The sequence below is a fragment of the Lacinutrix jangbogonensis genome, assembly GCF_000797445.1.
GTDB lineage: Bacteria > Bacteroidota > Bacteroidia > Flavobacteriales > Flavobacteriaceae > Lacinutrix > Lacinutrix jangbogonensis.
The window spans coordinates 288,358-340,878 of record NZ_JSWF01000025.1; the positions used below are offsets into that span (position 1 = coordinate 288,358).

Sequence of the window (52,521 nt, forward strand, 5' to 3'; positions counted from 1 at the left end):
CATTTGATGTCCGTTTACAAGTAGAGGACACTCCTAATGGCTTTGTATTTACTAATGGTGTTTTGGAAATCGCCTACTGGACAGGATCTGCACAAGAAAGAAACATCCGAACATAAAAGAAAATAAAAACAATTGGAATTGAACAACTTCAAATATAGGATTTACTAAAAATAAAAAAAAACAGTAGGCAACCATTTAGAGCGAAATTACGTCTTTATAGATAGAGACACTTTATAAATCATAAAACCAAACCAATATGTTAGAAAATCCAAAAGTAAATATCAAAATTAAACTTGGTGCATTATGGGCTTCTGCAACCTTCTGTTATTTATATGGAGACTACTATGAGCTGTACACACCAAATAAAATAAACAGTTTAATTACAGGCGAAAACATTTTAGACAGTCCTACCAAATTATTAATAGCATCGATAGTTATGGCAATTCCTTCGATAATGGTCGGAACGTCAATAATTCTTAAATCAAAAATAAACCGAATTCTAAATATTGTTTTTGGAACATTGTTTACTGTAATCATGTTATTTATAGGGTTTAATTCAATGACTGAATGGGGTAGTTTTTATGTTTTTTTAGCATTTTTAGAAAGTATTATTACTTTTTTAATCGTTTGGTATGCTTGGAAATGGCCTAGAGAGAATAATATTAAATAGAAAAATTTATGTCAAGAAACAAAAAAGCAAGAGTTGCTGGAATACTATATTTATTACTCATAATCTCTGGATTTATTTACCTTGTCTTCATTCCATTAGAGCTAATTGATTTACAAAATGCAACAAAGACTTTGGAAAACATAAGAAGTTCTGAACTTTTGTTTAGACTTGGTATTGTAACAGCAATTTGTTCTTCTCTTATTTTTATGTTATTACCATTGGCACTTTATAACCTCCTCCGGAATGTAAATAAAGTTTCCGCAAAATTTATGGTATTGTTTGCTCTAATAAGTATACCCATTTCTTTTGTCAATATTCTAAATAAATTTTCAGTATTAACTTTAATTAATAATTCTGAATACGCACAAAAAATTGGTCAAACGGAATTTCAAACTCAAGTAATGCTATATCTCGAAAATTACAACAATGGAGTTCAAGTTTCACAAATATTTTGGGGGCTTTGGCTTTTACCGTTTGGCTATTTAGTCTACAAATCTGACTTTCTTCCAAAAGTTTTAGGTGTATTTTTAATGGCAGGTTGTTTTGGATATTTGATTACATTTTTTGGGGGTTTCTTATATTCAGATTTTAATAAAACAATTATCTCGGACATTGTTGGATTTCCCGCACCAATTGGAGAAATTGGAATTTGTTTGTGGCTTTTAATAATGGGAACAAATAAACTGAACTTCAGAAAAAACAAACAATGAATAACATCAATTTTAAAAATTAAACCATGAATAGCCTGTTACAAAAAAAGAATTGAGGTAAAAAAAACTCTTTCTTTAATTAATGTCAAACACTACTATATAAAGCTCAAAAAGAGTTATCTTTTTGAGCTTTACTTTTTTTTAGTGGAATACCTCCTTATTTTGGTAGCACTGAAACATAAGTTTCATCGTAAGACAATCCATATTTTACTATGGCAAAACTCTGTTTTAAAAGGCTATTCATTACTCCTATTAATGCTCACTTTTAAGTTTTGCCTTTATTAACGATTCACCCGTAGAGTTTACGACAAGATTTAGTGTGTTTACAGGCATTAAAGGAACACATAAATAATAAATTTCTCAGTTTTTAATTTCAAACTTTACTAATCCTACTTCGGCCTCTTACACGACTACCCAATTCTCGAATAACTGGCGCTTTAACCGCATAACACAAAGCTATGAGGCTTTTTCAAACCTCTTAAAACCATCTGTAGCGATAGTTAAAAATAATGCAGTTTTTTCACCTGTACCTGGAATACTTTTTAATGAGGTGCGCTGAAGTGATTGACCAACCTTAACTAAACTTATTAGTTTAGACTCAAGACACTTAATCTCATTCTCTAAATGCTTTTCTGTGCGCCTTAACGAACGATAAACACTTGTTAATAGAAATCCTAAAACTTCTTAGTCATGTATTTTATTCTTAGTCATGGTCCGCATTTATACAAAGCTATCCATAAGTCTAAATAGTTATAAACACTCACTATGGAACGCTATTAATGCATTATAAAGTTGAACTTCGTTAGTTTGGCATCGCTTTTATCCATCTTTACTTTCGTTAATTTTATTTGAAAAAATCGCTTTACCAATAAAGGATTTACAACAGAAACTATAACCTTTTCATTATACAAAAACTGTGCTAATCTATAATGATAATGACCTGCAGCTTCCATAACTACTATTGTGTTTTTAGTCAAACTGGCTTGAAAATCTTTGAATCCTTGTTTTGTATTTTTAAATTGATCGTGTCCCCTTTTACTGCCATCAAGTACATCTTTACTGATATCAACTCCAAAAATTTCCTTATATTTAGTTCTAAGAACTGATTTTATGAAAGAATAGAATACGAACATCAAAACAACTTGAAAACGAAATCTAATGCCTCAAAGAACTCAACGTGTGTTTTAGTAAAAAAGAGGGCGCATTATAAATGTTGTTGATCTTTTAAACTTCACCGCATATTTCAAGCTTACTGCACTCTTTTATTCTTTCTGAATTATATATCTTAATTTAGTGTTTTTATTATAATGCTAACTTAAGCAGTATAAAAATAATTACTAGTACAAGCTTACTTTCGAAAATCCTTGCGGATTTTCTATTCAGTTTGTATTTACTAAATTAGTTATTTAATACAAACTAAAGAAACACGTTATATGTAAGCTCACACTGAACTTAAAAAGAACTTCATAATGAGTTATTTGTTGGTTTAAAAAAAGCAACTTTTGAGAAAATATAAACAAATATTATTTTCTTTAAGCCTTAAAAATCCTTTCTTAAATGCTTTTAATGGATTGCTTAGTATCTTTAAGTTATTACACCATTTATAATATCTATTTCTAATATCCTATATTTTCAGTTTACAACCGTTAATTTACAAATCAAACAATATGTAAACTAAAATAATGAATAAAATACAGCACATTGAAAATGAGATTTCCGAATTACGAAATCAATTAAAAAACCATAAACTCTATAAGAATCTAAATAACATTCGTGACATAAAAATTTTTATGGAAAATCACGTATTTGCTGTATGGGATTTTATGTCTCTTTTAAAAAATATTCAAATAAACCTCACTAAAGTTGAAACACCTTGGACACCACCAAAAAACCCAAAACTATCAAGGTTTATAAATGAAATTGTTCACGGAGAAGAAAGTGACATTAATGAATTGGGAGAACCAAAGAGTCATTTTGAAATGTATTTAGATGCAATGTTGCAAATAAATGGAAATACTATTGAAATCAATAATTTTATAAAACATATAGAATTCGGAAATTCTGTTGAATATTCATTAAATGAAATTAATGTAGACAAAAGAGTCGCTGACTTTGTTAAATTCACATTTTCGATTATACAGACAAATAAACCACACCTTGTGGCTTCTTCATTTACATTTGGAAGAGAAGATGTTATTCCTGATATGTTTATCGAAATTCTTAAGACTTCAGATTCTGAAAATAAATTATACAGCAAAATAAATTACTATCTCGAACGACATATTGAACTTGACGGAGATGAACACGGTCCTCTATCTCTTGATATGATTTCTGAATTATGTAAAGATGATGAGCAAAAATGGAATGAAACATTAACTGTAGCGAAACAATCATTAGAAAAACGAATTGAACTTTGGAATGCTATAACTGATTTAATACAGAATGAAAAGCCTGCATATAACAAAGAACTGAGGTGAAAAAACTCTTTCTTTAATTAATGTCAAACACTACTATATAAAGCTCAAAAAGAGTTATCTTTTTGAGCTTTACTTTTTTTTTAAATGGAATACCTCATTATTTTGGTAGCGCTGAAACATAAGTTTCAACGTTAGGTAATCCAGATTTTACTATGGCAAAACTCTGTTTTAAAAGGCTATTCATTACCACTATTAATGTTCAATTTTTACTCTTGCCTTTATTAACGATACGCTCGTAGAGTTTACGACAAGATTTAGTATGTTTACAGGCATTAAAGGAACACATAAATAACAAATTTCACAGTTTTTAATTTCAAACTTTACTAATCCTACTTCGGCCTCTTACACGACCACCCGATTCTCGAATAACTGGCGCTTTAACCGCATAACACAAAGCTATGAGGCTTTTTCAAACCTTTTAAAACCATCTGTAGCTATAGTTAAAAATAATGCAGTTTTTTCACCTGTACCTGGAATACTTTTTAATGAGGTGCGCTGAAGTGATTGACCAACCTTAACTAAATTTATTAGTTTAGACTCAAGACACTTAATCTCATTCTCTAAATGCTTTTCTGTGCGCCTTAACGAACGATAAACACTTGGTAATAGAAATCCTAAAACTTCTTAGTCATGTATTTTATTCTTAGTCATGGTCCGCATTTATACAAAGCTATCCATAAGTCTAAATAGTTATAAACACTCACTATGGAACGCTATTAATGCATTATAAAGTTGAACTTCGTTAGTTTAGCATCGCTTTTATCCATCTTTACTTTCGTTAATTTTATTTGGAAAAATCGCTTTACTAATAAAGGATTTACAACAGAAACTATAACCTTTTCATTATACAAAAACTGTGCTAATCTATAATGATAATGACCTGCAGCTTCCATAACTACTATTGTGTTTTTAGTCAAACTGGCTTGAAAATCTTTGAATCCTTGTTTTGTGTTTTTAAATTGATCGTGTCCCCTTTTACTACCATCAAGTACATCTTTACTGATATCAACTCCAAAAATTTCCTTATATTTAGTTCTAAGAACTGATTTTATGAAAGAATAGAATACGAACATCAAAACAACTTGAAAACGAAATCTAATGCCTCAAAGAACTCAACGTGAGTTTTAGTAAAAAAGAGGGCGCATTATAAATGTTGTTGACCTTTTAAACTTCACCGCATATTTCAAGCTTACTGCACTCTTTTATTCTTTCTGAATTATATATCTTAATTAGTGTTTTTATTATAATGCTAACTTAAGCAGTATAAAAATAATTACCAGTACAAATGACCCGCACTGAATAAAGGTACATAATTTTAACATTACGTATAGAAATAACAAAGTAATTAGACGTTACAGTGAACCTATTAAATTAAAAATTTTAGCCGAACTTAGTATTGGAAAGCACACCAAAAGTGAACTTTGCAAACGCTATTCTATTGCACCCAGAGCAGTTAATGTGTGGCTTAAAAAATACAATCGTAACGACTTAATGAATACCAAAGTAAAAGTGGAAACCAAAGACGAAATATCTAGAATTAAAGCACTTCAAAAAGAGATTAAATAACTTAAAAAGCTACTACTTAAAAAGGATCTCGATACTATGACGCAAGATTCTTATCTAGAAGTAGCTGCTGAAGATCTTGGCTATAAATCTGTAACAGAACTAAAAAAAAGTTAAGTATAAAGCCTTAATCAAAGCTAATAAACAATCTAAGGACTTTGCCTCTTTAACTACTATAACTTATTGTTTTAGATTAAAACGTGATGCTTTTTACAAGCATAAGAACAGAGCTGATAAACGTTTAAAACTAGAACACAAAATTATAAACAGCGTTAGAAAAAGACGTAAACCTATTCCTAGAGAAGGCTTACGTACACTCATAAAATCATTGCATCACGAGTTTGAAAATGCAAACCTAAAAATTGATAGAGATACTTTATTTAATGTTCTTAGAAAACATCAAATGCTAACACATAGAAGAAAAACCAGCGCCAGAACAACGCACTCATATCATCGGTTTTATAAATATAACAATAGTATAAAAGACCCTAAAAATCAAAAGACCAAATCAGGTTTGGGCTTCTGATATAACACACATTAGAACCGTAAAAGGCTTTTGTTATCTGGCGTTAATAACAGATATGTATTCAAGGAAAATAGTAGGCTATAACCTTTAGTGATAGCCTATAAATTAATGGATGTGTGAGGACACTTAATAAAGCATACCAAGCTAAAAACATTAAAGAACTAATACAATCATTAAGACAGAGGAATACAATATTGCAGTAATGTATACACACAAATAGTCAAAAGAAAAAAGATTAATATTAGTATGACTGAAGAAAATCATTGCTATGAATATGTAATGGCAGCAGGCGTAAACGGAATATTAAAAGATGAATTTCATCTAGACCAAACCTTTGCAAACACAGCATGCGAAAAGAGAGCTACAAAAAATAAAATTAATTTAAACAACGAAACAAAAATACATTTATCTTTAGATTATAGATCACCAAATATGGTCTATAAATTATCAGTTTAATTAAATGTTAACCTGCAGCCGTATTTCAGGACAAGACATATAACGAATCATTAATATTTTGGGATAAAAGGAAAAATCACTAGAACCTAAGTCTATATTCCTTATCAACTTTATACAATTTTTATTAATTTTATCACGCAACCAAATTTATTGATTTAAGTTAACGAGTTTGAGGTTTGAAGCACTGTTTCTTTGCAGAAATAAAAATTAAACCAATTACAATGAAGAAATCAATTTATATTATTTTCACACTATTCACCTCCATAGTCTATGGACAGAATGGTACTATTAAAGGTAAAATTATCGATAAACAATCCGAATTCCCACTGATGGGAGCTAGTGTAGAACTCTTGGGGGCTAAAATTTCCAAAGGAGTAGTTACAGATTTTGATGGATATTTTACAATCACAGAGGTTCCTATTGGTAGACAAACAATTAGAGTTAGTTACATTGGCTTTGAAACCAGTACAATTCCAGATATTGAAGTGAGTACAGGAAAAGACGTAGATATTACCGTAGTACTTACAGAATCTTATGCTAGTCTAGATGAGATAGTACTGACAAGTAGTACGAATAAAATAAGATCTTTAAACAAATTTTCGGCAGTTTCAGCACGTCAATTTGGTGTAGAAGAAGTTTCTAGATATGCTGGTGGAAGAGGTGATGTTGCACGTTTGGCAAGTAATTTCGCAGGAGTAGCTTCACCAGACGATAGTCGTAATGACATTGTAGTTCGTGGTAATTCTCCAACAGGGCTGTTATGGCGCGTAGAAGGTATTCCCATTCCAAGTCCTAACCATTTTTCGGCATTAGGTACAACAGGAAGCCCTGTATCTGCATTAAATCCAAATCTTCTTAAAAATTCAGATTTTATAACCTCTGCATTCCCTGCAGAATATGGTAATGCAATTGGAGGTGTTTTTGATTTGGGTTTTAGAAATGGAAATAAAGATGAATATGAGTATTCTTTTCAGATGGGCGCATTCAGTGGTTTAGAAGGAACGGCAGAAGGGCCATTGAATAGAAAAAATAACGGCTCGTTTTTGGTGGCTGCAAGATACTCGCTTATCGGACTTATAGGAGGTGCAGGCACAAGCGATACACCTAATTATGCTGATATTTCATTTAATCTTAATTTAGGAAAAAGTAAACTTGGTACTTTTTCTCTATTTGGAATCATGGGTACATCAAGCATCGATTTAATTGGTGAAGATTTTGATGAAGATGATCTTTTCTCAGCAGAAGATGAAAACTCTTATGTGACCTCTAACATTGCTGTCTTTGGAGCTACCCATTTACTGAGCATTGGCGAAAAATCGTATTTAAAAACAGTCATTGCAGGCGCATCCAATAGCAGCGATTTTGAAGAAGACCGTATTATTGATTTGGATACCGATAGCGAAAGACCACTAAGATTTGCGGAAAGTAACAATGAAGAAACTAGATTAACTTTTTCAACATTATTCAATACTAAAATCAACAATAAATTCACCCTTAGAACAGGATTATTATTAGAGAATTTCTCAGCAGATTTAGATAGAAAACAGCGAGATGAACAAGAAGATTTAAACGGTGATGGAACCCCTGATTTAGAGACCATTAGAAGTATTAACGGTAGTTATAATGTATTTCAACCCTACATTCAAACAAAATACAGATTGACTAAAAAATTAACCCTAAATACAGGAATACATACCATGTATAGTGATCTTAATAAACAGTTTGTTTTAGAACCAAGAGCCTCTATGTCTTATAGAATACACCCTAAACACACAATAAATCTAGGGTACGGTCTTCATCATCAAAATATAGCCACACCTTTATTATTTCTAACTGAAGAAGTCAATGGAATTATCACAAACCCTAATGAAAATTTAGATTTTGTGAGAAGTCAGCACTATGTTTTAGGCTATGATGTTAAAATTGCACCTAGCTGGAGAGCAAAAATAGAAACCTATTATCAAAAAATAGATAATGCTGCCATAGACGGGTCCCCATCAAGTTATTCTTCGTTGACTGAAGGAGCAGATTTCACGTTTTCAACAGATAACACTAATTTAATTAGTTCCGGAACTGGAGAAAACATAGGGTTGGAACTCACCTTAGAAAAATCATTTAGCAAAGGATATCATGCCATGATAACAAGTTCTTTTTTTGAGAGCACCTATAAAGGTAGTGATGGCATCGAACGAAGCACCCCATTTAATACGGGTCACATCGTTAATTTTTTAGCTGGAAAAGAGTTTAAATTTGGAGAGAATAAGAAAAATATTTTTTCTATCGATGCTCGTTTTGTATCCTCAGGAGGAAAGCGTTTTACTCCTGTTAATTTAGTAGCTTCGCAAAATGCAGGGTACGAAATTTCACAAGATGATTTAGCGTTTAGTGAGCAATATAAAGATTATCTTAGGCTAGATTTAAAATTTTCAGTGACGTTTAATAGTAATAAGAAAAAAACAGCTCATAAATTTTACATCGACTTACAAAACCTTACCAATAGGGATAATATTTTTGCAAGGAAATACAATAGAACTACCAATAGCGTTGAACAAATAAATCAAAATGGCTTTTTCCCTGATTTTGGTTATCGTTTTCAATTTTAAACACTTTAGAACTAATGCGTGAACAGGTTATTTCATTTTTCAAACAATTTATAGACTTAGAAGAAAAGGATATTATTCTTATTAAAGAGCTGACAACAGTAAAACATTTTTCAAAAAATGAATTTATTTTAATACAGGGAAAGGTGTGTGATTTTGTTGCCTTTATAAATAAAGGAGCGTTTAGAGGTTTTTATTCGGTTGATGGTCAAGAATACAGCAAACAATTTTTCTTGGAAGGTGAGTTCTGTACAGATTATGCAAGTTTTTTAACCGAGAAAAAGTCTTTTACTTATTTACAAGCTACTGAAGATAGTACGGTTGTTGTTTTAAAAAAAAAGGATGTTGACGTTATGTACAAAGCCATTCCAAATTTTGTGCAATTCGGAAAGTTGCTCGCTGAAAGTTTGTACATAAAAGTATGCGATATTAAGGCTTCTTTTATTTTAAATTCTCCCGAAGAGCGTTATATTAATTTGATTAAAGACAGACCAAAAGTGATGCAATCTATGCCTCAATATATGATTGCATCTTATTTAGGCATTACTCCTGAAGCCTTGAGTAGAATACGAAGACGTTTAGGAAAAACGTAATGACTAAAACGATAACTGTTATAAGTCTGTTCCTTATTTCATAGTCTTCGTAACAGTAGTGTCCGATAAAAAAAAGCCTCAATAATTGAGGCTTTTTTCGTATTGTAGCAGAATTAATCTCTGATCAAAAATTCAACTATGGGTAAAAGGAGAAAATATTTCTATTGAGAAAACAGAGAATTTGGCGCTTTTAGAAGGCTGTTATTACCTATACAATATGGCAGTTTTTTTCATTTTAAGGGTTTCTGAAATCAACCAAATGTTTGGACTATCTAAAAGAAACTAATGCTGATGTTACTGGTATACTTATAATTAAATTATTTGATTAAGGTGACGCTAAAAATCATCGATTTAGAAAATACGTGTGTAGTTAGTAAAAATAATATTGGAATGGTTATTAACCAAACAAATAATTACATATTCTACGCTTTGGTTACCAAAGCAGTAAAACACAAAGACCGATCACTGACAATTTTTAGACAAATCGATTAAGAAGTATTTTACCAAATTTCGGAATGGTTTGGAATGGTTTGGAAGCAAAAAACAAACACGTTTGGTAACACTAGTAACCGTTGCGCAACTCTCTAAAAAGTTAATAACCGAACTCAATTAAGCTATTTTTAGGGCTTTTTTAATTTTCTATACCTGCGATTTAGTTAAATTTTGATTGCATTAAATTGAAGATTATTTCGTTTTGAAGTCCCTTTATTTTAAAAAACAATAGACCAAGTGCTTTTGCATTGGTTCTCGTTAGTTTCTGTGTAAACTTCAAGTACTTTTTAAGGGTTATAAGCCATAGCTGATAAATGCATCACATTGTTTGCCTGTGCTACCTATTGTGTTTATTTTTCTCAAACCCATAAACTGAGTGAGTGTACAAAAAACAACTTCAACCGTGCTTTGCCGTTTGGCTTTCATATAACTACCTTGCGCACTATTAGCACGTTTAATATTACGCTAATACTCGGGCTTAAAGTAGGTGTATGAAAATTTTTTCTCTTTGGCACTCTTCCCTAAATACCTCTTTTTTATTGGGTAATCCTTGCATTGATAAGTACTACCGCGATACTCTTTTTTTAAGGTACGGGATCGGTAGTCTTTAAATACTTTTTTAAATGGGCTAATCTCACCTTGAAAACAAACATAATGGTCTTGCGATTCATTATTATAAAAATTATCTGGACCGCCTTTACAGGTGCCATGAGGCGCAATAAAACGCTGTAAATTAATCTGCTCCAAAAAAGCACAGTTTTCGCCACTGCTGCAACCTTTATCGGCCATGCAATTATGCCAGAGCAATCCCAATTGATATAATCTCGGTTTTAAGCGCCTAACAATATCCTGTAAATACAGATTATCCCATTTGTCGGCATAGTTAAGCCCAAATATCCATTATAACCCGGTGTTCTATATCTACACTTAACTAACTCATATAATTAAGTCCCCTTGCTTTCCTTGATTTAACACTAATACACGCATCCGGATCGCTAGGACTGTAATGTGTTTTATTGCTCGTATATTTACTCCCTTTGTTTCCAGCTCCCTGTCGTTGATTTTGGTTCATTGCCCACTTTTATTTCGGCGCTTTATAACGGCTAATTCTTGCTTAGTTGTGCTTATATATTGAACTCACATAATTTTTGATAAAAGAATTAATTAGGAATCATGGATTTAGATAATTCAGTTAAATATTTATCATCTAAGTAGTTATTATTAAAATAGACACCTTGAATAGACTTTAACGCCTCAAGGTTTTCTAATGGATTATCATTCAAAAGAATAAAATCTGCTTCTTTTCCTTCTTCAATTGTGCCATAATTCTCATTAAAAAAAGCAGCAAAATTAATAGTAGTCATTTTAAGAATATCATAATTACTCAGGTTCGCGTTCTTTAATAATTTCATTTCATCAAGAACACCAAAACCAGCTACCATATATTTAGAGGAACTATCCGGACCTAACAACATGTTCACATCCATATCATTCAATCTTTTTATAATTTGATATTTATAATCTAGTTTTTTTAGTTCATTGGCAACTTCTTCTTGATATGCTTCCAAACCAATTCTTTCACGATACGCTTTTGTTTTTTCAATCCAACCATCGACTATTGAATTTGAAATATATTCCATTCCAACTCGATTACGTAATTCTTGATAAGAATACCTTCCAGATCCTACACTATACCAACTTAAGGTTGGGCAAATAAAAATAGTATTATCTTTAATGACTTGAGATCTACTTTCTAGTAAATCTAGGCTTCCTGTTAAACCGCCTAAATGTTCAAAAGAGGTGAAATTTGAATTAAATAAAGCATCGTCTGAAACATTACCAAGAAAGTGCCCTCCTATTTTAATATTATTAATCTTACATAAGCTGTCTAACTTCTTAAAAGCGATTTCGCTTTTAATGCTTAATATTTTTATAAAATCGAACGCTTTAGCAGCTTTTACATACGCTGCCAATTGCTCGCTGCTGAAATCAAATTTTCTTGATACTGGAGGAGCAGACAAGTATAACTTAGGATAAATAGAAAGCTTAGTATTATATTTTTTACGCCATTCTAAATGCTTCCAATTGCCTCGCATAGAACGCAACTTGGTAACGCCATTAATTAAATTTAAAGTTAAGATTTTTTCTAAATCACTTTCATTTTTTGGAAGATGTACATGAGCATCGGAAAGCGATGGCATTATATATTTATTACTCCCATCAATGATAACCATTTGCGAATACCTGTTGTCATTTGTATCTGAAATAGATATTATGTTTCCATCTTTAATAACAACGTCTTGGTTTTTGATGACCTCATTTGTGATCATTGTGATAACTGCTACATTTTTAACAACTAAATCCGAAACCGAATTTTCGATATGTGCAATATCCTTTGTTTTCGATTGACCAAAAGAAACAAACGACTGAATAACTATAACAAGTAGAAAAAAATATGTTTACATTTTTATATCTAAATTAAAATTATTAACCCTAAATAATCGATAGCGATTATTTAGGGTTTGACTTATTAAACTGAACTATTACATCAATTACTTCTTAGGAATAGCCTTCAATATCTCTAATACAAATTCCCAGTATTTTTTAGCTGAAGAAATTTGTGCACGTTCATCTGGACTGTGCGCTCCTTTAATGGTTGGCCCAAAACTAATCATTTCCATATCTGGATAATTTTGACCAAGAATACCGCATTCTAAACCTGCATGGCAAGCTGCGATGTGTGCTTTTTGTCCATTTATTTTTTGATACAATTCGTCTAACACCTTTAATATTTTAGAATCCATATTTGGCTCCCAACCAGGATAATCGCCAGACAACTCAACCTCACAACCTGTAAGTTCGAAAGTTGCGCGTAATGTATTTGCTAAATCGTCTTTAGAACTTTCAACTGAAGACCGTGTTAAACAACCTACTTTTATAGCACCATCTTTAACTATTACTCTCGCAACGTTATTTGATGTTTCTACTAAACCTGGAATATCTGCACTCATTCTAAATACACCATTTAAAGCTGCATATAAAGCACGCGTAATGCCTTCTTGAACGCCTAAGTCCATTATTTTTTCCGGAGTATCAGTTTTAGAAATTGACACTTCTAAATCCGGTTCCATAGTTTTTAATTCTGCTTGAATGGTTTTTACTAATAAACCCATTTCAATAGTAAAAGCTTCGTCATGCATAGCATCAATTGCCACAATCGCTTTACTCTCTCTAGGAATAGCATTACGTAGACTTCCACCATCAATTTCAGAAATACGTAATCCAAAGTTTTCAAAACCATCAAATAACAAACGGTTCATTATTTTATTTGCGTTTCCTAAACCTTCATGAATTTGCATTCCTGAATGCCCACCTTGTAAACCGTTTACAATAATTTGGTAGCCTATTTTAAACTCAGGTGTTTCTTCTTCAGTATATGTTCTTGTTGCGGTTACATCTATTCCTCCTGCACAACCTACTCCAATTTCATCGTCTTCTTCAGTATCTAAATTTAATAAAATACCTCCAGAAAGCAAACCGCCTTTTAAGCCAATTGCACCTGTCATTCCTGTTTCTTCATCTATAGTAAATAAAGCTTCAATTGCAGGATGCGCAATATCTGTGCTCTCTAAAACAGCCATAATAGTAGCTACTCCTAGCCCATTATCTGCACCTAAAGTGGTTCCTTTTGCACGAACCCAGTCACCATCTACATACATTTCAATACCTTGAGTATCAAAATCGAAAGTAGTATCTGCATTTTTTTGGTGTACCATATCTAAATGCGACTGCATAACAATAGCTATACGGTCTTCCATACCTTGAGTGGCAGGTTTTTTAATAATAACGTTACCAACTTCGTCTTCAATAGTTTCTAAATTGAGTTTTGCTCCAAAATCCTTCATAAATGCAATCACACGCTCTTCTTTTTTAGAAGGTCTTGGTACAGCATTTAAATCTGCAAATTTATTCCACAATTGTTTTGGTTCTAAAGCTCTTATTTCTGAATTCATGTTGTAAATTAATTTATGAATGGCAAAAATACGAAAAAGACTTGTGCTCTAATAAAAAGCACTGCGGTCTAACAGAAAATTAACTATTTTTGAGTCATGCTGAAAAACAAAAAAACACTAATTGCTCTTTCTATAATTCCTGCTTTTCTAATAGTAAAGTTATTAGCAAAATTCCCAGAGTTTATTGAAGACTATTATAGTAAAGGATTATACCCATTAACATCAAAACTCTTTCGCTATACTTTAGGATGGATCCCGTTTTCTTTTGGAGATTTAATATACACATTTAGTATTGTTTATATTTTAAGATGGCTGATTGTTAATAGGAAGCGCATTCGTAAAGATTTTAAAAATTGGTTGATTGATGTGTTTTCGGCGATTTCTGTTCTCTATATTGCTTTTCATTTATTTTGGGCCATGAACTATTACAGATTACCGCTTCATGAAAATCTAAATTTAAAAGCAGATTATACCACTGAAGAACTTATTGAAGTTACTAAAAGCCTCATCGAAAAATCTAACGCTATTCATCTTAAAATTACTACAAACGATTCTATAAAAGTAGAATTTCCTTATACTAAATCCGAAGTGATGTCGATGGTTCCACAAGGCTATTCAGCATTACAAAAAACATTTCCGCATTTAGAATATAATGGTACGAGTATTAAAAAATCGCTACTCAGCCTGCCATTAACATATATGGGATTTAGTGGTTATTTGAATCCGTTGTCTAACGAAGCACAAATAAACAGCATGATTCCTGTGTTTAAAATTCCAACAACAGCTGCTCATGAAGTGGCTCATCAATTAGGTTACGCAGCAGAAAATGAGGCCAATTTTATTGGCTTTTTAGCAGCTACCAATAATGAAGACATTTATTTTAAATATTCTGGTTTCACTTTTGGATTACGCCATTGCCTAAATGAAATTTATAGGCGAAACCCAGAGCAGTATGAAACACTTGTACTAACAATTAATCCTGGAATTCTAAAAAACTTTAAAGAAGCTCGCGAATTTTGGGAAAGCCATAAAAACCCAATAGAACCTCTATTTCAAATAACATACAGTACTTTTCTCGAAGCAAACAATCAAAAAGGAGGCATGAAAAGCTACAGTTACGTTGTTGCGCTTTATGTAAATTACTTAAAGGATAAAACACTTTAACAGTATTCACTTGCTTTGAAACAACTCTAATTCTTATATTTATTGCTTAATACTTTTTTCAAACTAACTTATGATTAAAAAAACGCTACTACTTACCTTTCTTGCTTGTACAATTAACCTTTTTGCTCAAGAAAATGTCCCAAAAAATGATGGTGTAAAAACCATAAGCTCAAATTACACCGCAATTACAAATGCTAAAATTCACGTCTCTCCTACTCAGATTATTGAGAATGGAACTCTTGTTATTAAAGACGGAAAAATAGTATCTGTTGGCAGTAATATTACTATTCCAAAAAATGCTGTGGTAACAGATTTAACAGGAAAAAGTGTTTATCCTTCATTTATTGATATTTACTCAACTTTTGGAGTAGAGAAACCTAAAAGACAAACTGTTTCTCGTGGTCCACAATACGATGCTGGAAGAGAAGGATACTATTGGAACGATCATATTAGAGCAGAACAAAATGCTATTGATCTTTTTAAATACGACGATAAAGAAGCTAAAAAATTATTAGAAGCTGGCTTTGGTGTCGTAAACACCCATATTAACGATGGTATTATTCGTGGTACTGGAACACTTATTGCACTTAACTCTAAGGGTTCTAATGCTAACAGAATACTAAAAGAGCAATCTGGACAGTATTTAGGAACAGGTAAAAGTGTAACCTCTAGACAATCCTATCCAACTTCAATTATGGGTTCTTTTGCATTGCTTAGACAAGTAAATATGGACGCGAAATGGTATGCTTCTGGCGCTGCTAAGGAAACAGACAGAACTTTGGAAGCCTTTAATAGAAATAAAAATCAGGTTCAAATTATTGAAGCTGGAAGTAAAATGAATGCTTTGCGTTTAGATAAAATTGGCGACCAGTTTAATACGCAATACGTTTTTGTTGGTGGTGGTGATGAATACGAATATGTAAATGATATAAAAGCAACTAACGGAACCTTTATTATACCAATAGACTTTCCTGCTGCTTACGACATGGAGAATCCGTTTCTAGCAAGTTCTGTTGCATTAGCAGATTTACGAGAATGGAATCAGAAACCATACAATCCAAAAATTTTAGCAGATAACAATGTGAATTTCGCTTTGTCAACCTACAAGCTAAAAGAAGCTAAAATGTTTATGCCAAATCTTTTAAAAGCTATTGAATCAGGCTTATCTAAGGAAAAAGCGTTAGCAGCATTAACTACAATTCCAGCGCAAATTCTTGGAAAAAGTGACGAATTAGGAACCTTAAAGACAGGCGCTTATGCTAACTTCTTAGTGACTTCAGGAGATTTATTCGAAAAGAAAACGACTATTTATCAAAATTGGGTCGCTGGCGTGAAGAACGAATTAAAACCAATAGACCCTTTAGATATGCGTGGAAATTACACGTTTAACTTAGGGAATACAGATTATGAACTATCTATTAAAGGCGAACTTAAAAAACTAAAAACTGAAGTTAAAGCAAACGATAAAAAATTAGGTGCTAAAATTAGTTTAAGTGACGATTGGATGCGTCTTACCTTCTCGACTATAGATACCACTAAACAGGAATTTATACGTTTAGTTGCTAACATAAAAAATACAAATGCTTTTAACGGAAAAGCAATTTTTCCAAATGGAAATGAAACAACCTTCTTTGCTACAAAGAAAGTAGACGCAAAAAAAACTGATGATAAAAAAGTTGACAAAGACAAAAAGGACGACACCAAAAAAGTTGAAAAATTCTTTCCAGTAACCTATCCTAATATGGCTTATGGTTTTAAAACCTTACCTAAACAAAAAACACTTTTATTTAAAAATGTAACGGTTTGGACAAACGAAAAAGATGGCATTTTAGAAAATACAGATGTATTAATTAAAGCAGGTAAGATTTCTAAAATAGGTCAAAACCTTAGCGCAGCTAACGCACAAGTTATTGATGGCAAAGGCAAACACCTAACTGCTGGAATTATAGACGAACATGCTCATATTGCAACATCGTCTGTAAACGAATCAGGACACAACTCTACTGCAGAAGTGACACAAGAAGATGTTATTGACCCAGAAGATATTGGTATTTATAGAAACCTTGCAGGCGGTGTTACCTCTATTCAAATATTACATGGCTCCGCTAACCCAATTGGAGGACGTTCTGCAATTATTAAAATGAAATGGGGAGAATCAGCTAATAACTTAATTTACAAAAATGCTCCTAAGTTTATAAAATTTGCTTTAGGAGAAAATGTAAAACAGAGTAATTGGGGAGACAATAATAAAGTACGTTTTCCGCAAACAAGAATGGGCGTGGAACAGGTTTATACTGATTATTTTCAGCGTGCTAAAGAATATGACACTAAAAAGAAAAGCGGAAAGCCTTATAGACAAGACGTTGAAATGGAAGTTATTGCCGAAATTTTAAATAAAGAACGTTTTATTAGCTGTCACTCTTATGTGCAAAGTGAAATTAACATGTTAATGAAAGTTGCAGAGAAATTCGATTTTAACATTAATACGTTTACTCATATTTTAGAAGGTTATAAAGTAGCAGATAAGATGAAAGCGCATGGTGTTGGTGGTTCTACTTTTAGCGATTGGTGGGCTTACAAATACGAAGTAAATGACGCCATACCATTTAATGCTGCAATCATGCATAATGCGGGTGTAACAGTTGCTATAAATAGTGATGACGGCGAGATGTCAAGACGTTTAAATCAAGAAGCTGCAAAATCTGTTAAATATGGAGGTGTTAGCGAAGAAGATGCTTGGAAATTTGTAACTCTAAATCCTGCAAAACTATTACATATCGATAATCGTGTTGGTAGTATTAAAATTGGTAAAGATGCAGATGTTGTACTTTGGAGTGATCATCCTATGTCTATTTACGCAAAAGCAGAAAAAACTATTATTGAAGGTGTTACCTATTTCGATATTAATCGTGATATACAATTACGAGCGTCTATTAAAAAAGAGAAAAATGAGTTAACGACGTTAATGCTTCAAGCTAAAAATAAAGGTTTAAAAACAAAACCAATTGAAAAGAAAGTGAAAGCAGATTTTCATTGTGACTCTGAGTTTTAGTGGGCAGAAAACAGTCTTCAGTTGGCAGTATTCAGTTTTACTCGGATAGCTTACTCATAAATTGAATTAATTTTAAATAAAAAAATATAGATTTCCATGTTCTCGGAAATGAAAAAAAATATAATTAGAATGAAAAAATTAAAATATAAATTACTAGCCTTTGCTTTATTGCTTTCAAGTATTTCAATAGCACAGCAAACACCAGGCTCTAAACAAAAAGAAGCTATTTCTATAGAAGGTGCAACAGCGCATTTAGGAAATGGTGAAGTGATTGAAAATTCCCTAATCATGTTCAACGAAGGTAAAATTACTTTTGTTGGCAGTGCAAATACAAAAATTGCGCGTCAAGGAAAAATAATGCAAGTACAAGGCAAGCATATCTACCCAGGTTTTATTGCTCCAAATTCGACTTTAGGTTTAGTAGAAGTCGATGCTGTTCGCGCAAGTAACGATGTAGATGAAGTTGGCACAATGAATCCACATATTAGAAGTTTAATTGCCTATAATACAGAATCTAAAGTTGTAGAATCTATGAGACCTAACGGTGTGTTAATGGGACAGATTACACCTCGTGGTGGACGTATTTCAGGAACTTCTTCTGTAGTACAATTTGATGCTTGGAATTGGGAAGATGCAGCAATTAAAGTAGACGATGGTATCCATTTAAATTGGCCAAACCCATTTTCTCGTGGTCGCTGGTGGTTAGGAGAACCTGCTATGCTTAAAGAAAATAAAAATTACAAAAAACAAGTTGAAGAATTAACAGCTTATTTTACTGACAGCAAAGCGTATCAAGCAAGTGCAAAATCACCTAAACATTTACCTTTCGAAGCACTTCAAGGTGTTATTGATGGTTCTAAAAAACTTTACGTTCATGTTAATGGAGAAAGAGGTATTACAGATGCTATTAACTTTACAAAAGCAAACAACATTAAACACCTTGTAGTTGTTGGAGCTTATGAAGCTCACAAAGTAAGTGGTTTACTAAAGCAGAACAACATTCCTGTTTTATTACAACGTGTACATAGCAAACCAAAAAATGACGACGACGATTATGATTTACCTTTTAAATTAGCTAACAAGTTAGTTAAAGCGGGTGTTCTTGTAGGTCTAGAAAATGCAGGAGATATGGAACGAATGAATGCTCGAAACCTTCCATTTTTAGCTGGAACTTGTGCCGCTTATGGTTTAGATAAAGAACAAGCATTGAGTTTAATTACTTTAAATACTGCCAAAATTTTAGGCATCGATGATACAGTTGGATCGCTTGAAGTTGGCAAAGACGCTACACTTTTTATTAGCGAAGGTGATGCTTTAGATATGCGTACCAATAAACTCTCGAAAGCTTATATTCAAGGTCGTGATATTAGTTTAGAGTCTCATCAAACAGAATTATATAAGCGTTATAGCAAAAAATATAAAAAGTAGTTTAAAAACATATTACTCCCTTAGAATAACATTAATAAATTATTATGAAAAACTTCTTATTCGCATCCTTTGCTTTGATTAGTGTTTTAGGCTTTTCACAAGAACAGATAACTAAAACTCAGCCTTTATATATTTCAAGTATAAATTTTACTGATTTCAATTTTAACAGCGCCTACTCAGATCTAGACAAAATATCTCTCACAATCATGGGAAAAAAACTGAATATCAAAAGTATTGACAAGATTAGACAAGGCCAGCTTGTTTTCTCTACAGCGAACATTGGAAAATCATTAAAAAACATAAAAATAGACATGCAACCAAGTCTGCAGGTAGAAGCGGAACGCGTTATGTATAGTGGTAATTTTATAAACCCCAACCAACCACTAATTCTTTGTTTTGATTAATCGTAATAGGTTTGCTAAAATTTATTGAAATAATTATTCATCTTTAGACTTAGCAAAAACAGTGTCTTCTAGCCTCTCTTTTGATAATGAAATATCTGTAAATAATAAATCGTTACGCTTCTCTCCTATTGTAAAACCATCTGATTTGTACCATTCTAAAGTTTTAGGTAATACCATTCCGTTTACGGTTTGCCAATCGGCATATTTTATAAAATGCCAATCTTTACTTTTCTCTTTTGTAAAATAGGTTACTGTATAGCCTAACCATGCCATCTTATTGGTTTGAGCATCGTAATACATAATATATTCGTCTTCTGGAGATTCGCCAATGGCAGCTCCATAACTGATTTTTATGCCTGGATATTCATTACCATCTATTTTTAATGGTTCTACATTTGCGTAAGTAATACCATCGTCTGCCAACACATAAGGCATAGCATAGAAATAAAACATTAAGTTGTAATAAAACTGTGGATTCCCTTCGTATTTATGTTCTCCTTTATTAATTAACCATGCTTCTTTTCCTGTGTAACCAATTTTAAAAGCATCGGTTTCTATTAATGATCGCCTGTCTTTTAAGTCGGTTATTGTAATTTCGTCTCCTGTTGGTTTTTTCATCGTAAACACTAGAGTATTAAACGCATTCCATTGTTCTATTTGACCATGAGCATTCAATATTTTAGTTACATTCTCTGGGTATATAGAAGTGGTTACTTCCATTTTTTCTTTTGAATAATCGGCGTTTACAACTGGTTTCGTTTCTTGCTTACAAGCCGAAACTATAAATAATACAGCCATAAGTAGTATTTGGTTCTTCATCTTTTAGTTTAATTTTTAATTAAGTCGCAAAATAAAAGTATTGATTACAAAAAAAACTTCAGGATTAACTGAAGCTTTTAACTAATATTTTCCTCCTTATTATTCTTTTATTAATTTCTTTATAGTCTGCTTATTGTTTTGCTTCAGTTTTACAAAATACAATCCGGACTCTAAGTTTTTAACATTAAATTTAAGTGTTTCATTTACAGTATTTTGCATCACTATTTTACCTTGAATGTCTATGACCTCAATAGAAGCATTTCCGCTTGAAACGTTTTTCAACTTAATATTTACAACGCTTGTTGCTGGATTTGGAAATAGTGCAAAATCATCTGAACCAAATTCATCAACAGATAGACTTTGCTCTATAAACTCAGTTTCAAAAGTATTCGTTATTACTGGAGCATTAAAGTCGAAATAAATTTCTGCTGTATTTGGAATAATAGTCCCAATTGCATAACCTGCTGTTGGCTTAATTCTAAAGTGAACGTAACCATTACTACCATAGTCGTCTTGAGATTGCGCAGGCAAGTTAATATTATCGAAAGTCCACGATAATTGGTTTCCGTTTTGCATCATCACAACATCGTGTGTTGCTCTTATAAACTGTAACGTACTTATGTCTAATAATGGATCTACAGTATTTTCTATACGTACATTTATTGCTTCGGCTGTTCCTACATTTTGAAATCTTATTGTGTAGTATAAATACTCATCTGTTGTAATAAAATCATCATAAACAATATCACGTCCATGTAACTCTGTAATATCGTTTGGATCGAAAGAACCAATAACTTCTTGGGTAATTACGGATATGTTATTTTCATTAACAACATCGTTCGCGGCAGTTGTATAGGCTACAGAACTTGTTACAAATTCTCCTAAAGTTACAGTTGTTGGTGTATATAATTTAAACCAAACGACTCTTGACTCTCCAGGCAAAAGGTTGGTAAAACTTATTGTTGCTCCTGTCGCTGATGGTATTACAGATATTTGCGAACTAAAAGGCATTGCGCTTACATAGTCTACAATAGTATCGTGAATAAAATCTATAGTTCCAGATGTAATTGTTGTTGAACCTAAGTTTTCTATAACGAGGTCGTTCCAATAATTAAATCCAGGTCTTGGCGAACTAAATGGAATTAAATTTACCGATAAATCTTCGCATGGCATTTGCTCGGTAATTGGAAAATTTATGGTTACTGTATTTCCATTTAAAACAGATACATTTTCGAATAAGGCTGTTGGAATAGTAAAACAATTCTCGTAACCTGCATTTGCTGCAAAAGTAATATCGTAGCTATTTGTTTCCTCTTGATTTACAATAGTAAAGTTTCCAGTATTAGAATTTACTGTATTTATACTACCATCATCATTAACTTCGTAAGTAAAAAACCCGTTTGTAAATGGTGTGTCATTTCCATTAAAAACGCCATCATTATTATCATCTAAAAAGGCATTAACTTCTATAAACCCAAGGTTGCTTCCGCAGAAAACGTCAAAATCTATAGCATCATTGGTACAACCAATTACAGTACCATCCGATGCTATATAAACCGTTGCTGTAGTGCCTGTTGTAGTAAATGTTAATCCTGTTAAGTCACCATCATCATTAAGGCCATAAGGATTATCTGCATTTAAGTTTGTAGTACCATCACTATCTAGCACAATAAGTTCATCGAAATCATTTTCTGTTGTTCCAGAATTAAAAACGATATACAATGTTGAACCATCGTTACTTACAAAACTATATTGTTGAGTTTCGTTGTTATCATAGCAAAAAGAATTAGTTACTGGCTGGCCACAAACTACCGTTACGGGACAGTTTTCTGTAATGACATCGAAAAATGAAAATGAAGAACAGTTATTATTTACAGAATTTACAGAAGCTGTTATTGTCTGATTTGCATTTTGTGGACTATAACTTGAAGGATTAGGAATAGCATTTGTTCCAGCTGAAGCGTCTTGAGTACTTTCATAAAAAGTAACAGTATATTCGATAGGATTTAGATTGTCTAGAATTTGTGGAATAGTTGATGTTAAATTGTAAACCTGATTTGGATCGCACGATGTTAAATTATTTGCTGTTCCAAGTATTGGAAAAGAACCCACATCTACAGTAGTTGTACCTATATTAACACAACCAGTAATAGTATTGGTTATTGTTACGGTGTAATCTCCCGTTTGCTGCACAGTTATTGTTGGCGTATCCTCACCATTATTCCATTGATAAATAACGTCTTGTTGCGGCAACGTGTATGGTGATAATTCTATTAAGTCTCCAGAACAAATAGAATAAACATCATCAAAAATGATAAATGGTAATTGATTAATTAATAAATTTATAGTAGTAATTATATATTCACCAGTTGCGGTTTCTGTAACTCCTGCATAAACAGTTTGTAAATTTGGGTTTGCAGTAAAAGCGGAGACATTTGTAATAGTATTTGTTTGCATTAATGCATCGTCATAAACTTCATAATAAGCAACAGTATAATCGCTTGCTACTAAATCACTAAGTATATCTGGATTTGCTGTTGTTAAGTCGAATATTGTTGTACCAACAGCATTATTATCATCACACATTTCAATAGTTGCAGGATTAACTTGAAAGGCAACATATTCTGTAACTAGGTCTAATGTTACAAAAGACGCACAATTATTATTAGCACTCTCAACTCTTACATATACTGTTTGCAGATTAGCAACTATGTTTGTATATGGTGAGATTAAAGCATTAACATTATTATCGGCATCAGCTTGTGTTTCATGGAAAGTAACAGTTACAGCAGGTAGATTTCCTATAATTTGGTTTAATTTATCTTCTAATATAAATTGAGCAAAACCATCATTATCTAGATCTGCTACTACCAATGGCGTTGGCTGGTTTACTTGTAAGTCGTTAACATTTAGATACAACGCTGTGTTATCACTAACATAAAAACAAGCATTATTGGGATCTTCTATTCTTATAAAAATAGTTTGATTATATGGTGAGTTATAATTTTCGAAATATGTTGGATTGGCTATAACATTAGCATTACTATACGCATCGCTTAAATTTTCAAAATAAGTAACACCTAAATTTGAAGCTCCATTTGTTATCTGACTTTCATATACTGTTAAATCAAAACCAGCAACTCCCTGACCATTTCCACAGGAAATAAGATCGTAAGATTGTGTATTTATATTTAGTGTATTTACTATTAAATTATAAGTAACAGTATTAGAAACGCACTCGCCATCAATAGATTTTACAATTGCATAAATAGTTTGCGGATTGGTTGTATTATAATACGGGCTCATTAACGGATTTACTTCTGCAGCTGCATCTGTTGGAGTTAAAAAATGCAATACATAAAAACTATTAGGGTCTTGGTTTCCAATAATTTGTTGATTATTAGAATCCAAATCAAAATCTGCAAAACCATCAGCATCAGTATCACATATTTCTAAATCTGAAGGTGTATTTGCAATTGGAGCAGAAAGCACAGTAAAAGTTTCTGTGCTAGACACTTGTTGCGCACCATTTGTTGTATATTCAACAGTAATTGCATCTCCTGGAGTTGCATTAGTTACGGTTCCTGTTACAGGATCAATAGTTACTCCATCTGTTGGTATAGGATTAAAAGCAAATGTTCCACCTAGCTCTCCTGTAATGCTAGCAGTTGCTCCAACGCAATTTGGGTGCATTTGAAAAGTAGCAGCATTAATACAGTTAATTTGTGCAGTCCACCCTATTGTATGTCCAACACTATCACTTGTATAACGTATTGTTAAACAACCTGAGGCATTATCTGCAATAACAGTTCCTGGACTTTGTGCTGTTCCTCCTCCTGAATAATCACCAATAACCGGACTGTTTAAACTATCTCCGTTATATATGGTCATAATATCTGCCTGAAACTGTGTTGAAAACTGCGAAAAGATAAGCGCTACCGAATCTCCAGTAATTTCCGGACATAATGTTAGCACAAAATTCTCATCATTTCCATAATTTGCATTCGCACCACCAGAATCTGTAAAAGTAGCAACACATTGTGTAAAGGTTCCGTTTTGCATTGTGATTACTTGAGCAAAACTGTAAACTGAAAATATAAATGCGAAAAATAATAGTAATTCTTTTTTCATAGTTATTGTTATTAGGCTGCGTTTATTGATTGATACTATTATAACAACTAAAAATTAGATATTCCTACTTCCTAGTTTATTAATAGATCTATAACACCGAAAGTAGTTGCCTTAAAATGATGAGCAATTTTAGTATCAAATAAGGTATTTAGCGTAAATTTGTTTCAGTAATAAATATAAGACTTTCTTTAGTTAAATGCTTAACAAACAAATAAACAGTACTCAAAACGCATTAGTAAAACAAATTGTTTTACTAAAAGAGAAATCTCGCGAACGTAAAAAAACGGGTTTATTTTTAATTGAAGGTGCTCGTGAAATTGAATTAGCCATAAAAGGCAATTATACACTAAAAAGTATTTTGTTTTATGCTGAATTATTTTCTGCTGAAAATTTAAAAAACCTAGCTATTGATAATACTGAAATTATAGAGATTAGTAAAGATGTCTATCAAAAAATAGCATATCGGGAAACAACAGAAGGTATTATTGCTATAGCTGAAAGTAAAGAAAACAGTATTAAAAATTTAAATTTCAACAACAACAATCCACTAATTTTGGTTGCCGAAGCTCCTGAAAAACCAGGAAATATTGGAGCTATTTTACGTACAGCAGATGCTGCCAATGTTGATGCTGTAATTATTGCAAATCCAAAAACCGATTTATACAACCCAAACATAATACGTTCTAGCGTTGGTTGTGTGTTTACTAACCAAATTGCAACGGGCTCAACCAAGGATATAATTACCTTTTTAAAGACTAAAAAAATAAATATCTATTCTGCTATTCTACAAGAATCACAAGAGTATTACAAGCAAGATTATACCAAACCAACAGCTATTGTTGTTGGTACAGAAGCTACAGGACTTAGTGAAGCTTGGAGAGCAGCAGCAAAGCAAAATATTAGTATTCCAATGCAAGGTGCTATAGATTCTATGAATGTTTCTGTTGCTGCAGGAGTTTTAATTTTTGAAGCGAAAAGACAACGTGATTTTAAATAAAAAAAACAGCCTTTAGTTTACACTAAAAGCTATCAATCTATATACGTTAAAATTTATTTAATAATTCTTCGAATTGTAGTTCCCTCATTAGAGATTAATTTTACTAGATAAACGCCTTGTAAATAGCTCTCAAAATTAATTCCCACCTTTCTAGTTGCTACTGTTGTTTGAGAAGTTACTAGTTGTCCTTGGATGTTATAGATTTCAACTCTAGTAATACTTTTATTTTCATTATTAATAAATAATGTATTGGTAACAGGATTTGGATAAACTTCAACTTTAACTAAATCAAAATTTTAAACATCTAATAATGTAGCATCTGTAGCAATTTTAAAATCAATAGTAATACGTGTTCCTGTAAATGTATTTCTCATGTTCACATAAGTAGTCTCTAGTACTGATGTGTTTGTATAAGCTTCTGGATTGACAATAGCATTTGTGTCTGCTTCTGCATCAGCTAAAGTGGTGTAATATTTAAAATCAAAAGAATAAATAGACGTATCTACACTTCCCAGCATTTGTGCTTCATTTATTCGTAAATTAAAAACAGAATTCCCATTATTATCTGTATCTTGAATTACAATATCACTTGGTTCTTGCTCCATAGTTGGCAAAGCTCCAAACGAACTTCTTCTTACAAACAAAGCACTATCAAATAAATTATCTAAAGCATCAGCTATAACAATTTTAATGTTATAATTGTTACCAATTACTAAATCTCCCATAAGCATAAATACTTCGGTTTGTCCATTAAAATTTATAGAAGAATCTTGTGGTAACACAAAATCGGGATTTGCTGTTGCGCTAGTAGTATCATAATTATAGCGATCAAAATAAACTTCGTTATTAGGTGCACAACTATCGTTTCCTCCTCCACGAACATTTAATATAGAAATAGGTAATATTGTACCTGGTACTAATGCAATATTTGTTGATACTCCTGTTGTAATATCTGTTAAAATAAAGGCGAAAGTATCAGGGAATTGACATTCGAATATACCATATTCTTCAGAAGCTAAAATAAAATCTAAACTTACAGCTTCTACTTGAGCAACAAAATCAAACTGAATAAAAGAAGCATTTCTAGTACTGTTAACTGCTGTTATAGTTTCAAGATCACTATCTCCAAACCATGACATACCTCCTTCATTAAGAATACTTGTATTTGGTCCTGGTATAGACAACACATTACCAGTACTTAACACAATACCTTGATTAAATGCTATATCGGCTCCATTAGAGTTAAAGGCCGCAAGACCATTAACACCGCCAAAATTGGTTCCTGTGCTTGTAATAAAATTAGAAGCCGGGAAATTTGGGTTACCAATTAATTGATCTTCAATAAGCTCTTGAGACGTATAACTCTCATTTATAGATATTTGCGAAAAAGAATAATTAAAGGCTATTAAAAAAAATAAAAAAAATATTTTCTTCATACCTGAATAATTTATAGTTCAAAGATAATGAAATATCTTATTGATTATATTTGCCTAAAATTTAAACTCTCACATCTAATTCTATAAATGACCTCAACTACTCTATTCTCTATACTTATTGCTATTTTACTGATTAGTTTTTGCATCGATCAAATTTTAGATGCATTAAACGCTAAACATTATAACGATACTATTCCTGAAGCATTAAACGATGTTTACGATACCGAAGAATACAAAAAATCTCAAGATTATAAGAAATGCAATTACAAGTTTTCAATACTAACGGCTACTTTTTCTTTGATTACTACCTTGGCGTTCTTCTTTTTAGATGGCTTTGCTTTTATAGACGAATTAGCAAGAACATTTTCTTCAAATGAAATATTAATTACGCTTTTTTTCTTTGGTATCATCATGTTAGGAAGCGACATACTATCAACTCCATTCGAATATTATAAAACTTTTGTTATTGAAGAAAAATTCGGATTTAATAAAACCACGAAAAAACTTTTTGTACTCGATAAAATAAAAGGTTGGATGATGAGTATTGTTGTTGGTGGAGCAATATTAGCTTTATTAACTTGGTTTTACCAAACAACAGGAAACACTTTTTGGATGTATGCTTGGGCATTAATTGCAGTGTTTACATTATTTATGAATCTTTTTTACTCACGACTTATCGTCCCTTTATTTAACAAGCAAACACCTTTAGAATCAGGAAGTTTACGCGATGCTATTTCTAATTACGCTCAAAATGTTGGTTTTAATTTAGACAAGATTTTTGTTATCGATGGTTCTAAACGAAGTACAAAAGCGAATGCCTATTTTTCTGGTTTTGGCAGCGAAAAACGTGTTACGCTTTACGACACTTTAATTAATGATTTAGAAGAAGAAGAAATAGTAGCCGTTTTAGCTCACGAAGTTGGTCATTATAAAAAGAAACACATTATTTTTAACCTGGGAGCATCGTTACTTCTAATGGGTTTCACCTTATATATTTTATCATTATTAATTTCTAATCCAGTTTTATCCGAGGCCTTAGGTGTCGCAAAACCTAGTTTTCATATTGGGCTCATTGCATTTGGCATTTTATACTCTCCAATATCTACACTTACAGGTTTAATTATGAATTGGTTTTCACGTAAATTTGAATACCAAGCCGATGACTATGCAAAAAACACATACAAAGCTGAACCATTAATTACCTCACTTAAAAAATTATCTAAAAATAGTTTAAGCAATTTAACACCGCATCCAGCTTATGTATTTATGCATTATTCGCACCCTACGCTTTTGGAACGTTTTAGGAATTTGAGACAGTAAAGGCTCTTCTCTTTGTTAAAAAAATAGACTAACTTCGTTTAATTCCAAATTTGAAACACTTGTACTGAACTTGTTTTAGTATGAATTAGATTTGGTCACTCTATAAGTTGGACACCAATTAAGACAAGACTATGCTAAAAGACAGAATAGATAATTACAAAAAATTAGAGAGCCTAAGAAATTCAAAAGTACTTGTGTATTGCACAAGCGACAGACCAAAAGCAGAAACGAGTATAGGAAGCGATATCCTTGCGCCTTTTGCAGACCATTTGGATAAAATTGGAGATGTAGATAAAATTACTTTATTCCTATATTCTAATGGTGGCAATACATTGGCTGGATGGAGTTTGGCCAATTTAATTAGAAGTTATTGTAAAGATTTTGAAGTTATTGTTCCTTTTAAATGCCAAAGTGCAGCGACATTAATAAGTCTTGCTGCCAATAGAATTGTAATGACAAAACAAGCAACTCTAGGTCCAATAGACCCTAGCACGAATGGACATATGAATCCTGAAGCCACTATTAATGGAAAAAAAATAAAAGTTCCTGTAAGTGTAGAACACATTAATGGCTATCTTGAAATGGCAAAAAACGATTTCAATATTACAAACTCTGAAGATTTAAGTACTATTTATTTAAAGTTAAGCGATAAAATACACCCACTTTCTTTAGGGCATGTATACAAATCGAGAGCACAAATACAAATGCTTGCTGAAAAATTATTAAAAAATCACGAAATTGAAGCAGAGAACATACCAAAAGTGATAAACTTTTTATGCTCAGACTCTGGTAGTCATGATTATACAATATATAGAAAAGAAGCAAAAGAAGCATTAGGCTTAAACATTGAAAACCCTGACGAAGCTCTTAATACTGTAATTAAAGATATTTATAAAGATATTGAAAGTGAAATGGAATTAAGAGTTCCTTTTAATCCAAATATATTATTAGCAACTGCTAATCCTTATAATTACTCAATGAGACGTGCTTTAATTGAAAGCACAGAAGGTGGATGTGATGTTTTCTTAAGTCAAGGTTCTTTAGCGGTTCAAAGTTCACAAAATGGACAAATAGCAGTAAAAGACAATAGAGTTTTTGAAACTTGGAAACACGAAAATTTAGTTTAAGCTTACAGAAACCAGCAAACAAAAAACTTAACTACTCTACTAAAAAATCAAAATAGTGATTAGGATAAGGTTCCCCTCTTAAAGTAAAATGCCACCATTCTTGAGCGTAATTTCTAAAGCCATTATTAAGCATAACGGCTTGTAAAGCTTGTCTGTTTTTTGCTTGTTCTTTTGTTAAATTGGTATTAGCAACCCAAGATTCACGGCCAAAAAAATCGTAAGGTGAGCCCATATCAAGTTCCGCTCCTGTTCTTAAATTCACAATAGTAACATCTAAAGTACTGCCACTACTATGTCGTGACTTAGAAGCTATATAACCTTCTATAAATAAGTTCTTCTTAGCTACTCTTGGATAAAACTGTTGTTTCATCAAAGTGTCATTCACCACTTTTGCCCAACGTACAAAATGGTTTACCGCTCGTTGTGGTCTATATCCATCATAAATTTTAATAGATAAGTGTTGTTTTTCCAATTCTGTTTGCACCTTTTTTAAGGCCACTGCAGTTTGTTTAGTCATTATAGCAACATTTGCATTATAACCCTCTATAGTTTCACCAACAAAATTAGTATCGCCGCAATATTGCAAATCAACGAGTATAGAAGGTATTTCGGTTTTAGCATACACAAAACCTTCCGGCAATTGAGCAAAAGCTAGCACTGAATATAATGTTATTAAAAAGCTAAAAATAAATCTCATAGTACAGAATTTATAAGCTAATTTAGAGAAATATTTATTTATCTATGGTATATCCTTGGCATCTTTGTCTAATGGCAACGCTCTATATTTTTGCTGGCTTAATGCATTTTATTAAACCAGAAATCTATTTACGGGTAATGCCTCTTTATTTACCACAACATAAACGGCTTGTAGTTCTTAGCGGTATTGCCGAAATAATTTTAGGAATTGGCTTATGCATTCCCGTTCTTAAAACCGTTTCTATCTATGCTATAATAGCAATGTTAGTTGTGTTTTTATTAATACACTATTATATGTTAACTAGCGAAAAAGCATCCACTGGTATTCCAAAATGGATACTATTATTTCGTATTCCACTGCAGTTTGGATTAATGTATTGGGCTTATTATTATCTTTAAATTAATTAATAGTATATGTTTCCTTCAGAAGAAATACCACTCAATCTACCAGATTCGAATATTAGTTATTTTCCTAATTTCTTTTCTGAAGTTGAAGCCAAAGCATTTTTTAATGCTATTTTAAATGAAACCAATTGGCAGCAAGATGATATTAAAGTATTTGGAAAAACCTATGCTCAGCCTAGATTAACAGCCCTTTTTGCTAATAACAAAAACCCGTACAGTTATTCTAACATTACAATGCATCCTGAAGTGTTTACTGATGAATTATTAGAAATAAAATCTAAAATAGAAACAAAAACTAACACTATTTTTACTAGTTGCCTGGCGAATTTATATAGAGATGGAAACGATAGTAATGGTTGGCACGCAGACAATGAAAAGGAGTTAGGTGAAAATCCAATTATAGCATCTGTTACGTTTGGAGCAGCACGCTATTTTAATTTAAAACATAAAAATAACAAGAATTTAAAACAAAAATTGCTATTAGAAAATGGAAGCCTATTGTTAATGCAAGGCAAAACGCAACACTATTGGTTACATCAAATAGCAAAGACAAAAAAAGAGGTAAAACCCAGAATTAACCTAACGTTTAGGGTTATACCAAATTAGCTGTAAAATACTATTGTACGTTAAATTTGGGCCACAAAAAAACCAAAGTCCCTCAACTTCGGTTTTATGTATTTACAATTTATTTAGATTAGATTTAGGTTTACTATATCAATTAAAAGCGATGCAAATATTAATTAATCCAAACTACTAAAAAGAATACTTCTTAGTGCATGATAAATATAGAATAGTTTTTCAACTTAGAAGTATAAGTCTATATATTTTCGATTAAACACATAAAACAGGCTATCAAATAACTCTTTAGCATAAAATAAAAACAACTTCATCTTCAATATTTAAATGTAAATTTGCGTTAAGCAGTTATAAATTGTATTCATTTTGTAAATTATAGTTAAAATAGATATATCATGAAATTAAAGTTTTTAATTATTTTATTGTTTGTTGGGAGCATAACTTTTGCTCAAGAAAAAAATTATACAGCTCAAGAAGTTACTATAAACAAACTGATTGATGGCACATTACTAACGCCCAATACTATTAAAAAACCTAATCTGATCATTATTATTGCTGGTTCTGGACCAACAGATCGCGATGGTAATCAGAATTTTCTAAAATCAAATTCTCTTAAAAAATTAGCCCAAGCACTTTCAGCTAAAGCTATAGCAACCTTTCGTTACGATAAGCGTATAGTTAAACAAATAAGAAACAGAAATATAGATAAAAATATGATGTTTGATGATTTTGTAGTAGACGCGAAATCTGTTGTTAATTATTTTAAAGATTCTAAAAAGTATAACAAAATATACATTGCTGGCCATAGTCAAGGCAGTTTGGTTGGTATGCTCGCTTCAAAAAATAATGCCTACGGTTTTATATCGCTAGCAGGTGCAGGACAATCTATAGACAAGGTTATTATTGAGCAAGTAGAAAAAACAGCACCAATGTATTTAGAAGACACTAAACGTGTTTTTAAAGTTTTAGAAGGTGGTAAAACCACTGCTAAATTCCCTCCTGCTTTGGCAAGTGTTTTCAATCTAGAAGTACAACCGTTTATTGCTAATTGGATGTCTTATAACCCTAAAGTTGAAATTAAAAAATTAAACATGCCAATACTTATTATTAATGGCACAAAAGATTTACAAGTTTCTGAAGCTGAAGCGAAACTTCTTAAAGAAGCATCACCTCACGCAGCCTTAAAAATTATAGATAAAATGAATCATATTTTAGTACCAATAGAAGGTGATAATTTAGAGAATTCTAAATCCTATAATGAAACTTCTAGAAAATTATCTCCTGAGCTTATAGAAGCTATTATTGATTTTATGGAATAAACTATGTCTTAAATATAATTAAAGACTCGTAAAATTGTGAGTCTTTCTTATTTTCAATTTTGGCCAATAGAAAAAGCGCCTTAAAAAGACGCTTTTTCATACTAACCAACCAAAAATATGATAATTACTACTCTTATTTTAAAGTAACCACACTCTAAAATAGTCACTGTAGTAATTACTAGTTTTGTTTCAATTAACGTGCCAAAGTTTGTTTGTAGTATTTATGGCATATTATTTTATGAAACATTTCACATTTGCTATAAATAGAAAAAGCGCCTTAAAAAGACGCTTTTTCATACTAACCAACCAAAAATATGGTAATTACCACTCTTAATTTAAAGTAACCACACTCTAAAATAGTCATTGCAGTAATTACAATTTATATTCCAAATAACGTGCCAAAGTTTGTTTCGTACTTTTTTTTATCCTGTTTTAATTTGGTATTTTGCAATGAAATACGACTTATATGAAAACTAACTTTAAATCGCTAAATCTTCTTTTAGCAGCCTTTTTTTTAATCAACTTAATAAGTGCTCAAATATTAACCGTAGATAGTGTTAATATTAATAGTACCAAAGCGTATAAAATTCCTATAAGTTTAGAAAACACGTCTTTTAAAACCTTTAACCTTGTGTTTGGTGTTAAAGATACTTTGGTAAAAATAGAGGACATTAAACTGAGCGGTAAATTAGATGAATCGTTATTAAACTTTAAAGAAAAAAATGGAGAATACACCATTACGTATTCTGGTAAAGAAAATATTTCATTTTCAGAAAAAGAAAAACTACTGAGTTTAATTACAAGGAATGAAAGAAGTTATATCAATGAGAAAGTAATCGAATTTAAATCAGTTAGTTTTTTAAAAAATGATAAAAATCTAGCTGTTAAACATATTGTACAGGCCTCAACCGCTTATAAAAAAGCACCTTTATTTACAAAGGACACCATTGTTTTTGGTTTATTAATGCTTGCTCTTGGTCTCGTTTTTTTTACTGAATCTAAAGACACTGGGTTTTGGAGTAAATTCTATAAAATTGTTCCTGGTCTATTTATAGCCTATATGTTTCCTGCTGTTCTTACAACATTAGGGCTTATTGCTCCAGAATGGGAGACTGTGGATAGCGTTAAAAATTTCACACATCATAAAACAAGTTTATATTTTGTAGCAAGCCGTTTTTTATTGCCGGCTGCTTTAGTATTAATGACGCTGAGTATAGATTTAAAGGCTGTATTTAATTTAGGTTGGAAAGCGCTTATTATGTTTTTCACTGGAACTTTGGGTATTGTAATTGGAGGTCCAATTGCTATTCTAATTATTGGCTCTATATCGCCTGAAACTGTTGGAGGAGCAGATGCAGATTCCGTTTGGAGAGGTTTATCTACTCTTGCAGGAAGTTGGATTGGTGGTGGAGCAAACCAAACGGCAATGTTAGAAATTTACGAATACAATCAAGCCAAATATGGAGCAATGGTTTTTGTAGATATTGTTGTTGCAAATGTATGGATGGCAATACTTTTAATAGGTATTGGCAAATCTGACAAAATAAATAAATGGCTAAAGGCAGATAATTCTTCAATTGAAAAATTAAAAGAAAAAGTATCTACTTTCTCGAATAAAATAAAACGAAACCCGTCTTTAACTGATATTATGATTATGGCTGCCATTGCATTTGGAACGGTTAGTTTCGCTCATTTATCGGCCGATTTCCTTGCTCCTTTTTTCGAAAACTTAGTCTCTAATATTTCATCTCCTACCACAAGAAATATATTTACATTCTTAGGCTCTACTTTTTTCTGGATGATTAGCATATCTACCATAATAGCAATATTGCTCTCATTTACAAAAGCTAAAAATTACGAAGGTGCTGGAGCCAGCAAATTTGGTAGCGTATTTATTTACATTCTTGTAGCTTCCATAGGGATGAAAATGGACTTAACGCTCATTTTTGATAATGTTGGTTTAATAGCTGTTGGAGTTGTTTGGATGTCTATCCATGCTATACTATTAATAGTAGTTGCTAAATTAATAAGAGCACCTTACTTCTTCTTAGCCGTTGGAAGTCAAGCAAACGTTGGTGGTGCGGCTTCTGCCCCTATTGTGGCTTCGGCATTTCATCCATCTTTAGCAACCGTTGGCGTGCTATTAGCTGTGTTTGGTTATGCTGTTGGAACTGTGGCCGCTATTGGCTGTACAATTTTAATGGAATTAGCCGCTGCTAGTTAGCATTTAAATAAATTTTACATCATATTTACGCTCTTAAAATTCTAAAATCACACATGCAAAAATTATTAGTCCTATTAAGTTTATGTTTTCTGTTTTCTTGCGGAAATGAAACGTCAGATTCCCTTATTGTAAAGGGAAACATTAAAGGTTTAAAAAAAGGTACGGTTTACTTAAAAAAAGCTAACGACTCAACATTGGTTATTGTTGATTCTATGCAAATTAAGGGCGATTCTAACTTCCAGTTGGAAAGCGCTATTGAAAGTCCTGAAATTTTCTATTTGTATCTAGATAAAAATGATAATGACAATAATAGAATTACTTTTTTTGGAGACAAAGGCGTTACAGAAATTAACACCTCTTTAAAACGTTTTAATTACGATGCTAAAATTAAAGGCTCTAAACAACAAGACATACTAGAAGATTATATGCGTATGTCTTCAAAATTTAAAAACAAAAACTTAGATTTAATAAAAGAGAATTTTGAAGCCATCAAAGCTAACGATACCGCTTTGATAAGTCAAACTGAAAAAAGTTTTAAAAGCCTTGAAAAACGAAAGTACCTTTACACAGCAAACTTTGCTATTAATAATAGAAATAGTGAAGTTGCACCATATCTGGCATTAACAGAACTTTATAATGCGAACATAAAATTATTAGATCTTGTAAACGACACTTTAACTAGTACTATTAAAGCCTCTAACTACGGAAAAGAATTTCAACGTTTTATTGATAAAATAAAGAAGGAAGAGTAAATTATAATTAATTATAATTTAAAAAACCACCTTTTAAGATTAAGATTCTTAAGAGGTGGTTTTTTTTGTTTCAATATTGAGAAAATAAAAAAAACCTCAATCACAAATGTGAATGAGGTTTAAAAAGAGCCGATGGAGGGACTCGAACCCACGACCTGCTGATTACAAATCAGCTGCTCTAGCCAGCTGAGCTACATCGGCCAAACGAGTGCAAATATAAATTTCAATTTTGTATTTGCAAACATTTTTTAATATTTTTTAAAGCTTATTTATTCTCTCTATTAACTCAAGACCTTTAGTCTCTAGTTCTGAGTTAATTGCCTTAAAATGTGCTTTTTTATTTTCTACATCTTTTGCATTTACTTTAGCAATTAAATCATCGAAAACCAAAATAGCTTCGTCAATAAGTTTTTCACTGCTTTTTGTGTCTTTACTTGAGTTTGTATATTCCCAAACGTAAACTGCTTCAATAATGTCTCCTAAAACATAATTTATGTCTTTTTTTAGGTCTCTTTTATTTGCCATAATAGTATTTTTTAATTTGACGCAAAATTAAACATAAACTTCTAATAACGTTGCTTTTTCTGCACTAATTTCAAAAGAAGTAATAGTTGCTGGTAGTAAAATAGTTTCGCCTTTAATTATTGTTTCTAAAGCATTCTCTGTTTTAATACTTGCCTCTCCTTCTACACACATATAAATAATAAAAGAATCGTAGTTATTTGTTTTCTTAATGCTTTGGGCTTCTATTGGTAAATAATTTGTTGTAAAATAGGGACAACTTACCATTTTATTAGATGTATTAGGTAACTTAGAATAAGCAGTCCTAAAATCATCTTTCATATTAAAGTCTATAGCATCTATTGCTAAGTCATTGTGTAATTCGCGCTCGTTTCCTAGATTGTCTACTCTATCCCAATCGTAAATGCGATAGGTTATGTCGCTTGTTTGTTGTATTTCTGCTAGCATAACTCCTGCTCCAATAGCATGCACTCTACCAACTTCTATAAAATAACTGTCTCCTGTTTTTACAGTGTCAAAATTTAGAATTTTAGTTAAAGTCTTATTTTCTAAATGCTGTAAATATTCTTGAGATGTTACTTTTTGATTGAACCCAACTATTAAGTTCGCATCAGGCTCTGCTTGCATAACGTACCACATTTCGGTTTTCCCAAACGAATTATGTCTTTTTGCAGCAAGTTCGTCGTTAGGATGCAGTTGAATAGACAAATCTTCTTTAGCATCAATAAACTTAATTAATAATGGGAATTTATTACCAAAGGCGTTGTAGTTTTTATTTCCTAGAAAGTCTTCTTTATAAAACTCTAAAATATTTTTCAGGCTCTTACCTGCTAGTGCTCCATTTGATACTATTGAAGTATCGCCTTCAACATTACTAATTTCCCAGCTTTCTCCTACATTAGGCAAATCAATTTTTTTATTAAGTTCTAAGCATAGTTTTGTGCCTCCCCAAATTTTCTCTTTTAAAATGGGTTGAAACTTTATAGGATAATTTAATTCTTTCATCTTTTACTCTCCAGAATAACTTACAAAATTACGAGGTGTTTCATAAAGTGTAACTTCTAAATCTAGATGAGCATCTAACTTTGCATTTACTTTTTTATGAATGATTACGGCTATATTTTCTGCAGTTGGGTTAAGATTCTTAAATTCTGGAACGTCTAAGTTTAAATTTTTGTGATCGAAAGCTTCTTCAACTTCAGTTTTAATAATATCTTTTAAGATTTTTACATCGATAACAAATCCAGTTTCTTGATCAATTTCTCCTGTAACGCTGGCTATCAATTCGTAATTGTGACCATGATAGTTGGGATTGTTACATTTACCAAATATTTCATTATTTTTTTGGTCGCTCCAATCTTTTCGATACAACCTATGTGCTGCATTAAAGTGTGCGCGCCTGCTAACTGTTACTTTCATTCTTAATATTTATAAAATTATAAAACTTGTCGAAAATAATTTTAAACCAAGCAGTGTATAATTCCGGTTGTTCTTGTATATCTTTTTTTACATCTTCTAGTGGTTTCCATTTCCAAGCCTCAACTTCATCTGCATTAATTTTTGGAACACGATTATAATAACCTACCATAATATGATCTAATTCATGTTCTGTTAGTCCATTATCGAAAGGTGCTTTATAGATAAAAGATGTTTTTTCTTCTAAAGGTGTTACAAAACCCATTTCTTCTTGCAAACGCCTCTTACCCGCTTGTAAATTACTTTCTCCTTCTCGCTGATGGCTGCAACATGTATTAGTCCATAAACCTGGAGAATGATATTTACTTAAAGCACGTTGTTGGAGCATTAATTCGTTTTTATCATTAAAAACAAAAACAGAGAAAGCACGATGCAATACACCTTTTTCATGGGCTTCCATTTTTGGCATTAAGCCTATTTGCTCATCTTTACTATTTACTAAAATTACTTTTTCTTCAGCCATTTTTTATTAAATGAAAACAAATCTACGAAATAGACATTATACTAATAAGTTTTTAAGTTTATTTTAATACAAAATACAAAGCCTTCATATTTATTTAATAAAATAATTATAGTGATATGTTTAGTTTATTAAATATTGAGTTTTTATAAAAACGCTGAGTTCAACCCATAAGTGCAACACACTTATTTTTTAGGACTTCAATTGGGTTATTATAATTAAACTTTCTAATGGGTCTGTAATTTAGTAATTTTTCTACTTCTTTTATTCTCTTGACAGATACTTCTCTAAGGTCTGTTTTCTTAGGAAAAAACCTTCTTATCACACCTATTCTATTTTCCACTGTTCCTTTGTCTTGAGAGGTATAAGGTCTTGTAAAATATGTTTTTGCATTCACATCTTTTGCTATTTTATGATGATAGGCAAACTCTTTTCCATTGTCAAATGTTATTGTTTTTATCCAAGATGCGCTAAAACCTGTAAGTCTTTCATTCATCTTTCTATAAACTTCATCTGCATTTTTACTGCTGAGTTTTTCTATCATAGTAACCAATGTTGCTCTATCTGTCATCACTAGTAATGCTGATTTATGGTTACTGCCCATCATAAGGTCAACTTCTATGTCGCCAATGCGTAAACGTTTTCTACTACCTTGGGTCGCTTGTCAATACCCACACGACCAGTAATTGCAACACGTTTATCTTTGATATTATTTCTCTTTTACCTCCTACCTGTGTGGCGTAGATGCTTATGTAATTTTTTAAAAGAGCTATGTTTTCTATGATTGCTATGCTTTGCAGTCCATATCCATTTATAAATAGTTTCGTGGCTCACACAAACTTCTGATTCCTTACTAAGCCGCTTTGCTATGAGTTCAGGGCTCCATTTTTCATACTCCATCAAGCCAGCAATTCGCTTTTTGAGGGCTTCTGTCAATAGAATAGACTTGGGCTTATTGCAATGTCTTTGCTCAGTTTTTTGTTGAGCGTTCTTTGCTATATAATTACCAGCTGTTGTACCTCTACTTGGTGTGTTCCTCTTTAATTCTCTCGATACCGTGCTTTTATGAAAACCGATGATCTGCGCAATTTGAGTAATAGTTATTCCTGTCTCTAATAATACAGAGATTTGATACCTTTGTGACAAGGCTAATTGTTTATAATGTTTCATTCAAAACGAATATAAATATTGAGCCTAAAATAGATGGGGCTAGCCCCATCTATTTTAGGCTCAATATTCGTGTTGCATTTATAACTTGAACTTAGAAACAAAAAAAAGCTCAATTCCAGGTTTCTGAAAATTGAGCTCTTTTTTGTTTTAAAACTGAAGTAATTAAAAGAAGTTATATTACTGTTTTGTAATTTTAAAATTACTACGTCTGTTTAAATCGTGTTTATCTTCCGAACATTCTACTCCATCTGCACATTCGTTTACTAATTGACTTTCTCCATAACCACGTCCTGTTAATCGATCGCGACTTATTCCTGCATTTACGATATAATCTATAGTAGATATGTTTCTTCTTGTAGATAAATCATCATTATACGCATCAGTGGCTCTAGAGTCTGTATGAGACTGCACATCTACATGAACCGTTGGATACGTTTTCATATAAAATATTACTTTTTGTAATTCTCTTGTTGCATCTGGACTACGTATAAAATCTTTATCAAAATCAAAATAAATAATATTGATTCCTAAAATTGGATTTAAAAATGTTCCTGGAATATGAGGTCCTTCTGTTGGTGGATCTAATGGATCTAATTCTAAATCTAGATTTAACTCCAAACCTAATTCTAAATTTAGGCTTAAGTCTGTTTTAGGTGTTGTAACTCTTTTTTCGTCTGATGAGTATCTTACCTTTTCTCCACGCACTAGGTATTGTGTATTACAATCTAGTTTAAAATTAAAATCAGCATCTTCAGCTACAGTAATTTGTTGTAATATATTTTCTCCTGTAGAATCAAATAAAGTTACAGTAGCATATGGTATTAAAGCTTTTGTGATTTTGTTTTTCACGACACCCTTTACTACTTGTTTACAGTCTGATGGGTGATATGTTCTAAAAGAATAGATATCGTCATCTCCTTTTCCGCCTGGTCTGTTTGATGATAAGAAACCCTCATTAGTTACAAAATTTTCTAAATAAGCAAAATCATCATAAGAACTATTAAAAGGTTCTCCTAGATTTTCTGGCACTAACGTTTCGTTATTGTCATATCTATTTTCAAAATCTCTAATCACATAAATATCAAGACCTCCTAGTCCTGGAAAACCATTGGAAGAGAAATATAAATCTCCTTTTTCATTTATAAAAGGAAACGTTTCTTGGCCTTCTGTGTTAATTGTTATATCTAGATTAGTGGGTTCTCCAATTGTACCGTCTCTATTTAAATCTGCAACATATAAATCTGATTGTCCATTTGTTCCTGGCATGTCTGAGGCAAAATAAATTTTTGTACCATCTACATTTACAGAAGGATGCCCTACACTATACTCATCACTATTAAAATGAACAGATTCTATTTCTCCCCATTCCCCAGTATCTTGTAACAAGGCTCTAAATAATTTTAACCTATTTGTTCCTTTATTATCATCTTTATATTTGTCATTAAAATAGTTGTTTCTTGTGAAAAACATAATTTTTTCATTTGGCGTAAATGAAGCTGAAGACTCATGATATTTAGAATTTATATCTGCATTAAATGCTTTTGCTTTTGAATAAGAACTATCATTTTTCTTTTTTGATGAATATAAATCTAGGAATGGCTGATCATTCCACATAAAATTTTTATCCTTACCTTTTTTACCTGCAGAACTATCTATTACTCTTCTTGATGATGCAAAAACAAGTTGCTTTTGATATTGAGCTGAACCAAAATCTGAATTAGGTGAATTTAAATCAAGGTTATAGATTTCTATATCGTTCTTTTTTTCTTCAATTTTTTTTATATAATCCTTGTTTGAGTTATAAGCAAGAGCTCTTAGATCACTTTCATTACTTGAATAGAATTTATTCATCCATTCATCTGATTCTTCATAGTTTTCATTAACTTTTAGAGCTTGAGCGTATCTAAAATAGTATTCAGTATCTTCTTGATTATCATTCATGGTCATGAGCTCTCCATACCATTTTGCTGCATCTTTCATTTTATTATTAAAATAATATGAATTCCCGAGTTTTTGGTATACTTCTTCTGATTTGTAACCACTATTGGCTAACTCCAATAAAAGCTCGGTAGATTTTATATAAGAAAATTTCTCGTACTCTATATTCGCTTTTCTTAAAGCAGAATTTTCAACCTTTGCTTTCTTATCCTCTTTATCTTGAGCATAAGTGCCTATAAAAGAAAAACTTAATAAAGTTATAAATATGAGTCTATATATTTTCATAATTAATTTTTTTTTAGAAGAATCTAGGAGATATTATTCTGTTTTTAGTTTTATTAAGTATTTCATATCTTAAAAATAGCTCGTAAGAACCATTATTAAATTGTGCATTACCTAAATCTGTAGTTTCCTTATCATAAGCAAACCCAATCATTAGCTCATCAGAAACTTGAAAGCCGGTTAATAGACTAAAAGCGGCATCCCAACGATAAGCACCTCCAAGTGTTAATTTTTCAAAGAATAAAAAATTTGCAGAAACATCTACTTGTAATGGCGATCCGGAAACTGCTTTTATTAAAGTTGCTGGCTTAAATTTTATTTCAGAAGTTAAATTAAACACATATCCTCCCATTAGGTTATAGTGGATTTGCTCTTTTGCTGCTGACAATGAATTATTATCAAAATGCTGTGTTTCCAATAAGTTTGGCACTGATAAGCCAAGATACCATCTATCTGAATTACGATAGAATAACCCTAATCCAACATTTGGTGAAAATTTATTTTTGATATCTGCTTGCAACAACTGGTCTCCTGAATTGTATGCACTTAACTCTGAAAAAGCGACATCTAATAGATGCCCTCCTGCTTTAATACCAAAAGATAAACGACCCTCATCTGAAACCTGTATAGTATAAGAAAACACAGCATCAAAATTTGTTTCGCGAGTTGGTCCTAGAGCATCATTTATTATTGAAAGCCCTAATCCCACTTTATTAGATTCTCCAACAGGAGAATGAAATGATAAGGTTTGTGTTGTTGGCGCTCCTTCTAAACCAACCCATTGAGAACGGTGAAGTGCTACAACGCTAAAAACATCTCTTTGCCCTGCATAAGCTGGATTAAAACTCAATGTATTATACATATACTGAGAATACTGTGCTTCCTGCTGTGCGTGACTATCTACGCAGAAGGAAAAACTGATGATAGTCATTAATAATAATATTTTATTTTTCATTATAAATGGAATATTTTGATTTAATATGGAGGTAGACCAAGCATCTACCTCCTATTTACTTAATTATCTTTGAATGTATAAATAACCTGCTTTACTCTTATCTTCTTTACCATTATTGTAATTAAGTATATAATAATAAGTTCCTGATGGTAATTGCTTTTCTACTTCTATAGTTACTCTACCGTTAGATTCTCCTGCAAAGTACTTCCCATTTTGACCATATCCTTTCATTTCATATACGACTACTCCCCAACGGTTAAATATTTTAACAGTATTATTTGGGTAAAGTTCAATATTATTAATGACAAATATATCATTATCTCCGTCTCCATTTGGTGTGACTGCATTAAATATTTCAATATCATCACCTGGCACAGTTGAACCATCAAACTCTAAATAGTCTGGTAAACCATCTCCATCACTATCAAATGCATCATCACCAAAACCGATTCCATCACCATTTGGATCTGGATTTTCATCAATGGTTAGAATCGCATCACCATCATCATTATCATCTAAATAATCTGGTATTCCATCTCCATCTGTATCATCATCAGTTGGGTCATCATTTCCAGTCGGGTCTACAAATCCATCACTCACATCTACATCTGCATAATCTTCATTAATGGTATCTACACCATCGTTATCATCATCTGTATCATTAAAGTTAGGAAGTCCATCACCATCTGTATCACCATAAGTAATCTCTACTCCATTAGGTACGTTATCGAAATCACAATCTAAAGCATTCCATTCATCTGATTGCGGTAATGTTACGTCATCAATTTCAAGACTACATGGATCTTGGAAATCAGTTCCATTTCCATCATCTGTTCCATTTCCATCAGGATCTACTTCATCTCCGTTTGTTACTCCGTCGCCATCACAATCAGCATCTGTCCAATTTGAGTTAGATAAATCTACTGGATCACATGGACCTATTGGTGGTGGTGGTGCAATTTGTGGTGAATACCCATCATCGGTTGTAGATGTTGTTCCTACTACTACTATTACCGTTTCTGGATCTGACCCTATTGTGGTTAAAGTATCTGATATATCTGTTGGCAAGGTTGTCTCATCAACATCTATGGTAGCTTCTCCTTCAGGAATATCTAATGCTATCCAACTTCCATCCACTTCTGTTATTACTAAATTAAATGTTCCATCTATATCTGTAATGATAACAGATACTCCTTCAATTCCATCTTCTCCTGGATCTTGAATTCCATTGTCATTAGTATCTTCGAATACAACTCCAGCTAAATCTCCAAAGAATGTTGGTTCATCTTCAATATCGTCATCTAAGATTGTTACTGTCCCACTTGGATTAGTGTTACTCGTGTTACCACTTGTAACTGTTCCATCAACTGTAAAGTCTTCTGAAGTTTCAATAATAGTATCATCTGTAATTGGTATTACAACATCTACACTTGTGCTTCCTGCTGGAATAATTACCGTTATAGTTGTTTCTGTATAATCTAATGATCCTGCTGTACCGGTTGTTGTTACAATATCAACTACAGTAGGCACAGTACTTGGTGCATCGATTGTTACTGGGACAGTTACTGTTCCATCACCTTCATCAACTGTTACTGAACCTATTGTTATAGCAATACATGCTTCTCCTGTTACATCCCAAACACAAGTTGTTGTATTAAACGTTGCTGTTTGTAAGCATTCTACTATTGGTTCTAATGGTTGTGTACCTGCAACATCCCAAACACAGGTTGCATCGTTAAACGTTGTCGTTTCCCAACATGCTGTTACAGGTTCTACTGGTTGTGTTCCGGTGACATCCCAAACACAGGTGGTATCATTAAACGTTGCTGTTTCATAACATGCTGTTGCTGGTGCTAATGGCTGTGTTCCAGTGACATCCCAAATACAAGATGTATCATTAAACGTTGCTGTTTCGTAACATGCTGTTATTGGTGCTACTGGTTGTGTTCCGGTAACATCCCAAATACAAATTGTATCATTAAACGTTGCTGTTTCGTAACATGCTGTTATTGGTGCTACTGGTTGTGTTCCGGTAACATCCCAAATACAAGTTGTATCATTAAACGTTGCCGTTTCATAACATGCGGTTGTTGGGGCTGCTGGTTGTGTTCCAGTGATATCCCATATACAAGTTGCATCATTAAACGTTGCCGTTTCAAAACACGCTATTGTTGGTGTTACTGGTTGAGTACCTGTTACACTCCATGAACAAGTTGCTGTATCAAATGTTACTGTCTCATAACATGCAATTACTGGCTGTGCTGGATTATTAGATACTGTCAAATTCAATACTTGATCACCTTCACAATTCACTCCCGGAATAGTTAATCCTGTTTGTGCTGTAGTATAGGTCTCTCCATTTGCTGCCCAGATATAAGTTCCTCCTAAACAAATATTTTCATTTGTTACAATTGGAGCTGGCGGTGTTCCAGTGATATCCCAAGCACATGTTGTATCATCGAATATTGTCGTTTCCCAACATGCTGTTACTGGTTCCACTGGCTGAGTTCCGGTGACATCCCAAACACAAGTTATATCGTTAAACGTTGCTATTTCATAACATGCTGTTGTTGGTGTTATTGGTTGTGTTCCACTAACATCCCAGGCACAAGTTGTATCATTAAACGTTGCTGTTTCATAACATGCCGTTGTTGGTGCTAATGGTTGTGTACCGATTACATCCCAAACACAAGTCAAATCATTAAACGTTGTCGTTTCGTAACATGCGGTTGTTGGCGCTACTGGCTGCGTTCCTGTAACCTCCCAAGCACAAGTAGTATCATTAAATGTCGCTGTTTCGTAACATGCGGTTGTTGGGGCTACTGGTTGTGTTCCTGTTACATTCCATGTACAAGTTGCTGTATCAAATGTTGCTGTTTCATAACATGCAATTACAGGCTGTGTTGGATTATTAGATACTGTCAAATTCAATACTTGATCACCTTCACAATTTACTCCTGGAATAGTTAATTCTGTTTGTGCTGTAGTATAGGTCTGTCCATTTGCTGCCCAGATATAAGTTCCTCCTAAACAAATATTTTCATTTGTTACAATTGAAGCTGGTGGTGTTCCAGTGACATCCCAAACACAAGTTGTATTATTAAACGTTGCTGTTTCGTAACATGCAGTTGCAGGTGCTACTGGTTGAAATCCAGTTACATCCCAAGTACAAGTCGAATCATTAAACGTTGCTGTTTCGTAACATGCGGTTGTTGGTGCTACTGGTTGTAATCCAGTTACATCCCAAGTACAAGTCAAATCGTTAAACGTTGCTGTTTCGTAACATGCGGTTATTGGTGCTACTGGTTGTGTTCCGGTTACATCCCAAGTACAAGTCAAATCATTAAATGTTGCCGTTTCATAACATGCGGTTGTTGGTGCTACTGGTTGTAATCCAGTTACATCCCAAGTACAAGTCAAATCGTTAAACGTTGCCGTTTCATAACATGCGGTTGTTGGTGATACTGGTTGTAATCCAGTTACATCCCAAGTACAAGTCAAATCGTTAAACGTTGCTGTTTCGTAACATGCGGTTATTGGTGCTACTGGTTGTAATCCAGTTACATCCCAAGTACAAGTCAAATCATTAAATGTTGCCGTTTCGTAACATGCGGTTGTTGGTGCTAATGGTTGTGTTCCTATTAAATCCCAAGTACAAGTCAAATCATTAAACGTTGCTGTTTCGTAACATGCGGTTGTTGGTGCTACTGGTTGTAATCCAGTTACATCCCAAGTACAAGTCAAATCATTAAACGTTGCCGTTTCGTAACATGCGGTTGTTGGTGCTAATGGTTGTAATCCAGTTACATCCCAAGTACAAGTCAAATCGTTAAACGTTGCCGTTTCATAACATGCGATTGTTGGTGCTAATGGTTGTAATCCAGTTACATCCCAAGTACAAGTCAAATCGTTAAACGTTGCCGTTTCATAACAAGCTGTTATTGGTGCTACTGGTTGTGTTCCTGTTACTTCCCAAACACAAGTTACTGCATTAAACATTGCTGTTTCGTAACATGCGGTTATTGGTGCTACTGGTTGTGTTCCTATCACATCCCAAACACAGGTTACATCATTAAACATTGCTGTTTCATAACATGCGATTGCTGGTGCTAATGGTTGTGTACCGATTACATCCCAAACACAGGTTACATCATTAAACGTTGCTGTTTCATAACACGCTGTTATTGGTGCTACTGGTTGTAATCCTATTACATCCCAAGTACAAGTCAAATCGTTAAACGTTGCCGTTTCGTAACATGCGGTTGTTGGTGCTGCTGGTTGTAATCCAGTTACATCCCAAGTACAAGTCAACCGTTAAACGTTGCCGTTTCATAACATGCGGTTGCTGGTGCTGCTGGTTGTAATCCAGTTACATCCCAAGTACAAGTCAAATCGTTAAACGTTGCCGTTTCATAACATGCGGTTGCTGGTGCTGCTGGTTGTAATCCAGTTACATCCCAAGTACAAGTCAAATCGTTAAACGTTGCTGTTTCGTAACATGCGGTTATTGGTGCTACTGGTTGTGTTCCTGTTACATCCCAAGTACAAGTCAAATCGTTAAACGTTGCTGTTTCGTAACATGCTGTTGTTGGTGCTAATGGTTGAGTTACGCCACGTATCCAAACACAAGTTGTATCATTAAACGTTGCTGTTTCGTAACATGCTGTTATTGGTGCTAATGGTTGCGTACCTGTTACATCCCATAAACAAGTTACTGTATTAAACGTTGCCGTTTCATAACATGCTGTTGTTGGTTCTAATGGTTGCGTACCTGTTACATCCCAAACGCAAGTCGTATCATTAAACGTTGCTGTTTCGTAACATGCGGTTGTTGGTGCTAAAGGCTGTGTACCTGTTACATCCCAAACACAGGTTAATGTATTAAACATTGCTATTTCATAACATAATGTTGTTGGTTCTAAAGGTTGAGTTCCCGTTACATCCCAAACACAAGTCAAGTCATTAAACGTTGCTGTTTCAAAACATGCGGTTGTTGGTGCTAAAGGCTGTGTACCTGTTACATCCCAAACACAGGTTAATGTATTAAACATTGCTATTTCATAACATAATGTTGTTGGTTCTAAAGGTTGAGTTCCCGTTACATCCCAAACACAAGTCAAGTCATTAAACGTTGCTGTTTCAAAACATGATGTTATTGGTGCTAAAGGTTGTGTACCTGTTACATCCCAAACACAAGTTAATGTATTAAATGCTGCCGTTTCATAACATGCCGTTACTGGTGCTACTGGTTGTGTTCCGCTTATATCCCAAACACAAGTCGTATCATTAAACGTTGCTGTTTCAAAACATGCTATTATTGGTTCTAATGGTTGCGTTCCTGTTACAACCCATACACAAGTTACTGTGTTAAATGCTGCGGTTTCATAACAGGCGGTCACTGGTGCTAATGGTTGCGTTCCTGTTACATCCCAAACACATGTCGTGTTCATTAAACGTTGCTGTTTCAAAACATGAGATTATTGGTGCTACTGGTTAGTGTTCCGGTTACAACCCATACACAAGTTACTGTGTTAAATGCTGCGGTTTCATAACAGGCGGTCACTGGCGCTAATGGTTGCGTTCCTGTTACATCCCAAACACATGTCGTGTCATTAAACGTTGCTGTTTCAAAACATGAGATTATTGGTGCTACTGGTTGTGTTCCGGTTACAACCCATACACAAGTTGTATTGTTAAACGTTGCCGTTTCATAACATGCCGTTGCTGGTGCTGTTGGTTGTGTTCCAGTTACTTCCCATAAACAAGTTGTATTGTTAAAAGTTGCCGTTTCAAAACATAAGGTTATTGGTGGTAAAGGTTGTGTTCCGGTTACATCCCAAACGCAAGTTATGTCGTTAAACGTAGTTGTTTCATAACATGCGGTTGGTGGTTCTACTGGTTGGGTTCCCGTTACTTCCCAAACACCAGTCAAATCATTAAAAGTTGCTGTTTCATAACAGGCTGTTGGTGGTTCTACAAGCAATTTACATTGAATACCAAAATCTAATGTATTATCAACTGGTTCTATTGCTGATAACTCTGCTAATTTAACACCATCTGTTGTTAAACCGCAAACCTCAATTGATTCCAATTTACTTGAATTACTTGATTTAAGAACCCCAGCTGATGGCAATACTTTAACCAATCCACTTTCTCTCATTAAAACTGCTGCTGCTTCTATACCCGGTTCAAAATCAAACATTGCCTCATATTCACCCCATGCATTTAATGGAGCTCTAGTACGCCAATAACCTTGAATCCCTATTATTATCTCTTTTGAGAAACCATTTGGTCCAGTTACATAAATATTAGGAACAGTTATAGTTGTACTACCAAAACCTGCTGCGTTTAACTCTCCTTCATTATTAGCTCCTTCATAACTACCATCGCCATTGAAGTCAATCCATTCATAAGTACTATAATCTACATATCCGTTTGAATCAGGAATGTTTTCTGTTACAACTCCGTCATCGTTGGCATCATACCATTCATCTTGTATCCCATTAGCATTAATATCATACCAAACCAAATTTCCAAGAACGGGCAGGTCTGTTTTATTATATGAAAAATCCTTTACTTCATAATTACAATTATTAATAAATAAGAAACTTAAACTTGGCGATACATTATACAAATCATACGCTGTGTTTAAATTAGCATCCTGAACCTGAATAATATAATCTCCAGGAATAAATCCAGTAAAATTATAATATCCATTTGCTCCAGTCACCATCATTAATATTTGTCCCTTCAGTACCATTATTTGGTATCAAAGTTACAGGAACATTTGCCAATGGAGTATTTGTATCATCGTTCATTATAATCCCTGAAATTTTAGTTGAATTACATATCACATTTACAGTAACAACCGCAGTATCACAATTACCTGCATTTGCAATTTCACATATGCTATAGGTTAAAGTATATTCACCTTCCGGGGTTCCATCAAGTACATCAATAGATCCATCAGGATTCAAAGTCACATAACCTGTAACATCAGCAGCAACAATTGTAAGGGTGACATCGTTCGGGTTAACTAGAGTATTATCAAGTGTATCATTATCAAATACATTTATAACATTTGTTAATCCATTTATACCATTAACATTACTTACGGTATCATCGACAGCATCTATTGGATTATCACAATCTGATATTACCGAAATAGTTACATCCCAAATACAAGTTTCAGTGTTGAACGTTGCCGTTTCAAAACACTCTGTTGTTGGTTCTAAAGGTTGAGTTCCTGTTACATCCCAAACACAAGTTATATCATTAAACGTTGCTGTTTCGTAACATGCTGTTATTGGTGCTAGAGGTTGTGTACCAGTTACACTCCAAACACAAGTTATATTGTTAAACGTTGCCGTTTCATAACATGGTGTTGTTGGTGCTACTGGTTGTGATCCTGTTACATCCCAAACACAGGTTAATGCATTAAATACTGCCGTTTCATAACATGCTATTATTGGTGCTAGAGGTTGCGTACCTGTTACAACCCATAAACAAGTTACTGTATTAAACGTTGCTGTTTCATAACATGCTGTTATTGGTTCTAAAGGTTGAGTTCCTGTTACATCCCAAACACAAGTTATATCATTAAACGTTGCTGTTTCAAAACATGCTGTTATTGGTGCTAGAGGCTGTGTACCAGTTACACTCCAAACACAAGTTATATTGTTAAACGTTGCTGTTTCGTAACATGCTGTTGTTGGTGCTAATGGTTGAGTTCCTGTTACATCCCAAACACAGGTTACTGTATTAAACATTGCTATTTCATAACATGCTGTTGTTGGTTCTAAAGGTTGAGTTCCTGTTACATCCCAAGTACAAGTCAAATCGTTAAACGTTGCCGTTTCGTAACATGCTGTTATTGGTGCTAATGGTTGCGTACCTGTTACATCCCAAACACAGGTTACTGTATTAAACATTGCTATTTCATAACATGCTGTTGTTGGTTCTAAAGGTTGAGTTCCTGTTACATCCCAAACACAAGTTGTATCATTAAACGTTGCCGTTTCATAACATGCTATTATTGGTGCTAGAGGTTGCGTACCTGTTACAACCCATAAACAAGTTACTGTATTAAATGCTGCTGTTTCATAACATGCTGTTATTGGTTCTAAAGGTTGAGTTCCTGTTACATCCCAAACACAAGTTATATCATTAAACGTTGCTGTTTCAAAACATGCTGTTATTGGTGCTAGAGGCTGTGTACCAGTTACACTCCAAACACAAGTTATATTGTTAAACGTTGCTGTTTCGTAACATGCTGTTGTTGGTGCTAATGGTTGCGTACCTGTTACAACCCATAAACAAGTTACTGTATTAAATACTGCTGTTTCATAACATGCTGTTATTGGTTCTAAAGGTTGAGTTCCTGTTACATCCCAAGTACAAGTCAAATCGTTAAACGTTGCCGTTTCGTAACATGCTGTTATTGGTGCTAATGGTTGCGTACCTGTTACATCCCAAACACAGGTTACTGTATTAAACATTGCTATTTCATAACATGCTGTTGTTGGTTCTAAAGGTTGAGTTCCTGTTACATCCCAAACACAAGTTGTATCATTAAACGTTGCCGTTTCATAACATGCTATTATTGGTGCTAGAGGTTGCGTACCTGTTACAACCCATAAACAAGTTACTGTATTAAATGCTGCTGTTTCATAACATGCTGTTATTGGTTCTAAAGGTTGAGTTCCTGTTACATCCCAAACACAAGTCGTATCATTAAACGTTGCTGTTTCGTAACATGCTGTTATTGGTGCTAATGGTTGAGTACCTGTTACAACCCATAAACAAGTTACTGTATTAAACGTTGCCGTTTCATAACATGCTGTTGTTGGTGCTAAAGGTTGAGTTCCTGTTACATCCCAAACACAGGTTACTGTATTAAACATTGCTATTTCATAACATGCTGTTGTTGGTGCTAGAGGTTGAGTTCCTGTTACATCCCAAACACAAGTTGTATCATTAAACGTTACTGTTTCGTAACATGCTGTTATTGGTGCTAGAGGTTGAGCACCTGTTACAACCCATAAACAAGTTACTGTATTAAATGCTGCTGTTTCATAACATGCTGTTATTGGTTCTAAAGGTTGAGTTCCTGTTACATCCCAAACACAAGTCGTATCATTAAACGTTGTTGTTTCAAAACATGCTGTTATTGGTGCTAGAGGTTGAGTTCCTGTTACATCCCATAAACAAGTTACTGTATTAAATGCTGCTGTTTCATAACATGCTGTTATTGGTTCTAAAGGTTGAGTTCCTGTTACATCCCAAACACAAGTCGTATCATTAAACGTTGCTGTTTCAAAACATGATGTTATTGGTGCTAGAGGTTGTGTACCAGTTACACTCCAAACACAAGTTATATTGTTAAACGTTGCTGTTTCGTAACATGCTGTTGTTGGTGCTAATGGTTGAGTTCCTGTTACATCCCAAACACAGGTTACTGTATTAAACATTGCTATTTCATAACATGCTGTTGTTGGTTCTAAAGGTTGAGTTCCTGTTACATCCCAAGTACAAGTCAAATCGTTAAACGTTGCCGTTTCATAACATGCTATTATTGGTGCTAGAGGTTGAGCACCTGTTACAACCCATAAACAAGTTACTGTATTAAATGCTGCTGTTTCATAACATGCTGTTATTGGTTCTAAAGGTTGAGTTCCTGTTACATCCCAAACACAAGTTATATCATTAAACGTTGCTGTTTCGTAACATGCTGTTATTGGTGCTAGAGGTTGAGTTCCTGTTACATCC

The 52,521-nt window shown here is 33.0% G+C and carries 37 protein-coding genes, 1 tRNA gene and 5 pseudogenes (1 of these 43 only partly in view); 21 read left to right on the forward strand and 22 right to left on the reverse strand.

Features of this window, described 5'->3' with window-relative positions:
- The 3 genes from RH82_RS08150 to RH82_RS08160 form a co-directional block, all read left to right on the forward strand.
- Positions 1 to 116 carry the 3' portion of a hypothetical protein gene (locus RH82_RS08150; RefSeq protein ID WP_034059681.1) on the forward strand. Its footprint begins 82 nt before the window's first position, so the window shows 116 of its 198 coding nt (coding positions 83-198); its start codon lies beyond the left edge, outside the window; the stop codon is at positions 114 to 116.
- Between the two features lie 140 nt (positions 117 to 256).
- Positions 257 to 670 (forward strand): DUF6326 family protein, encoded by a 414-nt coding sequence (locus tag RH82_RS08155; RefSeq protein WP_034059684.1) that lies wholly within the window; start codon positions 257 to 259, stop codon positions 668 to 670.
- 8 nt (positions 671 to 678) lie between these two features.
- On the forward strand, positions 679 to 1,380 hold the full coding sequence (locus RH82_RS08160; RefSeq protein WP_052158261.1) for a DUF4386 domain-containing protein: 702 nt from the start codon (positions 679 to 681) through the stop codon (positions 1,378 to 1,380).
- A 157-nt stretch (positions 1,381 to 1,537) separates the two neighbouring features.
- Here the strand turns inward: RH82_RS08160 and RH82_RS19320 are convergent.
- Positions 1,538 to 2,513, reverse strand: a pseudogene (locus tag RH82_RS19320) (IS110 family transposase).
- 549 nt (positions 2,514 to 3,062) lie between these two features.
- Between RH82_RS19320 and RH82_RS08170 the strand changes: the two are divergent.
- The gene (locus RH82_RS08170) at positions 3,063 to 3,857 is read left to right on the forward strand and encodes a DUF3050 domain-containing protein (RefSeq protein ID WP_034059687.1); all 795 of its coding nucleotides are present in this window, start codon (positions 3,063 to 3,065) and stop codon (positions 3,855 to 3,857) included.
- 97 nt (positions 3,858 to 3,954) lie between these two features.
- On the opposite strand, the pseudogene RH82_RS19325 reads toward RH82_RS08170, so the two are convergent.
- Positions 3,955 to 4,930 (reverse strand): annotated as a pseudogene (locus RH82_RS19325) (IS110 family transposase).
- A gap of 322 nt (positions 4,931 to 5,252) precedes the next feature.
- Between RH82_RS19325 and RH82_RS18805 the strand changes: the two are divergent.
- The 5 genes from RH82_RS18805 (at position 5,253) to RH82_RS08195 (ending at position 9,595) form a co-directional block, all read left to right on the forward strand.
- On the forward strand, positions 5,253 to 5,423 hold the full coding sequence (locus tag RH82_RS18805; RefSeq protein WP_241148025.1) for a hypothetical protein: 171 nt from the start codon (positions 5,253 to 5,255) through the stop codon (positions 5,421 to 5,423).
- Positions 5,424 to 5,914: 491 nt separating this feature from the next.
- On the forward strand, positions 5,915 to 6,037 hold the full coding sequence (locus tag RH82_RS19235) for a DDE-type integrase/transposase/recombinase (protein ID WP_156112441.1): 123 nt from the start codon (positions 5,915 to 5,917) through the stop codon (positions 6,035 to 6,037).
- Between the two features lie 155 nt (positions 6,038 to 6,192).
- The gene (locus RH82_RS18375; protein WP_156112438.1) at positions 6,193 to 6,402 is read left to right on the forward strand and encodes a hypothetical protein; all 210 of its coding nucleotides are present in this window, start codon (positions 6,193 to 6,195) and stop codon (positions 6,400 to 6,402) included.
- A gap of 221 nt (positions 6,403 to 6,623) precedes the next feature.
- Complete coding sequence (locus RH82_RS08190; protein WP_034059689.1) at positions 6,624 to 9,005, forward strand: TonB-dependent receptor; 2,382 nt, start codon at positions 6,624 to 6,626, stop codon at positions 9,003 to 9,005.
- A gap of 14 nt (positions 9,006 to 9,019) precedes the next feature.
- Positions 9,020 to 9,595 carry a Crp/Fnr family transcriptional regulator gene (locus tag RH82_RS08195; RefSeq protein WP_034059690.1) on the forward strand — a complete coding sequence of 192 codons (576 nt, stop codon included), beginning with the start codon at positions 9,020 to 9,022 and terminating at the stop codon, positions 9,593 to 9,595.
- 957 nt (positions 9,596 to 10,552) lie between these two features.
- Here the strand turns inward: RH82_RS08195 and RH82_RS17770 are convergent.
- From RH82_RS17770 to RH82_RS08210, 3 genes are all read right to left on the reverse strand, one after another.
- Positions 10,553 to 10,876, reverse strand: a complete 324-nt coding sequence (locus tag RH82_RS17770) for a hypothetical protein (RefSeq protein WP_052158262.1) — start codon at positions 10,874 to 10,876, stop codon at positions 10,553 to 10,555.
- 371 nt (positions 10,877 to 11,247) lie between these two features.
- The gene (locus RH82_RS08205; protein WP_034059692.1) at positions 11,248 to 12,417 is read right to left on the reverse strand and encodes an amidohydrolase family protein; all 1,170 of its coding nucleotides are present in this window, start codon (positions 12,415 to 12,417) and stop codon (positions 11,248 to 11,250) included.
- 222 nt (positions 12,418 to 12,639) lie between these two features.
- On the reverse strand, positions 12,640 to 14,100 hold the full coding sequence (locus RH82_RS08210; RefSeq protein ID WP_034059693.1) for an aminoacyl-histidine dipeptidase: 1,461 nt from the start codon (positions 14,098 to 14,100) through the stop codon (positions 12,640 to 12,642).
- 96 nt (positions 14,101 to 14,196) lie between these two features.
- On the opposite strand from RH82_RS08210, the gene RH82_RS08215 reads away from it, so the two are divergent.
- From RH82_RS08215 to RH82_RS08230, 4 genes are all read left to right on the forward strand, one after another.
- Positions 14,197 to 15,264, forward strand: coding sequence for a DUF3810 domain-containing protein (locus RH82_RS08215; protein WP_034059694.1), 1,068 nt, complete (start codon positions 14,197 to 14,199; stop codon positions 15,262 to 15,264).
- 70 nt (positions 15,265 to 15,334) lie between these two features.
- On the forward strand, positions 15,335 to 18,316 hold the full coding sequence (locus RH82_RS08220) for an amidohydrolase family protein (RefSeq protein ID WP_034059695.1): 2,982 nt from the start codon (positions 15,335 to 15,337) through the stop codon (positions 18,314 to 18,316).
- Between the two features lie 129 nt (positions 18,317 to 18,445).
- The gene (locus RH82_RS08225) at positions 18,446 to 19,744 is read left to right on the forward strand and encodes an amidohydrolase family protein (RefSeq protein ID WP_034059804.1); all 1,299 of its coding nucleotides are present in this window, start codon (positions 18,446 to 18,448) and stop codon (positions 19,742 to 19,744) included.
- Positions 19,745 to 19,788: 44 nt separating this feature from the next.
- Positions 19,789 to 20,148 carry a hypothetical protein gene (locus RH82_RS08230; RefSeq protein ID WP_034059697.1) on the forward strand — a complete coding sequence of 120 codons (360 nt, stop codon included), beginning with the start codon at positions 19,789 to 19,791 and terminating at the stop codon, positions 20,146 to 20,148.
- A gap of 33 nt (positions 20,149 to 20,181) precedes the next feature.
- On the opposite strand, the gene RH82_RS08235 is transcribed toward RH82_RS08230, so the two are convergent.
- Both RH82_RS08235 and RH82_RS08240 read right to left on the reverse strand, forming a co-directional pair.
- Positions 20,182 to 20,967 (reverse strand): DUF6503 family protein, encoded by a 786-nt coding sequence (locus tag RH82_RS08235; protein ID WP_034059699.1) that lies wholly within the window; start codon positions 20,965 to 20,967, stop codon positions 20,182 to 20,184.
- Positions 20,968 to 21,066: 99 nt separating this feature from the next.
- Positions 21,067 to 25,098: a DUF7619 domain-containing protein gene (locus RH82_RS08240; protein ID WP_081979221.1), complete on the reverse strand. Its 4,032-nt coding sequence runs from the start codon at positions 25,096 to 25,098 to the stop codon at positions 21,067 to 21,069.
- A 196-nt stretch (positions 25,099 to 25,294) separates the two neighbouring features.
- Between RH82_RS08240 and RH82_RS08245 the strand changes: the two genes are divergently transcribed.
- Complete coding sequence (locus RH82_RS08245; protein ID WP_034059702.1) at positions 25,295 to 26,095, forward strand: TrmH family RNA methyltransferase; 801 nt, start codon at positions 25,295 to 25,297, stop codon at positions 26,093 to 26,095.
- Between the two features lie 53 nt (positions 26,096 to 26,148).
- Here RH82_RS08245 and RH82_RS19240 read toward each other — a convergent pair.
- Both RH82_RS19240 and RH82_RS08250 read right to left on the reverse strand, forming a co-directional pair.
- A pseudogene (locus tag RH82_RS19240) lies at positions 26,149 to 26,355 on the reverse strand (T9SS type A sorting domain-containing protein); the annotation flags it as partial.
- Between the two features lie 36 nt (positions 26,356 to 26,391).
- A complete protein-coding gene (locus RH82_RS08250) occupies positions 26,392 to 27,531 on the reverse strand; it encodes a choice-of-anchor L domain-containing protein (protein ID WP_034059704.1) in 1,140 nt (379 codons plus the stop codon).
- An 87-nt stretch (positions 27,532 to 27,618) separates the two neighbouring features.
- Between RH82_RS08250 and RH82_RS08255 the strand changes: the two genes are divergently transcribed.
- Together RH82_RS08255 and RH82_RS08260 are read left to right on the forward strand one after the other, a co-directional pair.
- Positions 27,619 to 28,851: a M48 family metallopeptidase gene (locus RH82_RS08255; protein ID WP_034059706.1), complete on the forward strand. Its 1,233-nt coding sequence runs from the start codon at positions 27,619 to 27,621 to the stop codon at positions 28,849 to 28,851.
- Positions 28,852 to 28,982: 131 nt separating this feature from the next.
- A complete protein-coding gene (locus RH82_RS08260) occupies positions 28,983 to 29,978 on the forward strand; it encodes an SDH family Clp fold serine proteinase (protein WP_034059707.1) in 996 nt (331 codons plus the stop codon).
- A 31-nt stretch (positions 29,979 to 30,009) separates the two neighbouring features.
- Here RH82_RS08260 and RH82_RS08265 read toward each other — a convergent pair whose 3' ends face one another.
- Positions 30,010 to 30,675, reverse strand: coding sequence for a M15 family metallopeptidase (locus tag RH82_RS08265; protein ID WP_034059709.1), 666 nt, complete (start codon positions 30,673 to 30,675; stop codon positions 30,010 to 30,012).
- Positions 30,676 to 30,719: 44 nt separating this feature from the next.
- Between RH82_RS08265 and RH82_RS08270 the strand changes: the two genes are divergently transcribed.
- From RH82_RS08270 to RH82_RS08290, 5 genes are all read left to right on the forward strand, one after another.
- Positions 30,720 to 31,073, forward strand: a complete 354-nt coding sequence (locus tag RH82_RS08270; protein ID WP_034059710.1) for a DoxX family protein — start codon at positions 30,720 to 30,722, stop codon at positions 31,071 to 31,073.
- Between the two features lie 15 nt (positions 31,074 to 31,088).
- Positions 31,089 to 31,685, forward strand: a complete 597-nt coding sequence (locus RH82_RS08275; protein WP_034059712.1) for an alpha-ketoglutarate-dependent dioxygenase AlkB family protein — start codon at positions 31,089 to 31,091, stop codon at positions 31,683 to 31,685.
- 365 nt (positions 31,686 to 32,050) lie between these two features.
- Entirely contained in the window at positions 32,051 to 32,974 is a 924-nt protein-coding gene (locus tag RH82_RS08280; protein ID WP_034059713.1) for an alpha/beta hydrolase family protein, read from the forward strand.
- Between the two features lie 964 nt (positions 32,975 to 33,938).
- Entirely contained in the window at positions 33,939 to 35,198 is a 1,260-nt protein-coding gene (locus RH82_RS08285) for a DUF819 family protein (protein ID WP_052158269.1), read from the forward strand.
- A 53-nt stretch (positions 35,199 to 35,251) separates the two neighbouring features.
- Positions 35,252 to 35,950: a DUF4369 domain-containing protein gene (locus RH82_RS08290; protein WP_034059715.1), complete on the forward strand. Its 699-nt coding sequence runs from the start codon at positions 35,252 to 35,254 to the stop codon at positions 35,948 to 35,950.
- A 127-nt stretch (positions 35,951 to 36,077) separates the two neighbouring features.
- On the opposite strand, the gene RH82_RS08295 is transcribed toward RH82_RS08290, so the two are convergent.
- The 12 genes and pseudogenes from RH82_RS08295 to RH82_RS18565 all read right to left on the reverse strand — a co-directional run.
- Positions 36,078 to 36,151 (reverse strand) — tRNA-Thr (locus RH82_RS08295).
- A gap of 57 nt (positions 36,152 to 36,208) precedes the next feature.
- On the reverse strand, positions 36,209 to 36,475 hold the full coding sequence (locus tag RH82_RS08300) for a hypothetical protein (RefSeq protein WP_034059717.1): 267 nt from the start codon (positions 36,473 to 36,475) through the stop codon (positions 36,209 to 36,211).
- Positions 36,476 to 36,502: 27 nt separating this feature from the next.
- Positions 36,503 to 37,477, reverse strand: coding sequence for a type I phosphomannose isomerase catalytic subunit (locus RH82_RS08305; protein WP_034059719.1), 975 nt, complete (start codon positions 37,475 to 37,477; stop codon positions 36,503 to 36,505).
- 3 nt (positions 37,478 to 37,480) lie between these two features.
- A complete protein-coding gene (locus RH82_RS08310) occupies positions 37,481 to 37,891 on the reverse strand; it encodes a 6-pyruvoyl trahydropterin synthase family protein (protein WP_034059720.1) in 411 nt (136 codons plus the stop codon).
- Positions 37,875 to 38,411, reverse strand: coding sequence for an isopentenyl-diphosphate Delta-isomerase (idi, locus tag RH82_RS08315; RefSeq protein ID WP_034059721.1), 537 nt, complete (start codon positions 38,409 to 38,411; stop codon positions 37,875 to 37,877). Before idi ends, RH82_RS08310 begins: the two co-directional genes overlap by 17 nt.
- A gap of 160 nt (positions 38,412 to 38,571) precedes the next feature.
- Positions 38,572 to 39,578, reverse strand: a pseudogene (locus RH82_RS19330) (IS30 family transposase).
- 177 nt (positions 39,579 to 39,755) lie between these two features.
- The gene (locus RH82_RS08325; RefSeq protein WP_034059723.1) at positions 39,756 to 41,801 is read right to left on the reverse strand and encodes an OmpA family protein; all 2,046 of its coding nucleotides are present in this window, start codon (positions 41,799 to 41,801) and stop codon (positions 39,756 to 39,758) included.
- Between the two features lie 13 nt (positions 41,802 to 41,814).
- Complete coding sequence (locus RH82_RS08330) at positions 41,815 to 42,753, reverse strand: PorP/SprF family type IX secretion system membrane protein (RefSeq protein WP_034059724.1); 939 nt, start codon at positions 42,751 to 42,753, stop codon at positions 41,815 to 41,817.
- Positions 42,754 to 42,816: 63 nt separating this feature from the next.
- Positions 42,817 to 47,064, reverse strand: coding sequence for a T9SS type B sorting domain-containing protein (locus RH82_RS17785; RefSeq protein WP_052158265.1), 4,248 nt, complete (start codon positions 47,062 to 47,064; stop codon positions 42,817 to 42,819).
- On the reverse strand, positions 47,061 to 48,203 hold the full coding sequence (locus tag RH82_RS08340; RefSeq protein ID WP_034059725.1) for a hypothetical protein: 1,143 nt from the start codon (positions 48,201 to 48,203) through the stop codon (positions 47,061 to 47,063). The genes RH82_RS17785 and RH82_RS08340 overlap by 4 nt, the downstream gene beginning before the upstream one ends.
- Positions 48,204 to 48,217: 14 nt before the next feature.
- Complete coding sequence (locus RH82_RS08345; RefSeq protein ID WP_156112439.1) at positions 48,218 to 49,513, reverse strand: hypothetical protein; 1,296 nt, start codon at positions 49,511 to 49,513, stop codon at positions 48,218 to 48,220.
- Positions 49,458 to 52,521 (reverse strand): annotated as a pseudogene (locus RH82_RS18565) (hypothetical protein); the annotation flags it as partial. The pseudogene RH82_RS18565 and the gene RH82_RS08345, both read right to left, overlap by 56 nt.

What these genes read in the sequence shown, in the direction of transcription:
- RH82_RS08160 (WP_052158261.1), top strand. Translation starts at nt 679, where the DNA reads ATGTCAAGAAACAAAAAAGCAAGAGTTGCTGGAATACTATATTTATTA.
- RH82_RS08285 (WP_052158269.1), top strand. Translation starts at nt 33,939, where the DNA reads ATGCTTGCTCTTGGTCTCGTTTTTTTTACTGAATCTAAAGACACTGGG.
- RH82_RS08255 (WP_034059706.1), top strand. Translation starts at nt 27,619, where the DNA reads ATGACCTCAACTACTCTATTCTCTATACTTATTGCTATTTTACTGATT.
- RH82_RS08225 (WP_034059804.1), top strand. Translation starts at nt 18,446, where the DNA reads ATGAAAAAATTAAAATATAAATTACTAGCCTTTGCTTTATTGCTTTCA.
- RH82_RS08290 (WP_034059715.1), top strand. Translation starts at nt 35,252, where the DNA reads ATGCAAAAATTATTAGTCCTATTAAGTTTATGTTTTCTGTTTTCTTGC.
- RH82_RS08300 (WP_034059717.1), bottom strand. Translation starts at nt 36,475, where the DNA reads ATGGCAAATAAAAGAGACCTAAAAAAAGACATAAATTATGTTTTAGGA.
- RH82_RS08210 (WP_034059693.1), bottom strand. Translation starts at nt 14,100, where the DNA reads ATGAATTCAGAAATAAGAGCTTTAGAACCAAAACAATTGTGGAATAAA.
- RH82_RS18375 (WP_156112438.1), top strand. Translation starts at nt 6,193, where the DNA reads ATGACTGAAGAAAATCATTGCTATGAATATGTAATGGCAGCAGGCGTA.
- RH82_RS08240 (WP_081979221.1), bottom strand. Translation starts at nt 25,098, where the DNA reads ATGAAAAAAGAATTACTATTATTTTTCGCATTTATATTTTCAGTTTAC.
- RH82_RS08305 (WP_034059719.1), bottom strand. Translation starts at nt 37,477, where the DNA reads ATGAAAGAATTAAATTATCCTATAAAGTTTCAACCCATTTTAAAAGAG.
- RH82_RS08260 (WP_034059707.1), top strand. Translation starts at nt 28,983, where the DNA reads ATGCTAAAAGACAGAATAGATAATTACAAAAAATTAGAGAGCCTAAGA.
- RH82_RS08235 (WP_034059699.1), bottom strand. Translation starts at nt 20,967, where the DNA reads ATGAAGAACCAAATACTACTTATGGCTGTATTATTTATAGTTTCGGCT.
- RH82_RS08245 (WP_034059702.1), top strand. Translation starts at nt 25,295, where the DNA reads ATGCTTAACAAACAAATAAACAGTACTCAAAACGCATTAGTAAAACAA.
- RH82_RS08195 (WP_034059690.1), top strand. Translation starts at nt 9,020, where the DNA reads ATGCGTGAACAGGTTATTTCATTTTTCAAACAATTTATAGACTTAGAA.
- RH82_RS08340 (WP_034059725.1), bottom strand. Translation starts at nt 48,203, where the DNA reads ATGAACACGACATGTGTTTGGGATGTAACAGGAACGCAACCATTAGCA.
- RH82_RS08265 (WP_034059709.1), bottom strand. Translation starts at nt 30,675, where the DNA reads ATGAGATTTATTTTTAGCTTTTTAATAACATTATATTCAGTGCTAGCT.
- idi (WP_034059721.1), bottom strand. Translation starts at nt 38,411, where the DNA reads ATGGCTGAAGAAAAAGTAATTTTAGTAAATAGTAAAGATGAGCAAATA.
- RH82_RS08215 (WP_034059694.1), top strand. Translation starts at nt 14,197, where the DNA reads ATGCTGAAAAACAAAAAAACACTAATTGCTCTTTCTATAATTCCTGCT.
- RH82_RS08345 (WP_156112439.1), bottom strand. Translation starts at nt 49,513, where the DNA reads ATGGTACTGAAGGGACAAATATTAATGATGGTGACTGGAGCAAATGGA.
- RH82_RS08275 (WP_034059712.1), top strand. Translation starts at nt 31,089, where the DNA reads ATGTTTCCTTCAGAAGAAATACCACTCAATCTACCAGATTCGAATATT.
- RH82_RS08220 (WP_034059695.1), top strand. Translation starts at nt 15,335, where the DNA reads ATGATTAAAAAAACGCTACTACTTACCTTTCTTGCTTGTACAATTAAC.
- RH82_RS08310 (WP_034059720.1), bottom strand. Translation starts at nt 37,891, where the DNA reads ATGAAAGTAACAGTTAGCAGGCGCGCACACTTTAATGCAGCACATAGG.
- RH82_RS08190 (WP_034059689.1), top strand. Translation starts at nt 6,624, where the DNA reads ATGAAGAAATCAATTTATATTATTTTCACACTATTCACCTCCATAGTC.
- RH82_RS08230 (WP_034059697.1), top strand. Translation starts at nt 19,789, where the DNA reads ATGAAAAACTTCTTATTCGCATCCTTTGCTTTGATTAGTGTTTTAGGC.
- RH82_RS17770 (WP_052158262.1), bottom strand. Translation starts at nt 10,876, where the DNA reads ATGGCCGATAAAGGTTGCAGCAGTGGCGAAAACTGTGCTTTTTTGGAG.
- RH82_RS08250 (WP_034059704.1), bottom strand. Translation starts at nt 27,531, where the DNA reads ATGAAGAAAATATTTTTTTTATTTTTTTTAATAGCCTTTAATTATTCT.
- RH82_RS08270 (WP_034059710.1), top strand. Translation starts at nt 30,720, where the DNA reads ATGGTATATCCTTGGCATCTTTGTCTAATGGCAACGCTCTATATTTTT.
- RH82_RS08325 (WP_034059723.1), bottom strand. Translation starts at nt 41,801, where the DNA reads ATGAAAATATATAGACTCATATTTATAACTTTATTAAGTTTTTCTTTT.
- RH82_RS08205 (WP_034059692.1), bottom strand. Translation starts at nt 12,417, where the DNA reads ATGATCACAAATGAGGTCATCAAAAACCAAGACGTTGTTATTAAAGAT.
- RH82_RS08155 (WP_034059684.1), top strand. Translation starts at nt 257, where the DNA reads ATGTTAGAAAATCCAAAAGTAAATATCAAAATTAAACTTGGTGCATTA.
- RH82_RS08170 (WP_034059687.1), top strand. Translation starts at nt 3,063, where the DNA reads ATGAATAAAATACAGCACATTGAAAATGAGATTTCCGAATTACGAAAT.
- RH82_RS08330 (WP_034059724.1), bottom strand. Translation starts at nt 42,753, where the DNA reads ATGAAAAATAAAATATTATTATTAATGACTATCATCAGTTTTTCCTTC.
- RH82_RS08280 (WP_034059713.1), top strand. Translation starts at nt 32,051, where the DNA reads ATGAAATTAAAGTTTTTAATTATTTTATTGTTTGTTGGGAGCATAACT.